Annotated in this window: 49 protein-coding genes, 1 tRNA gene and 3 pseudogenes (1 of these 53 cut by a window edge); 25 read left to right on the plus strand and 28 right to left on the minus strand. The window is 68.6% G+C overall.

Annotated features, from left to right (window positions below; genetic code table 11):
- Positions 1–144: 144 nt before the first annotated feature.
- The 7 genes and pseudogenes from AABN02_RS05285 to AABN02_RS05315 form a co-directional block, all read right to left on the minus strand.
- Positions 145–360: pseudogene (locus AABN02_RS05285) on the minus strand (5-deoxy-glucuronate isomerase); the annotation flags it as partial.
- A 3-nt stretch (positions 361–363) separates the two neighbouring features.
- Positions 364–1,269, minus strand: coding sequence for a myo-inosose-2 dehydratase (iolE, locus tag AABN02_RS05290; RefSeq protein ID WP_338413874.1), 906 nt, complete (start codon positions 1,267–1,269; stop codon positions 364–366).
- 21 nt (positions 1,270–1,290) lie between these two features.
- The gene (gene iolD, locus AABN02_RS05295) at positions 1,291–3,174 is read right to left on the minus strand and encodes a 3D-(3,5/4)-trihydroxycyclohexane-1,2-dione acylhydrolase (decyclizing) (RefSeq protein WP_338413875.1); all 1,884 of its coding nucleotides are present in this window, start codon (positions 3,172–3,174) and stop codon (positions 1,291–1,293) included.
- 19 nt (positions 3,175–3,193) lie between these two features.
- Complete coding sequence (gene iolC / locus AABN02_RS05300) at positions 3,194–5,134, minus strand: 5-dehydro-2-deoxygluconokinase (protein WP_338413876.1); 1,941 nt, start codon at positions 5,132–5,134, stop codon at positions 3,194–3,196.
- A gap of 85 nt (positions 5,135–5,219) precedes the next feature.
- Positions 5,220–5,570, minus strand: a pseudogene (locus AABN02_RS05305) (carbonic anhydrase family protein); the annotation flags it as partial.
- A gap of 191 nt (positions 5,571–5,761) precedes the next feature.
- The gene (locus AABN02_RS05310) at positions 5,762–6,880 is read right to left on the minus strand and encodes a YbdK family carboxylate-amine ligase (protein WP_338413877.1); all 1,119 of its coding nucleotides are present in this window, start codon (positions 6,878–6,880) and stop codon (positions 5,762–5,764) included.
- Between the two features lies 1 nt (position 6,881).
- A complete protein-coding gene (locus tag AABN02_RS05315) occupies positions 6,882–8,069 on the minus strand; it encodes a cation:proton antiporter (protein WP_338413878.1) in 1,188 nt (395 codons plus the stop codon).
- A gap of 49 nt (positions 8,070–8,118) precedes the next feature.
- Here AABN02_RS05315 and AABN02_RS05320 point away from each other — a divergent pair, with 49 nt between their 5' ends.
- Positions 8,119–8,664: a MarR family winged helix-turn-helix transcriptional regulator gene (locus tag AABN02_RS05320; protein WP_338413879.1), complete on the plus strand. Its 546-nt coding sequence runs from the start codon at positions 8,119–8,121 to the stop codon at positions 8,662–8,664.
- Positions 8,665–8,722: 58 nt separating this feature from the next.
- Here the strand turns inward: AABN02_RS05320 and pal are convergent, their stop codons facing one another.
- Entirely contained in the window at positions 8,723–9,271 is a 549-nt protein-coding gene (gene pal, locus AABN02_RS05325; protein ID WP_338413880.1) for a peptidoglycan-associated lipoprotein Pal, read from the minus strand.
- 225 nt (positions 9,272–9,496) lie between these two features.
- On the opposite strand from pal, the gene AABN02_RS05330 reads away from it, so the two are divergent.
- The gene (locus tag AABN02_RS05330) at positions 9,497–10,384 is read left to right on the plus strand and encodes a MurR/RpiR family transcriptional regulator (protein WP_338413881.1); all 888 of its coding nucleotides are present in this window, start codon (positions 9,497–9,499) and stop codon (positions 10,382–10,384) included.
- 7 nt (positions 10,385–10,391) lie between these two features.
- Here AABN02_RS05330 and AABN02_RS05335 read toward each other — a convergent pair whose 3' ends face one another.
- The 3 genes from AABN02_RS05335 to ilvD are packed head-to-tail and all read right to left on the minus strand — an operon-like array spanning position 10,392 to position 13,637.
- The gene (locus AABN02_RS05335) at positions 10,392–10,805 is read right to left on the minus strand and encodes a hypothetical protein (protein WP_338413882.1); all 414 of its coding nucleotides are present in this window, start codon (positions 10,803–10,805) and stop codon (positions 10,392–10,394) included.
- Positions 10,806–10,852: 47 nt separating this feature from the next.
- A complete protein-coding gene (gene nhaR / locus AABN02_RS05340; protein WP_338414014.1) occupies positions 10,853–11,776 on the minus strand; it encodes a transcriptional activator NhaR in 924 nt (307 codons plus the stop codon).
- Position 11,777: 1 nt separating this feature from the next.
- Positions 11,778–13,637 carry a dihydroxy-acid dehydratase gene (ilvD, locus tag AABN02_RS05345; protein WP_338413883.1) on the minus strand — a complete coding sequence of 620 codons (1,860 nt, stop codon included), beginning with the start codon at positions 13,635–13,637 and terminating at the stop codon, positions 11,778–11,780.
- Between the two features lie 202 nt (positions 13,638–13,839).
- On the opposite strand from ilvD, the gene AABN02_RS05350 reads away from it, so the two are divergent.
- Entirely contained in the window at positions 13,840–14,619 is a 780-nt protein-coding gene (locus tag AABN02_RS05350) for a TerC family protein (protein ID WP_338413884.1), read from the plus strand.
- Here the strand turns inward: AABN02_RS05350 and AABN02_RS05355 are convergent.
- A complete protein-coding gene (locus tag AABN02_RS05355) occupies positions 14,591–15,160 on the minus strand; it encodes a hypothetical protein (RefSeq protein ID WP_338413885.1) in 570 nt (189 codons plus the stop codon). The two genes, AABN02_RS05350 and AABN02_RS05355, sit on opposite strands and share 29 nt — an antisense overlap.
- A 266-nt stretch (positions 15,161–15,426) precedes the next feature.
- Between AABN02_RS05355 and AABN02_RS05360 the strand changes: the two genes are divergently transcribed.
- Positions 15,427–16,026: an SCO family protein gene (locus tag AABN02_RS05360; protein ID WP_338413886.1), complete on the plus strand. Its 600-nt coding sequence runs from the start codon at positions 15,427–15,429 to the stop codon at positions 16,024–16,026.
- 66 nt (positions 16,027–16,092) lie between these two features.
- Positions 16,093–18,012, plus strand: a complete 1,920-nt coding sequence (locus AABN02_RS05365) for a multicopper oxidase domain-containing protein (RefSeq protein ID WP_338413887.1) — start codon at positions 16,093–16,095, stop codon at positions 18,010–18,012.
- A 20-nt stretch (positions 18,013–18,032) separates the two neighbouring features.
- On the opposite strand, the gene AABN02_RS05370 is transcribed toward AABN02_RS05365, so the two are convergent.
- Positions 18,033–19,640 carry a c-type cytochrome gene (locus AABN02_RS05370; RefSeq protein WP_338413888.1) on the minus strand — a complete coding sequence of 536 codons (1,608 nt, stop codon included), beginning with the start codon at positions 19,638–19,640 and terminating at the stop codon, positions 18,033–18,035.
- On the opposite strand from AABN02_RS05370, the gene AABN02_RS05375 reads away from it, so the two are divergent.
- Together AABN02_RS05375 and AABN02_RS05380 are read left to right on the plus strand one after the other, a co-directional pair.
- Positions 19,632–19,790 carry a hypothetical protein gene (locus AABN02_RS05375; RefSeq protein ID WP_338414016.1) on the plus strand — a complete coding sequence of 53 codons (159 nt, stop codon included), beginning with the start codon at positions 19,632–19,634 and terminating at the stop codon, positions 19,788–19,790. The two genes, AABN02_RS05370 and AABN02_RS05375, sit on opposite strands and share 9 nt — an antisense overlap.
- Positions 19,784–20,186: pseudogene (locus AABN02_RS05380) on the plus strand (hypothetical protein); the annotation flags it as partial. The gene AABN02_RS05375 and the pseudogene AABN02_RS05380, both read left to right, overlap by 7 nt.
- Here the strand turns inward: AABN02_RS05380 and AABN02_RS05385 are convergent.
- The 5 genes from AABN02_RS05385 to AABN02_RS05405 all read right to left on the minus strand — a co-directional run bounded on the left by AABN02_RS05385 (position 20,156) and on the right by AABN02_RS05405 (position 23,934).
- Entirely contained in the window at positions 20,156–20,617 is a 462-nt protein-coding gene (locus tag AABN02_RS05385) for a hypothetical protein (RefSeq protein ID WP_338413889.1), read from the minus strand. The pseudogene AABN02_RS05380 and the gene AABN02_RS05385 overlap by 31 nt on opposite strands.
- Complete coding sequence (locus AABN02_RS05390; RefSeq protein WP_338413890.1) at positions 20,614–21,921, minus strand: ATP-binding protein; 1,308 nt, start codon at positions 21,919–21,921, stop codon at positions 20,614–20,616. The genes AABN02_RS05385 and AABN02_RS05390 overlap by 4 nt, the downstream gene beginning before the upstream one ends.
- Before the next feature lie 144 nt (positions 21,922–22,065).
- Entirely contained in the window at positions 22,066–22,359 is a 294-nt protein-coding gene (locus AABN02_RS05395; protein ID WP_338413891.1) for a hypothetical protein, read from the minus strand.
- A 134-nt stretch (positions 22,360–22,493) separates the two neighbouring features.
- Positions 22,494–22,712 carry a hypothetical protein gene (locus AABN02_RS05400; protein ID WP_338413892.1) on the minus strand — a complete coding sequence of 73 codons (219 nt, stop codon included), beginning with the start codon at positions 22,710–22,712 and terminating at the stop codon, positions 22,494–22,496.
- 13 nt (positions 22,713–22,725) lie between these two features.
- Complete coding sequence (locus AABN02_RS05405) at positions 22,726–23,934, minus strand: hypothetical protein (protein WP_338413893.1); 1,209 nt, start codon at positions 23,932–23,934, stop codon at positions 22,726–22,728.
- Between the two features lie 416 nt (positions 23,935–24,350).
- Here AABN02_RS05405 and AABN02_RS05410 point away from each other — a divergent pair, with 416 nt between their 5' ends.
- The 5 genes from AABN02_RS05410 to AABN02_RS05430 all read left to right on the plus strand — a co-directional run bounded on the left by AABN02_RS05410 (position 24,351) and on the right by AABN02_RS05430 (position 30,050).
- Entirely contained in the window at positions 24,351–24,956 is a 606-nt protein-coding gene (locus AABN02_RS05410; protein ID WP_338413894.1) for a Gfo/Idh/MocA family oxidoreductase, read from the plus strand.
- A gap of 174 nt (positions 24,957–25,130) precedes the next feature.
- Positions 25,131–26,774: a caspase family protein gene (locus AABN02_RS05415; RefSeq protein WP_338413895.1), complete on the plus strand. Its 1,644-nt coding sequence runs from the start codon at positions 25,131–25,133 to the stop codon at positions 26,772–26,774.
- A complete protein-coding gene (locus AABN02_RS05420; protein WP_338413896.1) occupies positions 26,753–28,369 on the plus strand; it encodes an SUMF1/EgtB/PvdO family nonheme iron enzyme in 1,617 nt (538 codons plus the stop codon). The genes AABN02_RS05415 and AABN02_RS05420 overlap by 22 nt, the downstream gene beginning before the upstream one ends.
- 236 nt (positions 28,370–28,605) lie before the next feature.
- Complete coding sequence (locus tag AABN02_RS05425; protein WP_338413897.1) at positions 28,606–29,424, plus strand: hypothetical protein; 819 nt, start codon at positions 28,606–28,608, stop codon at positions 29,422–29,424.
- Complete coding sequence (locus AABN02_RS05430; RefSeq protein WP_338413898.1) at positions 29,421–30,050, plus strand: hypothetical protein; 630 nt, start codon at positions 29,421–29,423, stop codon at positions 30,048–30,050. The genes AABN02_RS05425 and AABN02_RS05430 overlap by 4 nt, the downstream gene beginning before the upstream one ends.
- A 15-nt stretch (positions 30,051–30,065) precedes the next feature.
- Here AABN02_RS05430 and AABN02_RS05435 read toward each other — a convergent pair whose 3' ends face one another.
- From AABN02_RS05435 to bcsD, 6 genes are all read right to left on the minus strand, one after another.
- Positions 30,066–34,265 (minus strand): cellulose synthase subunit BcsC-related outer membrane protein, encoded by a 4,200-nt coding sequence (locus AABN02_RS05435; RefSeq protein ID WP_338413899.1) that lies wholly within the window; start codon positions 34,263–34,265, stop codon positions 30,066–30,068.
- Positions 34,262–35,554, minus strand: a complete 1,293-nt coding sequence (gene bcsZ, locus AABN02_RS05440) for a cellulose synthase complex periplasmic endoglucanase BcsZ (RefSeq protein WP_338413900.1) — start codon at positions 35,552–35,554, stop codon at positions 34,262–34,264. The genes AABN02_RS05435 and bcsZ overlap by 4 nt, the downstream gene beginning before the upstream one ends.
- Positions 35,520–37,850, minus strand: a complete 2,331-nt coding sequence (locus AABN02_RS05445) for a cellulose biosynthesis cyclic di-GMP-binding regulatory protein BcsB (protein ID WP_338413901.1) — start codon at positions 37,848–37,850, stop codon at positions 35,520–35,522. The genes bcsZ and AABN02_RS05445 overlap by 35 nt, the downstream gene beginning before the upstream one ends.
- A gap of 20 nt (positions 37,851–37,870) precedes the next feature.
- Positions 37,871–40,081 carry a UDP-forming cellulose synthase catalytic subunit gene (gene bcsA / locus AABN02_RS05450; protein WP_338413902.1) on the minus strand — a complete coding sequence of 737 codons (2,211 nt, stop codon included), beginning with the start codon at positions 40,079–40,081 and terminating at the stop codon, positions 37,871–37,873.
- A gap of 85 nt (positions 40,082–40,166) precedes the next feature.
- The gene (gene bcsR / locus AABN02_RS05455; protein ID WP_338413903.1) at positions 40,167–40,577 is read right to left on the minus strand and encodes a BcsR/BcsP family cellulose biosynthesis protein; all 411 of its coding nucleotides are present in this window, start codon (positions 40,575–40,577) and stop codon (positions 40,167–40,169) included.
- A gap of 47 nt (positions 40,578–40,624) precedes the next feature.
- Entirely contained in the window at positions 40,625–41,092 is a 468-nt protein-coding gene (gene bcsD / locus AABN02_RS05460) for a cellulose biosynthesis protein BcsD (protein ID WP_338413904.1), read from the minus strand.
- Between the two features lie 258 nt (positions 41,093–41,350).
- On the opposite strand from bcsD, the gene AABN02_RS05465 reads away from it, so the two are divergent.
- Genes AABN02_RS05465 through waaF form a run of 5 tightly spaced genes read left to right on the plus strand, consistent with a single transcriptional unit; the run spans position 41,351 to position 46,255 of the window.
- Positions 41,351–42,157, plus strand: a complete 807-nt coding sequence (locus AABN02_RS05465; protein WP_338413905.1) for a response regulator transcription factor — start codon at positions 41,351–41,353, stop codon at positions 42,155–42,157.
- Entirely contained in the window at positions 42,141–43,997 is a 1,857-nt protein-coding gene (locus AABN02_RS05470; protein ID WP_338413906.1) for an ATP-binding protein, read from the plus strand. The genes AABN02_RS05465 and AABN02_RS05470 overlap by 17 nt, the downstream gene beginning before the upstream one ends.
- A gap of 21 nt (positions 43,998–44,018) precedes the next feature.
- Positions 44,019–44,942: a branched-chain amino acid transaminase gene (locus AABN02_RS05475; RefSeq protein ID WP_338413907.1), complete on the plus strand. Its 924-nt coding sequence runs from the start codon at positions 44,019–44,021 to the stop codon at positions 44,940–44,942.
- A 31-nt stretch (positions 44,943–44,973) separates the two neighbouring features.
- Positions 44,974–45,186, plus strand: coding sequence for a zinc-finger domain-containing protein (locus tag AABN02_RS05480; RefSeq protein WP_338413908.1), 213 nt, complete (start codon positions 44,974–44,976; stop codon positions 45,184–45,186).
- Between the two features lie 19 nt (positions 45,187–45,205).
- Positions 45,206–46,255, plus strand: a complete 1,050-nt coding sequence (waaF, locus tag AABN02_RS05485; protein ID WP_338413909.1) for a lipopolysaccharide heptosyltransferase II — start codon at positions 45,206–45,208, stop codon at positions 46,253–46,255.
- On the opposite strand, the gene AABN02_RS05490 is transcribed toward waaF, so the two are convergent.
- Complete coding sequence (locus tag AABN02_RS05490) at positions 46,240–46,941, minus strand: anti-sigma factor (RefSeq protein ID WP_338413910.1); 702 nt, start codon at positions 46,939–46,941, stop codon at positions 46,240–46,242. The two genes, waaF and AABN02_RS05490, sit on opposite strands and share 16 nt — an antisense overlap.
- Positions 46,942–46,944: 3 nt before the next feature.
- Complete coding sequence (locus AABN02_RS05495) at positions 46,945–47,649, minus strand: sigma-70 family RNA polymerase sigma factor (RefSeq protein WP_338413911.1); 705 nt, start codon at positions 47,647–47,649, stop codon at positions 46,945–46,947.
- A gap of 26 nt (positions 47,650–47,675) precedes the next feature.
- Between AABN02_RS05495 and purU the strand changes: the two genes are divergently transcribed.
- From purU to AABN02_RS05515, 4 genes are read left to right on the plus strand one after another with little or no spacing between them, the layout of a single operon-like run.
- On the plus strand, positions 47,676–48,560 hold the full coding sequence (gene purU / locus AABN02_RS05500; protein ID WP_338413912.1) for a formyltetrahydrofolate deformylase: 885 nt from the start codon (positions 47,676–47,678) through the stop codon (positions 48,558–48,560).
- A gap of 25 nt (positions 48,561–48,585) precedes the next feature.
- Positions 48,586–49,035, plus strand: coding sequence for a nuclear transport factor 2 family protein (locus AABN02_RS05505; protein ID WP_338413913.1), 450 nt, complete (start codon positions 48,586–48,588; stop codon positions 49,033–49,035).
- A 1-nt stretch (position 49,036) separates the two neighbouring features.
- Positions 49,037–50,041, plus strand: coding sequence for an alpha/beta fold hydrolase (locus AABN02_RS05510; RefSeq protein WP_338413914.1), 1,005 nt, complete (start codon positions 49,037–49,039; stop codon positions 50,039–50,041).
- Positions 50,042–50,056: 15 nt separating this feature from the next.
- Entirely contained in the window at positions 50,057–50,596 is a 540-nt protein-coding gene (locus tag AABN02_RS05515; protein WP_338413915.1) for a DUF2946 family protein, read from the plus strand.
- 79 nt (positions 50,597–50,675) lie between these two features.
- Here AABN02_RS05515 and AABN02_RS05520 read toward each other — a convergent pair whose 3' ends face one another.
- Positions 50,676–51,197: a c-type cytochrome gene (locus AABN02_RS05520; protein ID WP_338413916.1), complete on the minus strand. Its 522-nt coding sequence runs from the start codon at positions 51,195–51,197 to the stop codon at positions 50,676–50,678.
- A 150-nt stretch (positions 51,198–51,347) separates the two neighbouring features.
- On the opposite strand from AABN02_RS05520, the gene AABN02_RS05525 reads away from it, so the two are divergent.
- The 4 genes from AABN02_RS05525 (at position 51,348) to AABN02_RS05540 (ending at position 55,377) form a co-directional block, all read left to right on the plus strand.
- A tRNA-Arg gene (locus AABN02_RS05525) sits at positions 51,348–51,423 on the plus strand.
- Between the two features lie 91 nt (positions 51,424–51,514).
- Positions 51,515–52,774 carry an alkaline phosphatase family protein gene (locus AABN02_RS05530; RefSeq protein ID WP_338413917.1) on the plus strand — a complete coding sequence of 420 codons (1,260 nt, stop codon included), beginning with the start codon at positions 51,515–51,517 and terminating at the stop codon, positions 52,772–52,774.
- A 176-nt stretch (positions 52,775–52,950) separates the two neighbouring features.
- Entirely contained in the window at positions 52,951–53,460 is a 510-nt protein-coding gene (lysM, locus tag AABN02_RS05535; RefSeq protein WP_338413918.1) for a peptidoglycan-binding protein LysM, read from the plus strand.
- Positions 53,461–53,568: 108 nt separating this feature from the next.
- Positions 53,569–55,377 (plus strand): ATP-binding protein, encoded by a 1,809-nt coding sequence (locus tag AABN02_RS05540; protein ID WP_338413919.1) that lies wholly within the window; start codon positions 53,569–53,571, stop codon positions 55,375–55,377.
- Here the strand turns inward: AABN02_RS05540 and AABN02_RS05545 are convergent.
- Positions 55,374–55,783: the 3' portion of an AbrB family transcriptional regulator gene (locus AABN02_RS05545; protein ID WP_338413920.1), read on the minus strand. Its footprint extends 538 nt past the window's final position; 410 of the gene's 948 nt are visible here — the last part of the coding sequence; the start codon falls outside the window, past its right edge; it ends in the stop codon at positions 55,374–55,376. The genes AABN02_RS05540 and AABN02_RS05545 overlap by 4 nt on opposite strands.

Here is a 55,783-nt window from a genome sequence, read left to right on the forward strand (position 1 = left end):
GCTTGTCCTGCACTGCGGCAGCCTTGCGGTCTGGGGCTTCGGGTTGGTCCATCCGTGCACTCTCAGCCTTGCTCGCTCCGCGCGCTACCCGGGCTTCACCGGCTTGACGATGTTGTCAATGCCGGGGGGCTGAATACGTACGTCGCGCGAACCCAGCCCCGCGTACACGGTGTCACCGACCTGCACATCGACGGTGCCCGTCAGCACGACCAGACACAGCTCGCGCGCGCCCGTGTCGAGCGTTTCATGGTCCCCCGCCGCCAGCCGCAGCGCGCGGAAGCCGACGTGCATCCAGCCGGCCCGCTCCGGGGTGATCTCGCAGATTTCGCGGCCGGCAGCGGCCTTGACGAGGAGGCTCATGGTTCAGGTCCCCAGGCGGTTGACGATGGCCCGCAGCGTGTCGTGGCCCTTCTTGGCGTAGGCGTAGCTGGGCGCCAAGGCGGGATCCTGCTCTGCCTCGACCACCAGCCAGCCTTCGTAGCCGGCGTCCTTCAGCGTGGTCAGCACGGCGTCGTAGTCGATCACGCCGTCGCCAGGCACCGTGAACGTGCCGTTGAGGACGCCGTTCAGGAAGCTCCAGCCGTCGTTGCGCGCCTGCGCGATGACGGCAGGGCGCACGTCCTTGCAATGCACGTGGACCACGCGGCTCAGGTGCTTCTTCAGCGGCACCAGCGGATCGGTGGCGCCGCCAAAGTAGGCGTGGCCGGTGTCGTACAGCAGGAAGACCTTGGCCGGATCGGTCAGCGCCATGAGCTGGTCGATGTCGGCGGGCGACTCCACATACGCGCCCATGTGGTGGTGGTAGGCCAGCCGGATGCCGTAGGTGTCGATCAGGTGCTGGCCGAAGGCGTTCATGCGCTCGGCGTAGGCTTGCCAGGCGGCTGCGTCGCGGAAGGTCGGGCGCTTGCTCACGGGCGTGTCGATCTGGCCCTGCACGGTGCCGGCGCACTCGCCGTAGACGACGACGTCCACGCCGTTGTATTGCAGCTTCTCCATGTGGGCGACGCAGCGGGCCATCTCGGCCTCAACCGTGGCCTCGGCCAGGAAGCCCGAGTACCAGCCCGAGACGCAGGCCACGCCGAACTCGTCGAGCTTGGCCTTCAGGCCGGGGCCGTCCTTGGGGAACTTGTTGCCGAGTTCGAAGCCTTCGTAGCCGATCTCGGCGCCTTCGGACAGGGCAGTTTCCAGCGGCGTTTCGCCGCCGAGGGCGGGCAGGTCATCGTTCATCCAGGAGATGGGGTTGATGCCGATGCGGACGTTCCAGGTCATGGTGGTTCCAGTGGGTCAGGTTCAGTGGAATTGTTTCTTCTTGGCTTCGACGTAGCGGGCCTGCGCGGCCAGCGCCTCTGGGCGCGGCGACACCTCGGGCAGCGCCACTTCCCACCACGCGCCGCCGTCGTCGGTGGTGCGGCGGTGGGTGGTGTCGATGACGAGCAGTTGCGACTTCGTGGCCAGGCGGGCGCGGGCCAGTTCGTGGCGCAGTTCGGCGATGTCCCGGACGTGCACCGCGTCGGCGCCCATCGCGCGGCCGTGCATCGCGAAGTCGATCGCCGAGGGCTGGCCGCCGTCGGGGATGCAGTCGTCGAGCATGTTGTTGAAGCTCGCGCCGCCCGAGTTGACCTGCAGCCGCTCGATGCAGCCGTAGCCGCGGTTGTCGAGCAGGACGACGATGATCTTCTTGCCGAGCATCACCGAGGTGGCGAGTTCGGCGTTGAGCATCATGTAGGAGCCATCGCCGACGATCACGAAGACCTCGCGCTCGGGCCGCGCCAGCTTGGCGCCCAGGCCTCCCGCGACCTCGTAGCCCATGGTCGAGTAGGCGTAGTCCATGTGGTAGTTGCCGGGCAGGCCGCTGCGCCAGAGCTTGTGCAGCTCCGCGGGCAGCGTGCCGGCCGCGCAGACCACGAGGTCGTTCGTGCCGCTGTCCAGCCCGATGTCCGAGGCCGACTCGCGCACTGCGCCGATCACCTCGGCGTCGTAGGGCAGGGTGTCGGTCGGGATGTTCAGCGTCAGCTCGTTCACGCGGGTGACCCACGCGGTGGCGCGGTCACGGCTGGCGGCGGTCCAGGCCTCGTCGGCGCGCCAGTCGCCCAGCGCGGCGGACAGCTGCGCGAGGCCCGTCCGTGCATCGGCGACCAGCGCCTGTCCGCGCTTCTTGCCGGCATCGAAGGGCTGCACGTTCAGGCTCAGCAGCTTCGCGTGGCTGAACAGCGCGTGCGAGCCGGTGGTGAAGTCCTGCAGCCGCGTGCCGACGGCGAAGACTACGTCGCACTCGGCGGCTGCAGCGTTCGCCGCGGGCGAGCCGGTCACGCCGATCGCGCCGAGGTTGAGCGGGTGGTCCCAGGCCATGCTGCCCTTGCCAGCCTGCGACTCGACGACCGGGATGCCGTGCGCGTCCGCGAAGTCGCGTAGCGCGGCCCACGCCTGGCTGTAGAGCACGCCGCCGCCGGCCACCAGCATCGGCTTCCTGGCCGATTGCAGCAGCGCGACGGCGTCGTCCAGTTCACGCTGCTCCGCCGGCGGGCGGCGGAAGCGGATCACGGGCGGCTCGAAGAAGTCAGCCGGCCAGTCGAAGGCGAAGGTCTGCACGTCCTGCGGCAGCGCCAGGCACACGGGGCCGCACTGCGCCGGATCGGTCAGTACCTGGATCGCCCGCGGCAGCGCGACGAGCAACTGCTCGGGCCGCGTGATGCGGTCGAAATAGCGGGTCACCGGGCGGAAGCAGTCGTTGGCGCTGACATCGCCCTGCTCGAAGTCCTCGACCTGCTGCAGCACCGGATCCGGCAGGCGCGTGACGAAGACGTCGCCGGGCAGCAGCAGCACCGGCAGCCGCCCGACATGCGCCAGCGCCGCCGAGGTCACCATGTTGGTGGCGCCGGGGCCGATGCTGGAGGTGACGGCCATGATGCGCTGGCGGAAGTTCGCCTTGGCGTAGGCAATCGCCGCGTTGGCCATGCCTTGCTCGCTGTGGGCGCGGTATGTGGGCAACTGGTCGCGCACCTGGTGGAGCGATTCGCCCAGGCCGGTCACGTTGCCGTGGCCGAAGATCGCGAAGGCGCCGCCAACGTAGGGGACGACCTCGGTGGAGCCATCGACGTGGGTTAATTCCACGCGCAGCGCGGCCAGGTAGCGCACCAGCGCCTGGCTGACGGTGAGTCGGATGGTGTTGTGCATGGGGTGGAAGGGGGTTCGTTCAGGCGGCCTTGCGGCGTTTCCAGGCGTCCACGAGGGTGGCGAAATTCCGGGCCACAGTGTCGATGACGGCGGTGTCTTCGATCTCGCCGCGCAGCCACTGCTGCGAAGCCTCGACCCACAGCGTGCGGCCGACCATGAAGCCCTTGACGATGGGATTGGTGGCGTGGACGAAGCTGTCGGCGAGGTACTGCAGCGGCTGGTTCAGGCCCAGGATCACCGCGCCGCGGCAGTGCGGATCGCGCTCGGCGACCAGCGCGGCGAGCTGCGTCCAGCCCTCGGCGCTCATCGGGGCCAGCTTCCACCACTCGGGTTTCACGCCCAGGTTGTAGAAGCGCTTGACTGCGCGCAGTACGGCCGCGTCTTCGGTGCCGGCCGGCGTCATGGCCTTGGGCGGGATGATCTCCAGCAGCAGCTCGTTGCCGCTCTCGCGGGTGGCTTCCCAGAGTTCGAGCACGCGCTGCTCCTGCTCCAGCCGCAGCGCGGTGTCGTCGTCCGGGTGGTAGTGGACGAGGCACTTGACGACCTGCTCGGTCGGCCAGTGGACCAGCGCGGTGCCGACCGAGCGCGTGCCGTCGAAGCGCAGCGGGCGCGAGCCCGGCAGCTCCACCGGCCGCCCGACCCACCAGCCGCGGCCCGTGGCACTCGCCAGCGCGTCGCGGCCGTAGTCGCCGCCGTCGATCAGCACGCCGACATGGCCCTGCAACTGGTGGCTGCGCTCGACCTGCTCGGCGGCGCGCACCAGCAGTTGCTTGAGTGCGGGGATGCGGCATTCCTCGGCGCCAGCTTCACGGGCGAGGTCGTAGAACTGGCTGCGGTGGTCGAAGGCCATCACGCAGAGTTCGCTCCACACCGGACGCGCGGGGGCGGTGACGCGGTGCAGGTGGGCGAGCTGCGCATCGGCGTCCACCTTGGGATTGCGGCTGCCGCTGAACCAGTGTTCCAGTTCGGCGGGCGTCGGCATCGCGGCCGAGCAGGCGTGGCGCGAGACGACGATCGCGCCGCAGGCGTTGGCGATGCGCGTCGATTCGGCCCAGTCCTTGCCCTGCAGCAGTCCGGTCATCAGGCCCGACAGGAAGGCGTCGCCCGCGCCCAGCACGTTCAGCACCTCGACCCGCTCGCCACGGAAGGTCGGCGCGTCCTCGATCGCCGCGGGAATGTCACCCTCGATGACGCAGCAGCCCGCCGCGCCGCGTTTGACCACCAGCTTGGCCCTGGACACCTCGCGCACCGCACGCAGCGAGGCCATCAGGTCGTCCGGGTGCCCGCCCGCGATGAAGAACTCCTCCTCGGTGCCGACCAGCAGGTCGAACTCGCCGAGCACCTGCTGGAGCTGGCGCGTCACGTTGGCGTTGTCCACGAAGCGGTTTTCGCCCGCGCCGCGCGAGGTCAGGCCCCACAGCACCGGCCGGTAGTCGATGTCGAGCACGCACATCGCGCCATGCCGCCTGGCGAAGGTCAGCGCGGTGAGGGCGGCTTCGCGGGTGGTGGGCGTGGACAGGTGCGTGCCGGTGATGGCCAGCGCGCGGCAGCCCTTGATGAAGTCCTCGGAAATCTCGTCCGCGCGGATCGCCATGTCGGCGCAGTTCTCGCGCACGAACAGCAGCGGGAAGGTGTCGCGGTCCTTCAGGCCGAGCAGCACCAGGGCGGTGAGGCGCTCGGGGTCGGTCTGCAGCTGGCTGACGTCGCAGCCTTCGCGCTGCAGCGTCTCGCGCAGGAAGTGGCCCATCTGCTCGTTGCCGACGCGGGAAATCATCGCGCTGCGCAGGCCCAGTCGCGCCACGCCGAAGGCCAGGTTGCCCGACGAGCCGCCGAGGTACATCGCCATGCTGCGGGCATCCTCCAGGCGGCTGCCGAACTGCTGCGCGTAGAAATCGACCGCGACCCGGCCCAGGCAGGCCAGGTCGATCGGGCGACCGGAGGGGAAATTCAAGGTGCTCATCGGGGAGGTGGCCGGCCCGTGGAGGGCCTGGGCGCAGGGGTGCCAAGGTTGGTATCGAGTCTATCGAACTCGAAAACAAAATTCCCTAGGTGTATTTACTTGGAAATGAATTTCCAAATTGATGCGCCCTGGCAAGGATCCCCTCAGAGCGATTCTTTGACCACAACACCGGCTTGCGCGTGCCGTTCAGTACTTCCTCGCTGGGCGTGTGGGAGTGGAACTGCAGCAGCTCGTAGCGCTGATCGCCCACTGGCAGGCTGTTGCCGGCCGGCAGGTTGACCTGGATGGTGTGGCCGTTGTTGACCGTCGCACTCTTGGTCGGGCTGTCGCCGAAGTCCAGCGCGGGCAACGCGACCTTCTCGGTTGCCCTGATGTCAACGGGGCTCTGGCGTTTGCTGGCCGAGCAGCCCTCGAAGGCCGTGTCCAGGTGGGCCCAGTGCGCAGGGTCGTGCTGGCCCTTGTATTCCCAGTGGTGTGGTGCTGGAGGCCTGGGCGCCCCACGCGGTCAGTAGCAGGGTGGGGGTAATCGTGATGCGAACAAGCGGATGGCGTAAGGACATTGCAATGGGCCGAGAGTTGGAACACGCCGCACTCCGCCGCCTCGCGCGTGCGCGTTCAGCGTTCAGTTCAGCCCTCGCGGAAGCGCTGCAAGGCCGCGTCGACCATGCCCTCGACGCTCCCCCGTTCCTCGTAGGCCCGGCGCAGCCGGCTCGCGTCACTGCCTTCGTGGGTGGCCCGGTAGAGGTGTGCGAGTGCCGGAACGCAGTCCAGCGCATCGGCGTCCGGCTGGAGCCGTCGCAGGGTGGACTGGATGTCCTCGCGCACCGACATCGGCGCATAGGTCTTGGGGTGGATGAGCGACCCATCCAGCCCGAAGCGACAGGCCTGGAACCGGTTGTAGTTGTAGACGAGGTAGTCGTCCTCTGCCGGGGCCTCGTCGCCATGGGCCAGCAGGTGCCGGCACAGCGCCTGCAGGTAGCAGGCCAGCGCGGCGGCCCGCTCCACCGTCAGCGGCGTGTCGCACACGCGCAGCTCGATCGTGCCGTACTCGGGCTTGGGGCGGATGTCCCAGTAGAAATCCTTCATCGACTTGACGACGCCGGTGTGCGCCATCTTCGCGAAATACTGGTCCTCGAAATCGGACCAGCGCAGCATGAACGGTGCGCGGCCGCTCAGTGGAAAAGCGAACACCGAGTTCAGCCGGGCCGAGTTGAACAGCGTGTCCTTGCCCTGCACGAAGGGGGATGACGCGGCCAGGGCGATGAAGTGCGGCACGTAGCGGTTCAGGGCGTGCAGCAGGTACAGCGCCTCGTCGCCACTGGTGCAGCCGATGTGGATGTGCTGGCCGAAGATGGTGAACTGCTTGGCCAGGTAGCCGTAGAGCGCGGAGACTTCCTTGAAGCGCGGCTTGCTGAAGATCTTCTGGTCCGACCAGTCCTGAAAGGGGTGGGTGCCGCCGCCGCAGATGCCGATGTTCAGACGATCGGCCGCGTCCACCAGGGTGTCGCGGATCGTGCGCAACTGGGCCAGCACGCCGGCGTGGCTGGTCTGCACGTCGGTGGCCACCTCGATCATGCTCTGCGTGATCTCGGGCGTGAGCATCCCGGGGAAGGGGCGCCTGTGCAGCAACTCCAGCAGGTCGGTGCTGGCCGAAGTCAGGTCCAGATCGCTCAGGCTGACCAGTTGCAGTTCGAGTTCGACGCCCATGCTCAACGAGCCGGAGGTCTTGAATGGTTCCAGCGGCATGTCAGTGGCCCTCCGAATCCTGGGTTTCATGGGCCCAGCGCAGGGCGTAGAGCGTCACGACGGGGCCGATGATCTCCAGCGTCAGCGCGGCCGCCGCCAGCGGCGAGAGCTGATCGACCAGGTCGATGCCGATGTGGCGCGTCTGCTCCAGCACCAGGATCACGAAGGCGGAGATCGGCGTCAGCGCCAGACCGGTCAACAAGCCCTTGCGCCAGGAGATGCCGCTGACACGCGAGTAGATCGAGACACCCACGACCTTGGCCACCAGGCGGATACCGATCAGCGCCAACCCCAGCAGCGCGCCGGCGAGCACCTTGTCCCGTTCCAGGGTCGAGGCGACGAACACGAACAGCAGCAGGGACATCAGGTCGCCGAGTGCTCCGAATCCCCGCTCGGACGGCCCCATGCTGATGCGGCGGTGGCGCGCCAGCAGTCCGAAGGTGAGGGTGGCCAGCACCGGCGACTGCTTCAGCCCGTGCGCGATCGAGACGAGCAAGATGACGGCGAGGGTGAACGCCAGCGTGCTGTCCTGGCGGGTGCGGTGGAACCTGCGGAGCAGGGCCGGCATGAGCAGGCCGAACACGGCACCCAGCGCGGCGGAAGCGGCCAGCACGAACAGGCTGCTGTAGATCGCCTCGCCCAGGCGGCCCGAGGTGCGGAACACCGTCATGCCCACGACGATCTTGAAGACGAACACGGCGAGCACGCAGTTCATCACCGACAGGTGCAGGATGCGCTCGGTGACCTGGCCGGAGGAACGCTGCTCGTTGACGACCCGCAGGATGGTCGCCGGCGAGGTGGCCATCGACAGTGCCGCGAGCAGCAGCGCGGCGGTGCCCGCGGTGCCGAAGGCGACTGCCACCCCGTACACCAGCACGAAGGCCAGGCCGGCCTCGGTCGCGCTGCTGACCGCCAACCAGGCATTCACGCGCATCCACCGCAGGTTGAACCGGTGTCCCGCCTCGAACAGGATCAAGCCGAGCGAGACATTGGCCAGGAACAGCACGCTGCCCTGCGCAGCCGGTGGCAGCAGTCCCAGTTGCGTGGGGGCGAGCGCGAAACCGACGATCGCGTACATGCTGATGCGCGGCAGCTGGATCCGGCGGTGGATGACCTCGCCGGCAACCCAGGCCAGCATGAGTGCCAGCGGCCAGGCCAGTTCCGGGGGCGTACTGCCCAGTTCAATCATGGGGACTCCTGTCAACGGGGCCGGTACCCTTGTCTTCTATGATGGTCAGATGGCAAAACGAACCCCGTCTGCGAAGACGCTCGACCCCGATGGTGCCCCGGATACGGCCGAGAGTGGTGGCGGTCACACGCTGGAAAATGACCTCGCAGCGGCGCGGGTGCTGCGCCAGTTCCGGCAGGTATTCAATGCCGTCAAGACCCATTTTCAGCAGGTCGAACGGCAGGCTGGCCTGGGAGGCGCCCAGCTGTGGGCCCTGAGCGTCATCCAGGCGCGCGATGGTGTCGGGGTCAACGACCTGGCGCGTGCCATGGATGTCCACCAGTCCACGGCCAGCAATCTGGTCCGGGTGCTGACCGAACGGGGCCTGATCGCCGTGGGGCGCGATGGCCCTGACCGGCGCGCCGTGCAACTCTCCATGCTGCCCGCCGGGCACGAGATCCTGCAGCGTGCACCTGGGCCGTTCAACGGCGTCCTGCCGCAGGCCTTGGCCCGGCTGGATGCCGCGACGCTGGATCGGCTGGAAGCCGACCTGGCACAGCTCATGGGCGTACTGGCTGTGAGCGAGCAGGCGGCCAACATCCCGCTCGGCCAGTGAAACGCAGCAGCGCCGCAGCGACCTGCCCGCGATGCGGTGCATGGCCCGTCACGTCACCTCACTTGGGGTAGACCAGATCGACGCGCCGGTTCTGTGACCAGGCCGCCTCGTTGTGCCCAGTCGCGCGCGGACGTTCCTTGCCCCAGCTGGTGGCCTCCATCTGGGATTCCTTGACGCCCAGCAACTTGAGCGATCGGCGCACCGCTTCCGCGCGTTTCTGGCCCAGCGCAAGGTTGTATTCGGCGCCACCCCGTTCGTCGCTGTTGCCCTCGATGCGGATCGCCAGGCTCGGTGCCGAACCAAGGTAGCTCGCGTGGTTGCTCAGCATCGAACGATATTCGCTGCGGACGGTGTAGCTGTCGAAATCGAAAAAGAGGCTGCGCTCCCGGGAGATCAGGCTTTCCGGGTCCAGATGCGCGGCGAGCGCCTGCTTCATGGGCGCGGCGGCTGGTGGTGCGGCCGGGGCGGGCGCTGGTGCGGGTTCACGCGGCGTGGCGGCGGCGAGCGCAGCGACCGGGGCGGGTGTGGCCGGAGGCGTGCTGCTGCAGCCAGCAAAACCGGCGGCCAGCAGCAGGGTCGACACGGCGGTCAAAAGGAATCTGGACATGGAGTCTCCGTGGGTTTTTTGAGCCGACTTGAGGATTCGGCCAGCGGATTACGAACTGCTTAAGTATATTTGAACAAATATATTTGTCTTGCGGATGCTCGACTACCCGTAGTCCCACCAATCCGAGGGAGACAATTTCACCGCCGAGGCGGTGGGTGCTCTGCAAGCGGTGCCCATGGATACCCGCACGCTCGCGGGCCCCTGGTCTGCCTAGAATGGCTGCCGATGAACGCCAATGCCCCCAGGATGACTGTCGATCTGCTGCTCAAGCGCATTTCCGACGACTACGAGTCGCTCAGCCGCCAGCTCAAGCTGATCGGCCGCTACGTCGAGCAGCACCGCGACCACCTCGGACTGGAGGGCATCCAGGACGTCGCGGCGCATTGCGGCGTGCAGCCCTCGGCAGTCGTGCGCTTCGCCAAGCACTTCGGTTTCACCGGCTTCACCGAGCTGCAGCGCGTCTTCCGCGACGGCCTGTCGCAGCAGATCGCCCCGGGCCGCAACTACAGCGCCCGCATCCGCGACGTGATCGAGTCCGGCGCGCCCAACCTGAACGCCGCGCAGATCGCGCACGAGTTCCTCGGTGGCAGTCTGGCCGGGATGCAGGAGCTGCAGAACACGCTGGACGAGACCGCCTTCGGGCAGGCGGTCGACCTGCTGGCCGAGACGCAGGCCATCTGGATCGCCGGCTCACGGCGCTCGTTTCCGATCGCGGTCTATCTGGACTACGCGCTGCAGCACACCGACAAGCGCATCGGCCTGGTCACCGCGATGGGCAGCATGCACGAGGGCCAGATGCGCTCGGTGCGCACCGGGGATGTGCTCCTCGCGATCTCGTTCGCGCCCTATGCCGAAGAGACGGTGACCGTCGCGCAGCAGGCGGTGCAGCGCGGCGCGCGGCTCATCGCCATCACCGACAGCCGCATGAGCCCGCTGGCCCGCGAGGCCGAAGTCGCCCTTATCGTGCAGGACAGCGCCACCTTCGGCTTCCGTTCGCTGACGGCGACCATGGGTCTGGCGCAGAGCCTGTTCATCGCGCTGGCCTACCGGCTGGAGTTGCCGTACCGGCCGACCCAGGCCATCACGCGGGCGGGACTGCCCCCCACCACCTGACGCAGCCTCACTCGGCCGGCATCGGCTCCCCATCCTTCAGGCGCAGCCAGCCGCGCGCGATCCGGTAGATCGCCCACACGCCGAGCAGGAACATGCCCAGCGGCAATGTCGCGAAACCGACCAGCAGGGCCATCAGCGGAATCGACACCACCAGCACCACGAGTGACCAGATCAGCGCGATCCAGAAGGTGCGGATCACCCAGTCGATGTGCGAGGACAGCCAGGTGCCGGTGACCTTGCTGCGCTCGATGTAGCTCAGCACCACCGCGATGATCGACGGCCAGCCGAACAGGAAGGAGCCGAGCACGGTGGCCGCACCGAAGGCCCCGAGTCCCAGACCCAGCGCGTGCAGCCCGTAGATGATGTGCAGCATGCGCGTCGAGCTGTTCAGCTCGTCGTCCTGGATGATCACGTCGTTCATGGCCGCAGCCTCCGATGCTGGTGAGGGTCCGATGGGATGTGAAAACTTTAACGCAATCCTTCGATTTCCGTACCCGGCTGCGCCAGGAACTGTCCCCGCGCTGCCGCGGTGATGGCCAGGACACAGGGATGCGTGATGCGACGCTCGACCGAGATCGCGAAGAAGGCTTCCACCAGCGTTGGCGATCGTCCCAGTACCTCGACACCGTACTGCGCGCAGGTCTGCACCTCCAGCACCGTCGGCGACATGAACACGCCCCGGCCCTCGGCACCGAAGGCCTTCAGCAGCGCCGCGTCGGCGAACTCACCCACCCGCCGCGGACGCAGCCCCTGCTCGCCCAGCCAGCCATCCAGCCGCTGGCGCATTGCCGAGGACGCGCCCTGGATCAGCATCGGCGCGCCGTCCAGGCACTGCGGAAAGGTCCCCTGCAGCGTCGCCTTCAGCGCCGACGTGGCGAAGAAGCTCATCGCCGTCGTGCCCAGCGGGTGGCTGTAGGCCTTGACGCTCAGGTTCGGTCCCATCGGCTCGTCGGCGATCACCAGGTCCAGCCGGTGCACGGCCAGCTGTGCCAGCAGGTCGGCGAGGGTGCCTTCGTGGCAGATCAGCCGTACCGGCGCCGGGCCGTCGAGCGCGGGTTCCAGCAGGCGGTAGGCGATGGACTTGTGCACCTGGTCGGCGATGCCCACGCGGAACTCGGGCAGCGTCTGGGCGCGGCGGGCCGGCCCGATCGCCGCCTCCAGCTCCGCGCCGAGCGTGAAGATCTGGTCGGCGTAGCCGAGCGCAGTCCGGCCATCGTCGGTCAGCTCCAGCCCGCGCCCGCGCTTGCGGAACAGCGCGCAGCCGAGGCTGTCCTCCAGCAGCTTGATCTGGGTGGACAGGGTCTGCGGCGTGGTGTGCAGCTGTTCGCTGGCCCGCATCACGCCGCCGGCCTTGGCCGTGGCCCAGAAGTAGTACAGGTGCTTGTAGTTCAGCTCAGTCGCCCAGCAGCGACAGGTTGCGCACGGCGCCCTTGTCCGCCGAGGTGGCCAGCAGCGCATAGGCCTTCAGCGCTGCCGAGACCTTGCGCGGACGCGGCAGGGCCGGCTTCCAGCCCTTGGCATCCTGCTCGGCGCGGCGAACGGCCAGTTCCTCGTCCGACAGCAGCGCGTTGATCGAGCGGTTCTTGATGTCGATGCGGATGCGGTCGCCCTGGCGCACCAGACCGATTGCACCACCGGCCGCCGCTTCCGGCGAGCAGTGGCCGATCGACAGGCCCGAGGTGCCACCCGAGAAGCGGCCGTCGGTCAGCAGCGCGCACGCCTTGCCCAGCCCCTTCGACTTGATGTAGCTGGTCGGGTAGAGCATTTCCTGCATGCCCGGGCCGCCCTTCGGACCTTCGTAGCGAACGATCACGATGTCGCCGGCCTTGACCTTGTCAGCCAGGATGTCGGCCACTGCCTCGTCCTGCGATTCGGTCACGTAGGCCGAGCCTTCGAACACCATCAGCACGTCGTCCACGCCGGCCGTCTTCACCACGCAGCCGTCGAGCGCGATGTTGCCGTGCAGCACGGCGAGGCCGCCTTCCTGCGAGAAGGCGTGTTCGCCGGAGCGGATGCAGCCTTCGGCGCGGTCGAGGTCCAGGCTCGGCCAGCGGGTGTTCTGGCTGAAGGCGACCTGGGTCGGGATGCCGGCCGGACCCGCGAGGTAGAAATGCTGGACCTCGGCGCTCGGGTTGCGGGCGATGTCCCACTGATCCAGCGCGTCCTTCATCGTCGGCGCGTGGATGGTCGGCACGTCGGTGTGCAGGCGGCCGGCGCGGTCGAGTTCACCCAGGATGGCCATGATGCCGCCGGCGCGGTGCACGTCCTCGATGTGGTACTTCTGCGTGTTCGGCGCCACCTTGCACAGCTGCGGCACGACGCGCGACAGGCGGTCGATGTCGGCCATCGTGAAGTCGATCTCGGCTTCCTGGGCGATGGCCAGCAGGTGCAGGATGGTGTTGGTCGAGCCGCCCATGGCGATGTCGAGCGTGATCGCGTTCTCGAAGGCCTTGAAGCCCATCGAGCGCGGCAGCACCGAGGCGTCTTCCTCTTCGTAATACCGTTTGCACAGGTCCACCGCCATGCGGCCGGCGCGCTTGAAGAGCTGTTCGCGGTCGGCGTGCGTGGCCAGCACCGTGCCATTGCCCGGCAGCGCCAGACCCAGCGCCTCGGCCAGGCAGTTCATCGAGTTGGCGGTGAACATGCCCGAGCACGAACCGCAGGTAGGGCAGGCCGAGCGTTCCACCTGCGCGACGGTCTCGTCCGAGATGCTGGCGTCGGCGGCCATCACCATGGCATCGACGAGGTCGAGCTTCTTGAACTCCATGATGTGCGTCGTGGGATTCGCCAGCTTGGTCTTGCCCGCTTCCATGGGGCCGCCGGAGACGAAGACCACGGGGATGTTCAGGCGCATCGCGGCCATCAGCATGCCGGGGGTGATCTTGTCGCAGTTGGAGATGCACACCATCGCGTCCGCGCAGTGGGCGTTGACCATGAACTCGACCGAGTCGGCGATCAGCTCGCGGCTGGGCAGCGAGTACAGCATGCCGTCGTGGCCCATCGCGATGCCGTCGTCGACCGCGATGGTGTTGAACTCCTTGGCGACGCCGCCCACCGCTTCGATCTCGCGGGCCACCAGCTGCCCCAGGTCCTTCAGGTGCACGTGGCCGGGCACGAACTGGGTGAAGGAGTTGGCGACGGCGATGATCGGCTTGCTGAAATCGCCGTCCTTCATGCCGGTGGCGCGCCACAGGGCACGGGCACCGGCCATGTTGCGGCCGGCGGTGGAGGTCTTGGAACGGTAGGCGGGCATGGGCAGCTCTCGGAATGGGGGGCCGAACGGGCGGGGGTGTGATTTTGGCGCAGTCGGCCGGTCCGGTGGCGTCCGGGGCGTTGGTGCGCCGGGCTCCGGGTGCGAATCGTGGACTGTCGTGGATTGATACTTCTGTTTAAAGGAAGTGATACTCCAATTTAATCGACTGTACGCGAAGTATCCAGCCCCCTAGACTCCGTCCATGGAATTCCTTTTCGACCCCAATCTCTGGATCGCCTTCGCGATGTTGACCACCCTGGAAATCGTCCTGGGCATCGACAACATCATCTTCATCTCCATCCTCGTCGGGCGGTTGCCACCCGAGCAGCGCGACTTCGCCCGGCGACTCGGCCTCGGGTTCGCAATGGTGTCACGCCTGCTGCTGCTGTTCTCGCTGAGCTGGGTGATGGGCCTGAAGGAGGATCTGTTCACCGTGCTGGGCACGGGCATCAGCGGCCGTGACCTCGTGCTGCTCGGCGGTGGCCTGTTCCTGCTCTACAAGGCCACGCACGAGATCTTCGTCGAGGTCGAGGCCCGCGAGGAAGATGGCCCGCCACCGGCAGACGCTGCCGCGATGAAAGCGGCTGGCCAGCGCGCGCTGTGGGCGACGATCGGCCAGATCGGCGTGATCGACATCGTCTTCTCGCTGGACTCGGTGATCACCGCGGTCGGCATGGTGGACCAGCTGGGCGTGATGGTGGCCGCCGTGATTGCTGCGGTGGGCGTGATGCTGTTCGCTGCCAAGCCGATCGGCGACTTCGTCGATGCGCACCCGTCGGTCAAGGTGCTGGCGCTGGCCTTCCTCGTGATGGTCGGCATGGCGCTGACGGGCGAGGCGCTGGACCTGCACATCCCGAAGGGTTACCTGTACGCCGCGATGGCCTTCTCGCTCGGTGTGGAAGCCCTCAACATCCGCGCCCGCGCCAAGCGCCAGCAGGCGCGTGCGGCAACGCTCAGGGACGCGGCGACAGACGCTGCCTGACCGTTACCTTCATGGCGTCCGGTAGCGGCGTGGTCTGGTCAGCATCGCGCTGCACCACCCAGTCGCCCGAGGCGGCGCCCGTCGGCGCGGTGGCCCGCTCGGCCAGCCGCGCCGCTCGTGCGTCCGCCAGGCGCTGGCGCACCTCCTCCGCCGGACTGACCGGCAGCGTGTAGAGCACCGGCCCCTCTGCCAGACCCAGCGTCACCGCATCCGAGGTGACCCCACGCAGCCGCAGCGCCGATCCGGCCACGGTGGTCCCCAGGGTCTGGGCTTGCAACTGACCGTCCAGCAACAGCGTCGCCTGTGGTGGTTGGGCATCCGGCTGGGTCGATACCAGCACGATGCCCGGCGGCAGCGTGGCCGGCAGCTGGTCGCGTGTGGCCGTCGCGGGCGCAGGTTGGTCGATGGAGGCCGTTGCCGGAAGTGACCGGACCGCCAGGTCCGCGTCGGCGGCAGCCCCTTGCGCAACCGGCGGCGCATCGCCCGGCGCGTACAGATCGCGCAGATAGAGGCCGAGTCCCCCGACCGTAGCCAGTGTCACCAGCAGGGCGACAAGCCGCCGTGCGGGCGGTGCAGGCCGGGCTGGAGCCGATGGTTTTTTTGCTTTCATGGTTATCCCGCTATCGCTTGACAAGCGTCGCTTTCCTTTTGGCAATTTTCAGGCGAATGACCAACTTTGGTGTCGATTTGGTCCACCTGAACGAATGATGAAGGTGCGGTGGCTGTGTTTCGATGAACACAACCTTGGTCTCGTGCTTTGTTAAGATGAATCAGGATGTAAATTTGTAAACAAAAGAAAACTATTTCATGACTGCCATCGACTTGTTCACACGGTGTGTTGCCCTCCTGGCGCTGTCGATGGTGGTCCTGCTGGCCCCCGCGCAAGGGCACACGCCCGCCGCCGGTTCCGACGCGGCGGCGACGGTGCAGCGCAGCGAGCAGCGCTACCAAGTGCCCAGCGTGAAGGTGCTCACCGCCGATGGCCGGGCCCGGGCGCTGCGGCCACTGATCGACGACGGCCGACCGGTGGTGCTGACCTTCCTCTATACCTCTTGCACCACGGTCTGCCCCGTCACCAGCCACGTGATCGACGAATTCGTGCGCGCCCTCGGCCCCGAGGCGTCGCAGGTCAACGTCGTGTCGGTGTCGATCGACCCGGACCACGACACCGTCGCCCGCCTGGCCGAACACGCCCGCAGCCGCGGCGCCCGGGGCAGCTTCGTCACCGGCGACCCGCAGTCCTCCGAGACGGTGCAGCGCGCCTTCGATGCCTGGCGCGGCGACAAGATGAACCACGACGCGGTGATCTTCCTGCGCGCACCCGCCAGCCCGGTCTGGGTGCGGCTGGACGGGCTTGTCAGTCCCCGCCGCCTGCTGGACGAATACCGCCGGCTCAAGCCCGCGTGACCGATCTTTCCCGCCTCCGCCTCCGCCTCCGCCTCCGCCCCCTCCACCCGACTTCGCGAGACTCCCATGCCTGACCACCCCGCCGTGCCCCGCACCCGCACCAGCCGCCGCCGTTTCCTCAGTCTCTCCGCCGGTGTTGCCGCGGCGACAGCCTCGCTGTCCCTCGCGCCGAGCCGGGCGCTCGCGGCAGTGCAGGGCACCAACAGCCGCTGGGCGGTGACCTCCGATCCGGCGCTGTGGCAACAGGCCTGGTCACGCCGCTTCACCAATGTGCTGCCCAACCCGCTGGCCGCGGCCGGCATCTACAAGCCCACCGTCGGCGCGTCCGACTACACCATCGGCGCGGGCCAGGCCACCGCGAACGTGCTCGGCGTGCCCGGCATCACCACCACCATCTGGGGCTACGCCAACCAGGAAACCGGCCCCACCTTCCCCGGCCGCACGCTGCAGGCCAGCAAGGGCGTGCCGATCACCGTGCACTGGGTCAACCGGCTGGTGAACGCCAGCGGGCAGGCACTGCCGCACATCCTGCCCATCGACCAGACGATGACGATCCAGACGCCGACCACCGGCGTGCCGCTGGCGGTGCACCACCACGGCAGTGGCTCGGCCGCCGAGTTCGACGGCGGCCCCGACCAGTGGGCCACGCCGCTGCGCCGCCAGACCGGGCCGGGCATCAACGGCAATGCGGTGCAGGTCGGCACCGCCGAGGCCATCACCTTCCTCTACGACAACAACCAGGAAGCCTCGCTGCACTGGTACCACGACCATGCCGAGAGCCTCACCGGCGTGAACGTGCAGGCGGGTCTGGCCGGCCTCTACGTCGTGCGCGACGCCAACGAAAAGGCGCTGCAGACCTTGTGGAAGATCCCCGCAGCGCAGCACGAAATCGGACTGGTGCTGCAGGACCGCACCTTCGACGCCCAGGGCCAGTTCGTCTACTCCGCCAACCCGGCCAACTCGCCCACGCCGCTGCCTGGCAACTTTCCCGCCAACAGCCCGAGCCACATGCCCGAGGTGTTCGGCGACGTCATCCTGGTGAATGGCAAGGCGTGGCCGAGCCTCTCGGTCGAGCCACGGCCTTACCGCCTGCGCATCCTGAACGGCTCCGACTCGCGCTTCTTCACGCTGAAGAACTCGGCGCCGACCTGGGTGCCGATGCACGTGGTCGGCACCGACCTCGGCTTCCTGAACAACCCGGTCGCGGTGGGTGCGGCCGGGCTGACCATCGCGCCGGGTGAGCGCTACGACGTGGTGATCGACTTCTCGTGGGCACTGCTGGTCGGCAACACGGTCGATCTGGTCAATTCGGCCGCGACCCCGTTCCCGCTGGGCGGTCCCCCGTCCGCGGGCACGGCGGCGGTGATGCGTTTCAAGGTCGGGCTGCTGGCCAACATCTTTGTGCCGAAGTCGATCATGAGCACGCTGCACACGCTGCGTGGCAGCAATGGCACGGCGGCACTGGCGGCCTCCGCCGGCGACACGGCCACCACCCCGGTGCGCCGCATCCTGCTGGGCGAGGGCACCGACGAGTACGGCCGCATCAACCCGATGCTGGGCGTCTACGACCCGACCGGCGCGAAGAACCTCGGTACCCAGGGCTTCAACGACCCGGCCACCGAGACGCCGAAGCTCGGCAGCACGGAGGTCTGGGAGTTCTGGAACACCACGGTCGACGCCCACCCGGTCCACCTGCACCTGGTCAAGTTCCGCATCAAGAACCGCCAGGCCTTCACCGGCACCATCCAGTCCACCGCGATGCGCAATGGCTGGACGGGGGTGCAACTCCAGCCCGGTGCGACCCTGAGCGGTGCGGCCGTGGCACCGGCTGCCACCGAGAACGGCTGGAAGGACACCGTCATCTGCCCGCCGGGCCAGGTCACGCGCATCGTCATGGCCTTCGACCGCCCCGGCAAGTTCGTCTACCACTGCCACATCCTGTCGCACGAGGACCACGACATGATGCGCTGGTACCAGGTCGTCTGACCGGCGTGTAGCTCGGCGCTTCAGCGGTTGGCGTTGAGCACCGGCGACATCGGCACCAGCGTGCGGTGGTCCGGTGCGGCCCAGCCCTGGAGCTGCCCGACCTGGGCCGCCACGCGCTGGCCCTGGCCCAGCGAGAGCCGCAGGTAGGCGCCGGCCGCAGCGCGGTTGTTGACCCCCGCTTCGAGCCGCTCCAGCAGGTGTTCGGCCGACCAGGCACCACGGCTGCGCTGCAGCGCGTCGGTGAAGAAGTAGGCGGCGGCGTAGACCTCGCCCTGCAGCGGGGTCGCCTGCAGCGGGTCCAGGCCCATCGTGCGCAGCCACGGCTGCAGGCCGGTGACGGCGGCGGCACGGAAGCGCTCCGGCGTGGATTTCAACGACGACCAGCGCACCCGCGATCGCCATGCGGGGGGCAGATCGAGCGCCTCGGGCGGCGCCAGTTGCGCCGACAGCCAGACCGCGGGCAGGGCGTCTGCGCGCTGTCCGTTGGCCGTCGCGGCGAACAGTGCCTGCACCTGCGGTGGCGCCACCCAGGCCACCACCAGATCGTCCGGGGTGACCGGGGGCTGGCCAGCTGGCATCGGCTGCGCGCGCAGGTCGCGCAGTTGCACCTTCGGACCAACCGATGCCAGCGTCGCCCGGAAGGCCTGTGCCGCGTCGCGTCCGGGATCCGAATCGAACCAGACCTGCAGCCGGGCCGGTGGTGTGGCCAGCGCAGCCACGGCGCGGGCGGCGACCCGCGCTTCGGCCAGCAGGCCTTCGGACAGGTAGAGCGCGTGGTGCCGCCCGGCGGCCGTGGCCGGTGCGCCGTCGAGCAGTGGAAACACGCAAGGCAGCGCTGCCGCTTCGCAGAAGGTTTCCACCGGCGCCCACTGCGTAGCGCTTGCGCCTGCGCCCGAGACCACGGCGTACACCGGCTGCTCGGCCATCCGCTGCTGCAACTGTGCGCTCCAACCGGCCGCATCGCCCGTCAGCCGCCAGACGTGCAGCGCCACGCGCACATCCCCGAAGCGCTGCTGGCGTGCCCAGGCCGACAGCGTCGTCTCGACCGCTTCGCGCCGTGCGGCCGGTGCGTCGGGCGTGACGATGGTGGCCAGGTGCAGCGTGTTGTCCACCAGCCCCCGCAGCGATGCACCACCGACCGGACCGAGCCGCTCCAGCCAGGCAAACAGATCAGCGACCGCCGCGTCGTCCAGCGCGTAACGCGGCATCCACGGCGCCAGCGCCCGTCCCGCCGGATCGACGCCGGTGCGCAGCGCCCGCGCGAAGCTGTCCACCGTGTAGGCCGGCCGGGTCTCGGTCCGTGTCCCGGCGATCTCGATGCCCGGCGCGGCGCGTCCGACCGCCGTCGTCCGGCCCGGCGCCAGCAGGCTCGCCGCGGTGATCGGCGGCACGCGCAGCCGGCCCTCCTGGTCGCCCATGCCACTGCGCCGGTGGCACTGCGCGCACGCGGCGGCTGCGCCCGTCATGTCGGGCAGATCCGTGCGGCGTGCACGCAAGCTGCGGCCATCCGGCAGCCGGCCTTCGAGGTGGATGGCCTGGCCCCGCGCGGGATCGCCAGCCTCCGATGCGCCGGCATGTGCGACGGGCCATCCGATGGCGAGCAGCAGAGTGGTGACAAGATGTTTCATGCGGCCAGTGTGCCGCAGGGCAGGCGCAGGCCATCGTTCAAAAATATTTCCATTATTCGGGGCGCTCTCGATCGTTTCGCCCAGGTCTCCACCATCGAGGCCGTGCTGGCCGGACCCGTCGATCGATGTCGTGGCGCGGTGAAGCTGTGAAGGCCGCGGGTGTCGCCTGCATGATCGGTTTCCAGCGCCGCTTCGTCCTGTGCGCCGATGGCGACGAAGCGGAGTGGCTGAGCGCCTCCGGCTCGGTGCTGACCGATCCGACCATCGCCGGTCTGGGCGACTTCGACAGCACGGCGGTGACGATCCGCACGAAGCAGGGCCGTCTCTGCCAGATCAACACCAGCCGCCGCACCGCCTATGGCTACGACCAGCGCTTTGGAGACCGCGCACTTCTTCGAGTGCCTGCAGAGCGGCACCCCGTTCCGCACGACGGTGGCCGATGGCGTGAAGGCGCAGATCCTCGCCGACGCGGCCAGCCGGTGCGCTGCTGAGCGGCCGCAGACGGTTGGCCGGCTTCAGACGACCGCAGCGCGGTCGTATGCCTGAAGGTGCTGGTCGCGTGACCAGATGTAGACCCGCCGTGCTGCGTTCTGGTCACACAGTCGCTTCCAGTCGTGGATGATCGACAAGTCGCCAAGACCACTGCCTCGCCCGGCGTGGTCCGGGAATTCGGCCAGCCACTGGCGCAAGTCGTCGGTGCGCAAGAAGCTGATGGGCTTGAATGGGGACATGCCCTCCAGTGCCTGTCCGACTTGCGCGACGAACCGCTGCGCGCAGCGTCGGCGCAGCGTGCCGTCACCGACCTGACCGATGTGGTTGCCCGTCTCCAGCACCGTGGTCATCGGCAGGAACAAGGTCTGCCCCTCTTCGATCCGCGTGGCCAGGGCGGCGCGGGTGGCGGCGCAGTGCTGTGACTTGCCTGGCACATCCAGAATCTCGACCAGTACCGAGGTGTCGAGCAGGCAGACCGCGCTCACAGAGGCTCCTCCGCGTCGAGTGCCTTGAGCCAGTCGAGCGCTGCTTGCCGGCGTTGCGCCTCTGTCCGCTGGTCTTTCAGAAAGCGGTCAAGGATGCGCCGGGTCATCAACTGGCCGAGTGGCCCCTGCGCCACCAGTTCAGGGTACCGCTCCAGGTCGCCCAGGCGCACCAGCCGGCTGTCGCCTTCTGTCGTGTCCCGGTAGCAGCACACCACATCACCCAGCGCGGCATCTGGCAAGGCATCCAGCAGGGCCGGGTTGTGCGAGGTCAGCAGCACGCGCAACTGCCGCTCGGCAGCGATGGCCTGAATCTGGTGCACCAGCGTTTCGGCGCGGCTCGGGTGGACGCCGTTGTCGATTTCCTCGATCACGACCAAAGCCCCGATGGGGGCGGTGAGCAGCGCTGCGCCAATCGCCAGCACCCGCAGCGTGCCGTCCGACAGCAGCGGCGCATCGACGGTCCGGCTCTGGTGGCCGAAGGTCTCGACCAGCCGCACCATCACGTCACTGCGCTCGGTCTTGATGAACTGCACGTCGCTGATGTCCTGCTCGGGCAGCGAGCGGATGAAATCGAGCAGGCGCGCCTTGTCGCTGTCCGTCTGGCAGATCTGGAACAGCACAGCCGACAGGTTGCGGCCGTCTTCCTTGATCTGGTCGTCCTTGGTGTAGGCGTAGTCGCGCATCACGGAAGGGCGCGGGTCGAGGAAGACCATGTTGCGCAGTGTCTCCCGCAGCGCACGTGTCACCAGCGGGATGACACGCTGGGATTCGGGGTGGCTCGCTTCAAAGCGTCCAGGCGTTTCGAGCTGGTAGAAGATCGCCTGCCGATTCGAGCAGGGGATGTGCGGCTTGACCCGTCCGCGCTTGAAGTTGTTGTAAGCGATGCTGATCTCGTCGCTGTGCAAGTTGGGGACGCCATCCACCTGGTACAGCGGTACCGTCTGAGCGGCCTGGCTGACCCGTTCCGCCGTGATCGCCAGCTGGTCGGCTGGCATGCCGACCGCGATCTCGAAGTCGCTCCAGCCTTCCGGTGCCGCGCTGAAATGCACCCCCAGGCTCAGGCTGTGCTGCGGATCCCGGAACAGGTCACGTGCCTGACCGCGCAGCACCGCGTCCCCGCTCTGGATCGAGCGGGCGATGTCATCCAGTCGGCTCCCCTTGGCCAGCCAGTTCAGCAATCGGATGGCTTCGAGCACATTGCTCTTGCCCGAGGCATTCGAGCCGATCAGGAAGGTCAATGCGGCCAATGGCAGCGTGGCGTCCTGGTAACTCTTGAAGTTTCTGAGCCGGATGGAAGTCAGCATGGATTGCCCAGTGATCAGAAGACATCGCACGCCGGGATGCCCAGGGGTGCTGCTCCATTTTAGGTTCTGACGCGTTCTCCACCCGCCGTGGCACCACGCACCGACTTCACCCTCCCGGGGAGCACCCGCGCGCAGTGCGGCGCGTCAGAACTGCCCCCACTCCGCGCTATCCGCTTCCGCTTCTACAGCCTCGGCCGTTTCGGGGGCGTGTGGGCGCTGGCGGGTACCCGCCTTGAAACCCTTGCCTGCCGATGTCCGGGCAGGGGATTGGGCCGAGGCGCTCTTGTGCGCGAGGTTGCGAATCGTCGCGTTGGCATCCTCCTTCATCTTGCGGAACATGCCGCTGTACTCGGTGGCGATCTCCTGGGTCAGATTCCCCTGCGCCAGCCCGCCCTTCATGTTCAGGATCGGGTTGTAGGACGCCTGGACCCACTTCATGGCACCAGCAGGCCAGCGGCAGCGCAGTGTCTTCCCGGCGGGCAGGTCGGCAAGGCCGAGCGTCGCAGCCGTGCGTCGCGGCCGTGCGAAATCCACCCGGCCCAAAGGGCTGGGTGGAGGGTGCAGCAGGCGCCTCAGTGCTGCGTTTCGTCGGCAGGTGTTTTGCCCAGCCAGCGTTCCAGCTGGCAGACCAGCGCGTCCAGCACGAACCATGTGGCGAGGAAACCACCGGTTTCCAGCAGGAAGCTGTGCCACTTGTAGAACATCTCTGCAATCAGCAGCGCGCCGATGATGGCGGGCGCCTGGTGGGTCAGCAACTGACGGACAGGGGTCTTGGCGATCAGCGAGTACATGAGGTGCTCTCCTTCAGGCTTTGAAGTGGACAAACCGGGGTTCGATGTTGGTGCGGTTGGTGCCGCCCTGCAGCGTGTAGCCGGACGCGACCCATTGCGTGCCGTCCGGGTGGTACGGCGTGCAGGACAGGTAGTCGCCCCAGGACTGTTGTGGCGGGCTGTGCGTGCCGACCTTCGTGAAGGTCGTGGCCCATCCGCCGCCACTCTGGAGGCCGACGACATGGCTGGGGTGGAAGTTGCCGCCACCATAGAAGGCGGTGAAGGCGGCGGCACCCGCGCTGTTCGCCGCAGCAGCCGGGTAGGCCCAGGCGGCGGTGGTGCTCCAGATGTCGGGTTCGCTGAGGAGAGTCCTGTTCGAGGCGTTGATGCGTGCGACCCGGATGTAGGGCAGCGCGTGGCTGCCGTCCCGGTTGGCGGTCCACATGAATCCCAGCACGCCGGCTCCCATCCAGGCCCCCGTGATGCGCGAGTCCGTCCGGCCCAGCCAGTTGATGCCGCCCGGCCCGGTAGCGGAATAGGCGCCGCCCAGCCAGGAGCGCACGTTGACATCGTTCCAGGAGATATTGAGGCTGGCGTCCGGCCAGTTGAACACCCGCAGTTGCGACGCCGAGTTGTGCGAGCCCATGTACATCACCGTGCCGGGGCCGCGGCAGAGCCGGATCGAGCCATTGCTGGTCGTGGCCCAGCGCTGGTAGCCCAGCGCACCGCCCGAGGCCAGCGTGGCCAGCGGCATCCTGAACACCACGGCGCGCTGCCAGGCGTTGCCCTTGAACATGTTGAAGGTGATGAACAGCTGCTCGGTGGTGAAGGCCATGTCGGGATAGTCCAGCCAGTTGGCCGCCCATCCGGCCAGTCCGCCGCTACTGGCGAAGTCCCACCAGTACCAGGTGCCGAAGCTCGCCTCGCGGCTGATCGCCAGGCGGAAGATGTTCTCGCCATTGGCTCCCTGGCTGTACTGCAGCAGCCAGATCCAGATCTTGTACTTCGGGTTGAACAGGACCAGCTGGTCGCAGCAGAAACCACCAGCGGCCGCGGGAAAACGGGTGTACGGGCTGATGTAGGACCAGTTTGTCCCCAGGTTGGCGGAGCTGCTGGCGAACCAGTTGCCCGTCATGAACTGCTGGGAGCCGTTGGCAGCGGTCGACGGCTCGCAGATGTTGGAGGTCGATGTGCTGGTCTGGGCGTCACTGAGCCCCTGGTTTTTCAGGAGAGTCAAGGCCATGGTGCATTCCCCGGTGAGTCAGTTGTTCATTGGCTGGGATCAGTCGGTGCGGGCAGCGTCTCGCTGGTCAGCGCGTCAATGGCCGAACGGCTCGGCACATCGCCTGACAGTGGGGGCCCGGCCGGTCGCCGTGGGCCCGACTTGCTCCGGTCCCGGGCATCCAGTTCGGCGGCAGTGGGTTGTACGCCAGAGGGGGGCGCGCTCCGGCTGACACCCTGGTCGAGTCCGGCAGGTTTTCCGGCACGCTTGGAGACGCTGGTCGCCTCGTTGGCGTTGCTTTTCCTGGTGGCCATGAAGATCTCCTGATGAGGGTATTGACACCCACCACAGACTTTGCTGGACGGGTGCTGAACGTCATTGAGCTACCGCGTGGTGCGCAGGTCAACGGCACCGCACGGCAATGGTCATCAACCCTGATGACGTTGCCGCCGCGCATGTTCTCCGCACAGATCAGCCGGAACTCGTTCGGCTCGGCGGGCGCCGGCACGCCCAGGTCGAGCTGTGGGCAGCGCGGTGCACACGGCGCATTCCTCGAAGCCCAGCGGCTCGGCCAGGCCAACCAGCCCGTGGTCGCGCAGGATGGGGGCGAAGCGGAGTGGCTGAGCGCCTCCGGCTCGGTGCTGACCGACCCGGCCATCGCCGACCTGGGCGACTTCGACAGCACGGCGGTGACGATCCGCACGAAGAAGGGCCGCCTCTGCCAGATCAACACGAGCCGCCGAGCAGCGTATGGCTACGACCAGCGCTTCGAGGTGATCGGCACGGCCGGCAAGCTGCAGATCGGCGAACACGCGGCGCGCGACCGGGTGGTCCGCAGCGACGCGGCGGGCGTCGCGCACGCGGTGACCGGCGATTTCCACGAACGCTTCGAGATGGCGTTCGCGCACGAGATGGCCGCGTTCGTCGCCGCCTGCCGCGGGGTGGTGCCGCTATCGTTCACGCTGGCGGATGCGATGGAGGCGATGCGCATCGGGCTGGCGGTCACGCGGTCGCTGCACTCGGGGATGCCCGAGGTGGTGTAGTCGGAGCACTTGGACGGATCACCACGCACGCACGCACTCCCACCCGATCCGTCATGCCCGCGAACGCGGGCACCCACGATCGATACCACCGTCCGCTAGACTGTGAGTAAATAATTCACATCAGACGGTACGGCGATGAGGACGACAACACGGGGAGGGTGGAGCCGCGCGCGGATGGCCGTGGCGCTGCTACTGGGGCTGGCAGCTTGCACCGCCTGGGCCGATGCCCGGCGGGTGGCCTTGCTGGTCGGCGTGTCGGCCTACCAGCGGCCGGAGATACCCACGCTGGATGGCCCCGTCCACGACGTGGCCGCGATGCGCGAGGTGCTGATCCGGCGCTGGGGTTTCCGCGCCGAGGACATCCGCACGTTGCCCGACCGGCAGGCCACCCGCGACAACATCTTGGCCGAGCTGACCGCGCTGGCGCAGCGCAGCGGGCCGGGCGACGAGGTGATGGTCTACTTTTCGGGGCATGGCACCAGCGCGCTGGACCTAGGTGCCGCAACGCTGCGTGTGCCGGTGCCGCATGGCTCGGGGGCGTTCATGGCCCACGACTTCGACCCGAACCAGCCGACGCGGGGCCTGATCGTCGGGCGCACCGACCTGGTTCCCCGCATCGAGGCGCTGGAGCAGGGCGGGCGGCGACTGTGGGTGGTGATGGACACCTGCTACTCCGGGCAGGCGGTGCGGCAGGTGGTGCCGACGCGGGCCGACCCTGACGCTTGGGCTGAGCGCACCTTCACGATCAGCCGGCCTGACATCGCCGCCCGGATGGCGCAGCAAGCCCCCGGAGGCGCCGCACCGCCGCCGTACCCGTACCGCGCCACCGCCTTTCTGTCCGCTGCGGGCGAGGGCGAAACCGCCAAGGACGTGAGCAGCGTCAAGCTGCGCCAGTGGCCGACGCTGGACGGCAAGCCGCACGGGGCGCTGACGGACGCGCTGCTGCGGGTGCTGGACGGGCGCATTCCCGGTGATCTGAATGGCGACGGGTGGCTGGACCTGAACGAGGTGCACCGGTCGGTGGGCGATTTCATGGCGCAGCGTCCCTACGGGCATACGCCGCAGCGCCTGCCATCGGTGGCGGAGGACACGCTGGCGCTGGGTAGCCGGCCGGTGTTGTCGGTCAAGGGCGTCGCAGCTCGGCCGGTGGACGCGCCGCCGACGCCGCTGACGGTGCGCACCGAGGATCTGCCCGGCCCGCTGGTCAGGCGCTTGCAGGGGTTGCCGGACGTGAAGCTGCTGCCTGCGGGCGGCACGGGGGCGGATCTGGAGATTGTGCAGGCGGGGGATCTGGTCGATGTGGTCGATGCGTCGGGGGACCGGCTGGTGCGGATGCAGCCGGTGGACGCGGATCGGCTGGTGGAACTGGTGCGGGGGCGGGCTTGGGCGCGGCGGGTCAAGGCGCTGGCGGAGCGGCATCGGCGGGCGGTGTTGCCGGTGGACCTCCAGGCGGATTCGTTTGGTGGCAATTTGGAGGTCGGTCAATCGCTGGGTTTCAGCGTCCGGCCTGACCGTGAGGCATTTCTGCTGATGGTCAATGTCAACGCGATGGGTGAGGCCAAGCTGATGTATCCGACGCGCGATTTCGAGCGCAATCGCGTGCCTAGCGGGCAATCCATGCAGATTCCTTCTGCTTCGAGCCGGGTGACTGTCCAGCTCCCGGAAGGCAAGGACATTCAGTTCATTTTCGGTTTCGACCAGGAGCCGAGTCTGGAATTGCTCCGGCCGGACACCTTGGATCAACTTGTCCAGCAGCGTGCTGGAAAATTCAGCTTCGGGCATTCGGAGTATCGGACATGGGCCAAGAAAACACGGTGAACCGCATGGGGTCGAACACGCACCGTGGGCGTCGTGGCACAGCATGGTGGGCGGGCTGCGTGGCGGCTGTCTGCATCCTTGTCTGTGGCAGCGCCCAAGCGGAGCGCAGGGTTGCGCTGGTCATTGGCAATGCGGATTACACGCAGCAGAAAGACCGACTGCGCAACCCGCTCAATGACGCGCGGGACATGTACGCCAAGCTGCAGACCATCGGTTTTGACAAGGCAGACATCGTGTACCGGGAGAACCTAACGCAGCGCAACATTGACCAGGCACTGGTGGAATTCGAGAAGAAGCTGGGTGGGGACACTGTGGCGCTGGTCTATTACGCCGGGCATGGAATGGCGGTGAATGGCAAGAACTATCTGCCAGCGGTCGATGCCGACATCCAGACTGAATCGCAAGTTGCACGGCAGTCCATCTCGGTCAGCGAGTTGATGGACTTGCTGGAGCGGGGGCGGTCGCGCGTGAACCTGATGTTTCTGGATGCGTGCCGGGACAACCCGTTCGGGCGCGGGTTTCGCAGCGCATCCCGCGGGATGACCAAGGAAAGTCCCCCGGAAGGTACTTGGGTGGCGTACTCCACCAAGTACGGTGAGGTGGCCGACGATGGCCCTGGGCGCAACGGACTCTTCACGGAACGTCTGTTGGCGCACATCGGAACGCCCGGGGTGTCGGTTGATCAGATGTTCCGGCTCGTTGCGAACGATGTCGTGGACAGAACTCGCAACAGTCCGAAGCGGCAGCGACCTTGGCCGGAGGGCTGGCTGTCGAGTGAGTTTTATCTGGTACCGGGTGCGGTTGTGCCATCGCCCCGATCGATCGAGCCTGTTGTTCCCGTGGTGGCTCAAACTGGCCAGATCATCAAGGACTGTGCCGACTGCCCCGAACTGGTCTTGTTGCCCAAGGGCAGCTTCGTGATGGGTTCGCCCGACAGCGAGCCGGAGCGGGGCAAGGACGAAGGCCCGCAGCGCACGGTGAAGATCGACTACAGGCTGGCAGTGGGCCGCTACGAGATCACGCAAGGGCAGTGGAAGGCGGTGATGGGCAGCAACCCGAGCAACTTCTCCGCGTGTGGCGACACCTGCCCGGTGGAGAACGTGAGCTGGGATATGGCGCAGGAGTACCTGAAGAAACTGAATGCGAAGTCGGGCCAGCAATACCGGCTGCTGAGCGAGGCGGAATGGGAATACGCGGCCCGAGCGGGCACGAAGACGCCTTTCCACACAGGCAAGACGATCACGCCGCAGCAGGCGAACTTTGACGGTAACTACACATACAACGGGAGCGCCAAGGGTGTGTACCGAGAGAAAACGACGAAGGTGGGGAGCTTCGATGCCAATGCCTTCGGCTTGTACGACATGCACGGCAACGCCTGGGAATGGGTCGAAGACGTGTGGCATGACAACTACACAGGGGCGCCTACTGATGGGAGCGCATGGAAGGTTGGCGGAGACTCGGCGCGCCGTGTTTTGCGGGGCGGTTCCTGGAACCTCAACCCGTGGCTCCTGCGCTCGGCCATCCGCTTCGGGGGCACTCCGGGCGGCCGGATCAGCAGCACCGGCTTCCGTATCGCCAGGACCTTTTCCCTTTAGCCCTTTTACCTTTTTACCCTTTGAGAACAGCATGAGGCATCAAGGTGAGCGGGGTCGAAAGGTCTGCTGACTGCCGAAGCCCCCTCCCGGCCTCCCCCGCTGGGGGAGGAGGAAAACCGGGCTGTGGTGTATGGGCAGTCGTTCGCTTCCACTGTCTGGCTCCCTCCCCCCAGCGGGGGGAGGGCTGGGGAGGGGGGATCTCGTGCAGCGCCCTGATGTTCGAATAGGAAATGACCATGACTCACCCGAAAAACCGAATATTGAGGCGGCGATCGGGTCTGCTGGCACTGGCCCTGCTGACCGCCGCATTCAGCGCATCGGCACTCGACAGCCTCGCCTCGACCGACCTGCTCACCCTGCGCCGCGACATCCAGCGCCTGCCCCCTTCCGACATCGCCCCTCGCGACAAAGTCCGCTTGAAAACCGTAGCCAACCAACTCCTCGCCGCCGAGACCGCCCTGGCGCGCCAGTCCGCCGCCATGACGCCGCGCGAGCGGGCGATGGCCGAAGCGCAATTGCTCGCCGCCAGTGACAGCCTCCAGACCGCGGTGGCCGAGCAGGGCCGCAGCGCCTTGGCCCTGTTCGGCGCCGAGCAGAGCGCCCAGGACGCCAGCGCCTCCGCCCTGCGCAGGGGCGGCCCGGTGCGCCGACCCGTCGAGGTGCAGGTCACGTCCACCCGCCCCGGCAGCGTCGCCCCGCCGATGGACGTGTACGCCCTGCCGCTCATCTACATCACCCGTGGCCCGCCGGCCAGCATGTCCGACGCCAAGCTGCGCCACCTGCTCGACGTTGGCCGCTTCACCCAGCAAACCTCGCCGTCGACCGACCGGCTGGAAACCCACGGTGACTACGCGCTGTGGATCGCGCCGCCGAACCGGATCGACGCGCTGCTGCCCCTCGTGCGCCAACGGGCGCTGACGAACTACCGCCGCGTCAGCGCCGGCCCGTCCGAGCCGATCACGCTGGTGCTGAGCGAGGACGACCAAGTGCGCCTGCCTCCTGCACCTGACGCAGTGACACCGGCGCCCAACGCCACCTCCGGGAGCACGCGATGAAATGGGATGAACTCACCAAGCTGCTCGGCGCAGCCGCGGCGGCCGTGACGGCGATGTTCGCGCTGTTCAACTCGGTCCTGTCCGACTGGGTGCCGCCCACCGAGGCGATGGGCACGCCGGCCGTCACCGGGATCGCGTCCTTCGTGTCGCTGGTGGTGCTGCTGGTGCTGGTCCTGGTGATGCGCCGGCGGCTGACGCTGGCGCACCGGCGGCAGATCGCGGCGGCGGCCGGTGCCGCGGCCCTCGCGGGGCTGGCGGTGGCGTTTGTCTACTACGGCGACTTGGACGAGCACGTCTTCGTCTGGCCGCCCGCCGCCAGCGCCCAGCCCGAAGAGGGCGACCCGAGGCGCCACATCCGCGGCGAGTTCAACGAGATGGGCCAGCAGGCGAGCCGCGATGTCGGCCTGACGGCGGCCATCCGCGAAGCCGGCGGGCTGCACAAGGCCATGGACGACCAGACCCTGTGGGACGAGGCCTCGCGCAAGCAGGTGGAGCGGCGGCTGGTGCTGCTGTACGTCGTGATGACGAGCCTGCTGTCGGGGGCGGTGTTCGGGCTGGCGCTGGCGGTGATGTTTGCCTCGCCAACGTCGGCGGCGGCGGGTGGGTCCTCGCAGTCGCGAGGATGACGGAGTGAGTGGGGTTCAATACCCGCTCGGCCCGCCCGGCATCTGCAGCCCGACTCCACCCAGCCCGCTGCGCGGCTCCAGGCTCAGCCGCAGGTAGATCGACCCGCTGCTCTGCGTGTACTGCGCGGCGCGCTCCAGCCCGAGCCGGGTGCCGATGTCCAGGTGCCGGGTGAGCTGGTATTCCATCGCGCCGCCCAGGTTCAGCACCAGCCCCGAGTCGGTGCGCGAGGCATAGACCGCCGAGGGCACGCGCTGCTGCGCGGCCAGGCTCTCCAGCGAGGCCTGCGCCGCGCCGTCGGTCGGGAAGTAGGGCGCGGCGTCCTCGCGGTAGGCCTGCAGACCGGCGGAACCTTGCAGCCCCCAGCTCAGCCGGCCGCTGCGGCCCAGCCAGTTCACCGGCACGGTCAGCGCCAGCAGGTGCTGCGGGCTGAAGTAGCCGCCGTGGCCCCAGGTGTAGCCGCTCAGGTTGCGCCGGTAGTGCTGGTAGCCGAGGTTCATGCCGATCCCGACCTGCGAGTCGTCGAGGCGCTGGGCCTGCCAGAAGCTGCCGGCGCCGAATTCGAAACGGCTGTTGCTGGCGACCTGCTGGCCCGTCATGGCGTGCAGTCCGCCATAGCCGTAGACGCCGGCATCGGCCTGCTCCCAGGCCACCTGCGTCCGCACGCCGGTGGTGCGCACGCCGCCCCAGACGCGGCCGGTGCGGGCGTCGGTCGTGCCGGCGAAGGACAGCAGGCTGTCGGTGACGGCGCGCCGCGAGGCGTCCACCGTCAGCGTCAGGCCCTGCGCGAACTCGTCGATGTAGCGCAGTCCGCCCACGACATCCACCACCGCGAAGCCGACCGGCGTGGCGCCGACATCGACGGTCAGCTTGCGTGTCTTCAGCGCGACGGCCACGCCGACGCCTGCATCATTCTGCGAGGGGGCGACGGCCACGCCGGTGGCATCCAGCCCCAGCGTGCCGCTGCGCGAGCGGGATCCCTGGCTGACCTGTCCCGCGCTGGCGACGACCGGGATCACCTTGATGCTGAGCTGCCCGACGTCCTCGATGGTCTTGCGGCCCTCGATCGGTGTCTGCACCAGATCGAGCCGGCCGAGGCCGGCGTCGCCACTGCGCGCCTGGAGCGTGCCGGCGACTTCGAGGCTGGTGCGGCCCCGCTCGACCTGCACCTCGGAGAGTTCGTCGCCCAGGGTCTTGACCCGCTTCGGCGGGCTGGCGGGCCGTCCGCTTGCTGCCGGTGCCTGGGCCTGCGCCACCGTGGTGGCCATCTGCGTCTGCATCTGCATCGGCGCTGCAGCCGCGGCCACCGGCGCCGGCTCGCGCCAGCGCAGCGAGCGGCTGACCGCGCTGTCCACGCCCGGCCGGGCCGTCGGCACACCGGCGCCCGTGGGCGGCAGCTGGTCCAGATTGGCGAGCGCGAGCGGGGTGTTCTGCGAGTAGCCGGACGGGGGTACCAGCGCCGGCACCCCACCGGCCAGCAGCGTGCGCGAGCGCCCGTCCGCCGCGTGGGCCGCGAAGGGATTGCCGGCGACGCGGGTCTGTCCCCACTGCGTCGGCCGGGGCTGCTCGGCGGCCATGGCGGCGCGCAGGTACTCGGCCGCCTTGCTGAACTGGCCCATCGCACGGTGGTGGCGGGCGTACTGGGCGAGCACGGCGGGGCTGTTGGGCGCGAGCCGGCCGGCCTCCTGCAAGGCCATCACGGCGGAATCGGAATCCTTCTGGGCATCGGCGGCGCCGGCCAGGCCGAGCCAGGCGTCCAGCGTGTCCGGCTGCTTCTGCAGCACGGCTTCGAAGAGCGCGCGGGCCTGGTCGTTGTCGCCACCGGCGGTGTAGAGGCGTGCGAGCGCCATCTGCAGGCGCGGCTCCTGCGGGCGGTCCTGCAGCACCGGGGCGAGCGCCTCGTAGGCGTTGTAGAGGTCGCCGCCGTCGCGCAGCTGATCGGCCTGGCGCAGCGCCAGCGCGATGCGCAGGTCGTCGAAATCGCGCCGCTGGCCGGCGGTGAGCGGCTGCGCGGCGAGCTGGCGCAGCACGCCGGCGAGTTCCGCGTCCTGCCGGGTCTGCAGCAGCAGCGCGGCATGGCGCAGGCGCAAGCCCGCGCCCGCCTGCGGCTGGGCGGCGAGTGTCGCGCGGATGAGCTGGCCGGCGCGGGCCTCGTCGCCCAGGTCCAGCCGGGCGCCGGCCACGGCGCCGACCATGTCGGGGTCCTGACCCGCCGCCGCTTCGGCCTCGACCAGCATGGCCTCGGCCTGCCAGCGCTGACCGGCGCGGGCCTGGGCCACGGCATCGGCCGCCTGCGCCTGCACGGCGAGGCGGCGCTGGAGCCGGCCCATCTCGGTCGTGCGCGCGCGGGCCGGCACCTGCTCCAGGCTGCGCAGCGCGCCGGACCAGTCCTTCAGCTCGGTCTGCAGCAGCGCGCGGGCCTGCAGCGCTTCGCCCGGATGCGCGGCCGGGATGACGAAGGCGTCGATCTGCGAGCGTGCCGCGTCGGTCCGGTTCTGGCGCATCAGCAGCTGGCCGAGCGACAGGCGTACCCACGGCGATCCCGGTGCCAGCGCCACGGCTTGCTCCAGCAGCGCCTGCGCCCCAGCGAGATCCCCGCGCTGCTGCGCCAGATCGGCCTGCAGGCGCATCTGGCCGGCCTTGAGTCCGGTCTCGCCGCCGAGGCCCGCGAGCACGTCGGCGTCCATGCGCTGCAGCAGCGTGCGCTGCGGCTCGGTCCGGCCCGAGGCGCCGAGCACCTGGTACAGCCCGGCGTTGGCGCGCGGGTGGCGGGCGTCGGCGCGCAGCGCTTCGCGGTAGGCGGCGTCGGCGCCGAGGAACTGGCCCTGCTCGGCCAGCAGTTCACCGAGCAGCACCTGGCCTTCCGGCTCCTTCGGATCGGTCTCGACGGCGCCCTTGGCGAGGCGGGTGGCGCGGTCGAGGTCGCCGACCTGTCGCGCGGCCTGGCCATCGTGCACCGCCTGCCAGTGCATGGCCGAGCGGTAGACGGGTTTCCAGCGCGTGCCGTTGGTCGCGGCGCTGGCGCGGTCCAGCAGTTCACCGGCCTCGGCGAACCGGTCCTCGCGCATGCGGACGATGCCGAGGCCGGCCAGCGCGTCGGTCTCGTCCGGGCGCTGGCGCAGCACGGATTCGAAGCGTTCGGTGGCCGTCTTCAGGTCGCCGCTGTCGATGGCGGCGAAGCCCTGGCGGACGGCGGGCAAGGGGGCGGCCACCGCTGTGCGCGGGGCTGCGGCTGCGGTCGTCCGGCGTGGGGCCGCGGCGCCCGCATCGGTGGTCGTGCTGGCCGTCGCCCGCGCCTTGCCCGGCTTGCCCAGCTCGGCCAGCTTGGTGTTCAGCTCCGCGTCGTCACCGGCACCGGCGAGGTACTGGCGGAACAGGGGGGCGTCCGGGCCGCGGGCGTCCAGCCACACCAGCGCCTGGCGCCAGGCGGCGCGGGCGTCCTTGCGGACCTGCGGCGGCGCGTCGGCTTGGGTGGACAGGGCGGCCAGACGCTGGATCGCGTCGCGGCGCGTCGGTTCGCGGTAGCTCAGGTGCTTGGCGTGGGCCAGCGCGGGGCCGGGCTGGCCGGGGGCCGACTGGCTGAGGCGCTCCAGACCGCGGCGGGCCTCGTCCCAGCCTTCGCGGGTGCCGCCCAGCGTCTGGTAGTACTCGACCGCAAGCTCATCGCCCGGGGGCTGGGCGCCGAGCGCCTGCTTGTAGGTGCGGGCCGCGGCCTCGGTCTGGCCGGCCTGTGCGTACTGGCGGGCGGTGGCGATCAGCGACTGGTTGGAGGTCTGGGACTGGACCTGCGTGGACAGTGCGGCCAGGCCCGGATGGCGCGGGCTCACCTGGCGCAGCCGGTTCAGGTAAGAGCCGCCTTCGTCGAAGCGGCCGGCTTCGACACTCTGCGCGGCGAGGCCGTAGAGCGCGTCCGGCTGCCGCGGATCGACACCGAGCAGCTTCTGCCAGGTCTGCCCGGCCAGATCGGCCCGGCCGCGCTGCTGCCAGTGGCGGGCCTGCTCGACGAGCTGCTGCACGGTGGTGGCGCGCGCGCTGTCCGAGGCAGCAGCCGGCGTGGCGGGCGTGGCCGGGACCGAGGCCGCGGGCGCCGCTGCCGTGGCGGCCTGCACGGCGGAGGTGGCCAGGCCAGTCACCAGGCCCAGGCATGCCAGAGCCACCCGGGTCGGCGTCGGGCGCAGGAAGGAAGGAGCGGAGGACGGAGTGGACGGATGCGTCATGGGGTCTGGCAGCGGAGAGTCGAAGTAGAGGGGGCGCGCTGCAGCCGACCGTGGCGGTCGCAGCGCCAGCGCTGCTGCAGCCAGCCGGCGCTGAAGAGCGCGAGGGCGTGGTCGTAGTAGCGCAGTCGGGTGGTCGGGCTGGCGCAGACCGTGGCGAGTCGTTCGGCCAGTTGCTGCGCGCCGGTGCAGTCGCCCAGCGCGACCAGGTAGGGCTGCAGCGCGGCGATGAAACCGGGCGGGGCGGTGCCGCGGGCGATGGCGGACGGCTCGGCGCGGGTGGTGGCGCGCGTGGCAAAGCGCTCGGGCAGCGGCAGGGTGCGGGTGTGGCGCTGCATGCCGGAGAGGCCCTGCAGCAGCGCCGGGCGCAGCGGATCGTCGACGGGGGCGACGCCGGCCCAGAGGTAGCAGCGGATCGCGTCGTAGCTGCCGGTGTCGCCCTGCTGCGTGTCAGCGACCCAGTGGCCCCGCAGCGGCGCGGTGTGCTCCACGGTCCAGGTCGCCCAGTCGGGGGCGAGGCCGTTGGGCGCGATGGCCGGCAAGGTGCGCGCGGACTGTTCCGCCAGCACGGTCCAGGGTCCGCCCGGATCGGCGCTGGCCAGTCCGCGCAGCAGGTGCAGCGGCGCATAGCTCGGGTTGAAGCGCCAGTGCAGGCGGTCTTCGCTGACAAAGCCCTGCGGCCCCGGCAGCAGCATGGTGCCCAGGCCCGGCACGTGGACCACCTCCTCGGCCCGGATGCGCGCCAGCAGCGCGCGGCCGTCAGTGGCCAGCGCGGGGGCGTTCCACAGGCGGGCGGCCTCGATCAGGGTCCAGGCGAGCCAGAGGTCGGCGTCGCTGGCGGCGTTGGTGTCGAGCACGCCCCAGCGGCCATCGCGCTGGCGGCCCCATTGCCAGGCGGGCAGGCGCGCGGCCAGGTCACCGCCGCAGAGGTTCTGGCGGGTCCAGTGCAACAGGGCGTCGAAGCGCGGGCGGTCGTCGGCCACGAGTGCAAAGAACAGCCCGTAGGCCTGGCCCTCCGAGGTGCTGACGCGGGCCTCGGTGTCGGGGTCGAGCACCCGGCCGTCCGGCTGCACGAAGCTGCTGACGAAGCCGGCCCAGAGTGCGTCGAAGTCGTCACAGGCGAGCCGGCGCGCGGCCGCTGGCGCCGGCGGCTTGGCGGGCGGTGCGGCGCAGGCCGTGCTGGCGAGCGCACCCGCCCCGCCAGCGAGGGCGCCCATCCGCAGCAGCAGTCGCCTGCGCTGCGGACTGGTCAGCGGCTCAGGTCGAAGCCCCGGCATGGCGGCGCAGCGCATGGCGCTGGAGCAGGACATAAATCACCGCGGACAGCACCAGGATCGCCAGCATCAGCACCGCCCACAGCAGCACCGGGCGGTCCGACAGCTTCCAGCGGATCCAGCTCAGCCAGGGCAGGTCGCCGCTGGCGTAGGTCGGGTCGGCGCTGTAGGCGGTGACACGGCCGGATTCCTCGAACAGCGTGACGTGGCCGTGGATCTGCGACAGGCGGCTGCCGTCGAGCAGGGCGTCGGTGATGAAGGACAGGGCGGCCGGGGTGGTCGCCATCAGGCCGACCACGCTGCGGTTGGCGGCCAGCGGCGACTCGAAGCCCACCAGCGCGGCCTGCGGGTCGGTGCCGCGGAAGGCGAGGGACTCCAGCGCCGGGAGTTCGTCGCGCTGCCAGATCTCGCCGACCCAGTGCAGCCAGCCCGGCAGGGCGAGGTCGGTGGGCACCAGGCTCCGGGCGGTGCGCGGCTGGCTGGCCGGTGCGGCTGCCGCTGCACGCACGGCGGCGAGGTCGCGGAAGGGCATCTCGGCCGCCCAGTCGGCGAACAGGCGCTGGTTGCCGGCGCTGCCGATGACGATCAGGTCGCGGCCGGCCACCTGCGCGACGTGGCGTGCATGCACCACCTGGACCAGCCGCGCGGACAGGCCGGTGGCCTCGCCGGCCCGGCCCATCAGCGTGAGGTAGGCGTCGAGGTCTTCGTGCGAAGGCTGGTCGGGCAGGACCACCGCGGTCTCGGCCAGATCCGCCAGCCGGGTGTAGGGATGGGTGGTGTTGGCGAAGGCGGCCAGGTCCGGCATGGGCAGGAAGTGGGGTGCGCCGGAGAAGTCGATGGTCGATGCGCCATCGATCACGCTGCGCGGCCGGTCGAGCGCCGCGTCGGTGCGGCTCGCGAGCGCACATTCGACGGCCTCGCTGCCGACGCTGTGCTCCAGCGTCAGGCCGAGGTGGGTGTAGGACTGCGTGCCGAGTGTCGCCACCGGGATGCGCAGGTTGCGGCGCGCGGCCTGGGTCAGCGCCTCGTCGCGCTCGCCGCGGACGCTGCGCTGCAGGTTGTCGAGCCAGCGGCCGGTGGTGCCGGGGTCGAGCAGCTCTTCCAGCCGGGTCACGCCGTTGAAGCGCACCCGCACCGTGGCGCCCTGGTCGTCGGGCCGCGCCTCGTAGCGCGTGCGCAGGTCCAGCTGCACCTTGCGGTCGCGCCAGGCAAACAGATCGGGTGGCAGGCGCATCGGCACGTCCACGTCGAGCGGCCGTGCGTCGCGTGCACTCAGCGAGGCGGCGGGGACCAGCTCGTCCAGCCGCACGGGGCGGTGGGTCGGGGTCCAGTTGGGGGCGTCCCAGGCCTGGCGTGGGGCGGCCTCGGTGAGCCGGTCGATCAGTGCCGTGCTGCCTTGGCCGGGCAGCTGGCCGCGCACCAGCGCGTCGGCGGCGCGGCGCAGCTCCTCGCCATCGCGGCCGAGCAGGTAGAGCACCTTGCGCTGGGGCTGGTCCGGGTGGGTGGCCATCGTCACGGTGGCGCCGGCCATCGGCGGCAGCACCACGCCGGGGGGCGCGTCTTCCGGCGTGGCCAGCACGATCGCGTTGCCGGCGGGCAGGCGGTCACGCGCCTGGATGCGCACGCCGCGGTAGGCCGAGAGCGCGCCGAACCAGGAGGCGACATTGCCGGCGGCCTGCAGCGTGGCGGCGCTGGCGCGCGGCGAGAACACCAGCGTCAGCTCGTTGCGGCGCGGGTCGCGCGGATCGAAGAAGGGGGCGGGCAGCAGCGAGAGGTCGTCGGCCAGCGGCAGCGGCGCCATCACCAGGTTCAGCGACGAAGTCGGGCTGATCTGTGCCCACAGGCCGGCGCCCTCCGGATTGCTGCACTCCACCGGCTCGGCGAGTTGCAGTGTCAGCTCGTTGCGGTCGAGCACCAGGCGCGGGTCGATCGGCACCGTGTGGCGGATGCTGGCCTTGCCGCTGGCGTTGGGCGCATCCAGGCGGGTCACGACCTCGCCGTTCAGCCGGACTTCCAGCGCCCCGGCGCGTCCCGCCAGCATGGGCGACTGCACCACCTCGAGCAGGAGCACCGCGGACGAGACCACCTCGTCCGCCCGCAGCGCGAACGGCAGGCGCTGGCTCGGGTGGCCCCGCTTGAGCGTGACCGCCTCGCGCTGCCCCATCTGCGAGAAGGGCACCACCAGATCCCGGCCCGGGCTGGCGGCCAGCGAGCCGCTCAGGCCCATGCCGAGCGCGAGCAGCGTGCGCAGGGCCTGGCGGGCCAGCCGGCGGACCGGCGTGGCCGGCGTCGTGTGGTCGTTCCTCTTCGTCATCCCCTGCGATCCTTGTGGTGTCATGCGCGGATCGAAGCCGGCCGGCGGGGCTGGGCCGCCTGTTTCGATTTCCAGCCGAAGACCTTGGCACAGCCGCGCACACCCAGGCCGATGATCTGGCGCATCGCGTGGGCCGGCCGGTCCGGCGCGTGGCGTGCGGCGTGGTCGATCCAGGCGTCGGCGCGCGCGAAGGTGATTTCCACCAGGTCCATCTGCTGCTGCAGCGTCATCGGGTCGAAGCGCAGGCCGTGGTGCTCGCCCTGGCGGAACACGATCAGCGCCGAGAACAGCGCGGCGTGGTCGCCGCGCAGCAGCGCCAGCGTGACGGGCGTCTGTTCTTCCAGCATCACGCCGGGCGGCAGGCGCACGCGCAGGCCGCCTTCGGAGAAGTCCTCGGTCTCGACGTGCCAGACGCGGCCGTCAGCCGTCTCCATGCGGGCCGGGATGCCGAACTGCACCCGGTGCGACTTGCGTACCTGGCGGGTTTCCGACGCGGCCGCGGCTGCCGCCCCGAGGATCACCAGGTTGTAGAGCGTCCACAGCATGTTCAGCAGCACCGTGTCCAGCTCGTGCGTGTTCCACCAGAACAGCCGCGCAATGCCCACCACGAAGCCGATCAGGTTCAGCGACAGCAGCACCACGTACGGCCGCGCAATGCCCCAGTCGAAGAAGTCGCGCTCGATGTAGCCGCCCTTGGCGGTGACGTTGAAGCTGCCGGCCTTCGGGTCGATCAGCGCCAGCATGGTCGGGCGGAAGATGTACCAGGCCAGCACGGCTTCATACACCTCGGCCCAGAAGGAGTGCCGGAACTTGCCCTGCGTGCGCGAGTTGACGATGTTGGCGTGCACCAGATGGGGCAGGGCCATCGCGGCGATCATCACCGCCGAGGCGTGGATGACGTGGGCGGCGAAGAACAGGTAGGCCAGCGGCGCGGTCAGGAACACCAGCCGGGGCAGGCCGTAGAAGAAGTGCAGCATCGCGTTCGAGTAGCACAGCCGCTGCGCCCAGGTCAGGCCCTTGCCCCACAGCGGGCAGTCGGTGCGGAAGATCTGCGCCATGCCACGCGCCCAGCGGATGCGCTGGCCGACGTGGGCGGACAGGCTTTCCGTCGCCAGCCCCGCGGCCTGCGGGATGCCGATGTAGGCGGTGTTCCAGCCCTTGCGGTGCAGCTTCAGCGCGGTGTGGGCGTCCTCCGTCACGGTCTCCACCGCCACGCCGCCCACCTCCATCAGCATGTCCCGCCGCAGCACCGCGCACGAGCCGCAGAAGAAGGTGGCGTTCCAGAAGTCGTTGCCGTCCTGCACCAGCCCGTAGAACAGCTCGCCCTCGTTGGGCACGTTGCCGAAGGTGTCGAGGTTGCGCTCGAAGGGGTCGGGCGAGAAGAAGTGGTGCGGCGTCTGCAGCATCGCCAGCTTGGGATCCTTGTAGAACCAGCCCAGCGTCATCTGCAGGAAGGAGCGTGTCGGGATGTGGTCGCAGTCGAAGATGGCGATGTATTCACCATCGGTGTGCGAGAGCGCGGCGTTGATGTTGCCGGCCTTGGCGTGGCGGTTGTCGCTGCGGATCACCCACTCGATGCCGACCTCCTCGGCGAAGTCGCGAAACTCCTCGCGCCGGCCGTCGTCGAGCAGGTGGATGCGCAGCTTGTCGAGCGGCCAGTCCATCGCCATCGCGGCCAGCACGGTCGGCTTCACCACCTTCAGCGGCTCGTTGTAGGTGGGGATGAAGATGTCGACCGTCGGCCAGTCTTCCACCGGCATGGTCAGCGCCACGGGGCGGCGCTCCAGCGGCCAGATGGTCTGGAAGAAGCCCAGCACCAGCACCAGCCAGGCGTAGATCTCGGCGGCGATCAGGCCGCTGCCGAAGAACAGGTCCAAGCCGTTGTCCATCCGCAGCGTCTCGGTCAGGCGCCAGTAGAGGTAGCGGCTGGAGACCGTCAGCGAGATGAAGGTCAGCAGCAGGGTCACGAAGCGGCCCGGCCGGCGATTCAGCAGCACCGCGCAGAAGAAGCACAACACGCCGAAGATCACCTGCTCCCACAGGTCGAGCGGCACCGAGATGACGGTGAGCATCAGCAGCGCGCCGCTGAGCAGCATCGCGAGTTGCAGCGCCCGGTATTCCCAGGTGTCCCAGTGCCAGCCCGCGGTGCGGCGGGCGCCGATCGGAGCGATCAGCGGACCGGACGGCGTTGGCGGGCGGGGGGGCGTGGAGAGATCCGGCAGTGCGGCCATGGCGTGGAGTCAAGTCGTACGGGCAGACAGGCCCTGCCATCGGCACGCTGCAGCGAGCGGTGCCGGTGTCAGGGGACAGTTCGGATCAGCGGTCCGTTGAACCGGGGTTGCGGGTCGCCAGGCGACCGAACAACTGGTCCAGCCGGGCTGGCTGGACCGACGAATGGCCGGTGGCCAGCGGCGCGCGGGTCATGGCACCGCTCTCGCGCCCGTCGGCTGGCGCGGGCGCCGTCGGACTGGCCAGCCGGCTCAGGATGGACGTCAGCGAGGACGACCCGGCCGGCGAGCCCTGCACCACGCGCAGCACGGGTGGTGTGGCGGTCACCGCCGTCGGTGTCGGTGTCTGGAGGGCTGGTGCTGCTGCCTCGGCGGGCCGCACCATCGCCGCCCGCCGCACGGCCGCCCGCGACGCGTTGTACTGGGCCAGGTCCTGGTAGATGCCGGCGTCGTGGCCCAGCGTTCTCAGCAGGTTGTTGATGTCGTCACCGTTGGTCATGTGGAAGGCTCTTGCTGCGACAGGACAACTGGACCCCGAGGCGCCGATCAGGCGGCCAGGGCAAAAACGTACAGAGGTTCGACGCTGGTGGTGTCGGTGGCGAGTTGCTGGACCCGCAGGCGGTCTCCCGCGCCCGCCGCCCGGAGCCAGTGCTCGTAGGCGCCTTCCAGGACGGCCGGGGACCATTGCCGGCTGGCCGCACCGAATGCGGCTTCGATCGGCGCGCAATGGTGGATGATCTTCAGGGCATCATTGGTATCGTTCAGTTCCACCCAGCCCCAGTTCATGCCCGACCACACGCTGTTCATGGCCTCTTCCAGATCGGGCAGCAATTCCGTGGCCGGCAGTGGTGCGTTGCGGGCCATCGAAGTGCCCAGGCGCCGCATGAGGGCGCGGGCCTGATCCGGCTCGATCCGGCTGCTCAGTTCCTGCGCCAGTGCGCCCAGAAAGGGGCGCCATTGCGGCGAGCACCGGTAACGCAGGTGGTAGTCGTGGTCGGATAGCGGGCGGTTCATCGGCTATAAATCTGAAAAAACCGTTTAAATTTAACAAAATTGTGCAAAATTACACTAATTCCGGGGATGGTACCATGTTGAATATTGAGGTATTGCAATGTTTTTCATTCCGTCACAGATTGTGGTGAAGTCTGAATGAAGGGTGAACGAAAGTGTTTTTTGCACTCCCTCTTCTGGGGGGTCTGAGACACCCGTTCGCGGACTGTTCGCGGCGCTACCATCGACCCAACGCGTACGTGCTGGCCCGTGGAGTGTTCGATGAAGGTGCTGCTGATCGATGACCATCCGCTGATCCTGTCGGCGATGCAGAGCGTGATCCTGGGCCTGGGCGCCAATGTGGAGGCCATCGGCGTGGAGACGGCCGCCGAATGCCGCGAACTGCTGCGCCGTGACTCCGATTTCGATCTGGTGCTGCTCGACCTGCATCTGGATGACGCCAGCGGTTTCGACGTGCTGGGCGAATTGCGCATGGGCTATCCGGCCCTGCCGGTCGTGGTGGTCTCGGCGTCCGACCGGGCGGGCGACATGATCCGGGCCATCGACTGCGGCGCAATGGGTTTCGTGCCCAAGCGGGCCAGCAACGAGCTGCTGTTCGAGGCCCTGCACCTGGTGATGTCCGGGGGCATCTACGTGCCGCCGATGACGCTCAACCTGGGTGACACGACCCTGCCCATGGCCTTGTCGAACGGCCTGTCCAGCACGGGGGTGGGGGCCTTGATGGCGGGTGGGCTGGGGGGCTGCCTCGGCGACGACCGGCCATCGTCCGAACACCGCCGTGTCGATGCGCGGCGCCTGGCCAGCGAGGCCGCCGAGCGCGACGCGATGCTCGAACGCCTGGGCCTCACGCCGCGGCAGCGCGAGGTGCTGGCGCTGCTGCTGGACGGCAAGTCGAACAAGATCATCGCGCGCGACCTCGCCATCTCGGTCGAGACGGTCAAGGACCATGTGGCCGCCGTCCTGCGCACGCTCGGGGTCAACTCGCGCACGCAGGCGGTGGCGGTGGTCAGCCGGATGCCGCTGTCCTCGGGCCTTGCGGCGGCGCCCCGTGATGCGTCCCTGCGCTGAGCCGGTGGTGCCGGCGCCACCGCCAGCCCTGCCGGACCATGTCCGCAACCTCTACGACCAGCTCCCTGCCAGCCTGCTCGGACAGGGTGTCGCGGCGGGCCTGATCGCCTTGCTGTTCCTGTTGGCGCCGAACGCACTGCGGCTCAATGCCCTGTCCGGCTGGCTGCTGCTGGCTGCACTGGTCTGGGCGTGGCGCTGGCGCCTGCACCGCGCCCATGTCGCCCAGCCCGAGCCGCCGCTGACCGACTGGCCGATGTGGCAGCGCCGCTGGGCCTGGTCGACCCTGTCCGGCTCGGGCGTGTGGGCGCTGGCCATGCTCTGGCTCTACCCGCTGGGCAATGACCTGCAGCGCGCCGCGCTGCTGGCGCTGCTGGCCTGCCTGGCCATCGGCTCGGCGGCGGGCGGGCATCTGGTGACGCTGATCGGCATCGGGTTCATGGCGGCGGCAACGGTCTGGCAGCTGTTTGTCCTGCCCGCAGCGGGCGTGCCCACCCTGCCGCCGCCGCCCTGGGCGGGTGCGCTGGCGGTGACTGGCGTGGTCCTCGGCGTCGCGCTGGCGGGGCACCACCAGCGCAAGCATTTTCTCCAGCTGCTCTCGTTCAAGCGCGGCTCCGAGCTGCTGGCCGCGCAGCTGGCCGCCGAGAAGGACATCGCGGAGGAGGCCCGCCTCGAAGCCGAGGCCGCGACCCGCGCGCGCACGCAGTTCTTCATCGCCGCCAGCCATGACCTGCGCCAGCCGCTGCACGCGCTGGTGCTGTTCACCGAGTCGCTGCGCCTGCGCAACAAGGACGCGGTGCTGGAGGCGACCATCGCCAGCATCGGCGAGTCGGTCGATGCGCTGGAGGCGCTGTTCGACAAGCTGCTGGACCTGACCAGCATCGACAGCGGCGCCATCGTGGTGGAGCCGAAGCTGTTCCACATGCGCGAGCTGTATGCGCGGCTGAAGCTGCACTTCGAGCCGCAGGCCTTCGACAAGGGGCTGGGGCTCGACTTTGTCGGCGGACGGCACGCGGTGCGGGCCGATCCGCTGCTGGTGGAACGCATCCTGCGCAATCTGGTGTCCAACGCCATCCGCTACACCGAGGACGGCGGCGTGCTGGTGAGCTGCCGTCCGCGTTCCGGGCGCCTGCTGATCCAGGTCTGGGACACGGGGCTCGGCATCGACGAGCGCCTGCTGCCGAGCGTCTTCGACGAGTTCTACCAGGTCAGCGCGTCGCGCAGTCCCGACCTGTCGCCGCGCAAGGGCCTCGGCCTCGGGCTGGCGATCGGGCGGAGACTGGCCGCGCTGCTCGAGGCGCCGCTGACGGTGCGCTCGCGGCTGGGGCATGGCACGGTGTTCAATCTGCTGCTGCCGCTGAGCAGCGCCGCGCAGCCCGGCGAACTGGCAGAGCTGGCGGCCGCACCGCTGGCGGCCGCGCCGGCCTGGACCGGCCCGACGCTGGCGGGGCGGCACGTGGTGCTGGTCGGCGCCGATCTGGAGACCGGCCCGGACGGCCCCGGCGCCATGCTGCGGGCCTGGGGCGCGCAGGTCAGCGCCTTCTGCAATGCGACCCAGGTGCTCGACTGGTCCACCAGCCAGGGCCGTCTGCCGGATCTGGTGCTGATCGGGCGCACGCCGGCGCAGGAGCGTGGCGGGGTCGATCTCGTCAAGGCGCTGCGGCAGGTCTTTGGCGCGGCACTGCCCGCCGTGCTGCTGAGTGACGGGGAGGGCGACGGCGCCACCGCCACGGCCACCGAGCCCGGTGTCCACCTGCTGGCCCGGCCGGTGGCGCCCAACCGGCTGCGGGCGATGGTGAGTTTCAAGCTCTCGACCCGTACAATCTCGCACCCCGACCTGTAGCTCATGTAGGCAAAAATCACCATGTCGATGCACGACCGAGACGGAAAGATCTGGATGGACGGACAACTGGTGGACTGGCGCGACGCCAAGATCCACGTCCTGTCCCACACGCTGCACTACGGCTGCGGCGCGTTCGAAGGCGTGCGCGCCTACAAGACGCCGGACGGCACGGCGATCTTCCGCCTGCGCGAGCACACCGAGCGCCTGTTCAACTCGGCCAAGATCCTGCGCATGAAGATCCCCTACTCCTTCGAGGAGGTGATGGAGGCGCAGAAGACGGTCGTGCGCGAGAACGCGCTCGAGAGCTGCTACCTGCGTCCGCTGACCTGGATCGGCTCGGAAAAGCTCGGCGTCAGCCCGAAAGGCAACACCGTCCACCTGATGGTCGCTGCCTGGCCGTGGGGTGCGTACCTCGGTGAAGAAGGTCTGAAGCGCGGCATCCGCGTCAAGATCAGCAGCTACACCCGCCACCACGTCAACATCACGATGACGCAGGCCAAGGCGGTGAGCAACTACACCAACTCGATCCTGGCCAACATGGAAGCGACCGAGGACGGCTACGACGAGGCCATGCTGCTCGATGCGTCCGGCTTCGTCTCGGAAGGCGCGGGCGAGAACCTGTTCGTCATCAAGAACGGCGTCGTCTACACCCCGGACCTGTCGGCGGGCGCCCTCAACGGCATCACGCGGAACACGATCTTCTCGATCTGCGCCGACCTGGGCCTGAAGGTGGTGGAAAAGCGCATCACCCGCGACGAGGTCTACATCTGCGACGAGGCCTTCTTCACCGGCACCGCCGCGGAAGTCACCCCCATCCGCGAACTCGACCGGATCGAACTCGGCTGTGGCTCGCGCGGCCCGATCACCGAGAAGATCCAGGCGGCCTTCTTCGACATCGTCGGCGGCCTCAATCCCAAGTACGCCGAGTGGCTGACCCCGGTCTGAGCCGGACAGCATCGATCAGGAGCATCAAGACATGAGTGACACCAAAGCCGCAGCCGTCGTGGAAGTGCTCGCCTCGGACCTGCAAGGGCCGGGCGTCGTGTTCTGCCCGAACCCGAAGCAGGAACTCTGGAGCAACCACCCCAAGGTCTACATCGACCTGAGCCACAGCGGCGAAGGCAAGTGCGCCTACTGCGGCACCGTCTACCGCCTGAAGGCCGGCGAGACCTTCCACGCCCACCACTGAGCCGGCCCACCTGCCCGACATGAACCGGTCGCTGATCATCGCGCCGCAGTGGATCGGCGACGCGGTGATGAGCCAGCCGCTGGTCGCCGCGCTGGCGGCCCGCGGCGAGGTGCTGAGCGTGGCCGCGCTGCCCTGGGTGTCGCCGGTCTACCGGGCGATGCCGGAGGTGGCCGAGGTGATCGACCTGCCCTTCGCGCACGGCCGTCTCGACTGGAAGGCCCGGCGCGCGCTGGGCCACCGCTGGCGGGGCCGCTTCGACCACGCCTACGTCCTGCCCAACTCGCTCAAGTCGGCGCTGCTGCCGTGGTTCGCGCGGATTCCGCACCGCGTCGGCTACCACGGCGAGGGGCGTTACCTGCTGCTCAACGACCGCCGATCGGCTCCGACGGTAGAACGCCCGCCGATGGTGGCGTTCTACCGCGCGCTGGCGGGTGAGGGTGCGGCGGCGACCTCGACCGCGAACGCCGCCAACAATCCGGTGATGCACCTGCCGGCCGAGCGGGTTGCGGCTGTCTTGCAGACCCACGGCCTGCAGGCCGGTGCCTACTGGGTGCTGGCCCCCGGCGCGGAGTACGGCCCCGCCAAGTGCTGGCCCGCGGCGCACTACGCCGATCTGGCCCGCACGCTGCACGCGGACAGCGGTCAGCCGGTTGTCCTGCTCGGCTCGGGCAAGGAAGCGGCGCTGGCCGAAGACATTGCCCGCCAGGCCGGCGCCGGCTGCCTCGTGCTGGCCGGCAAGACCTCGCTCGACGCCGCGATGGCGCTGATCGCAGGCGCCCGCGGGTTGGTCAGCAACGACTCCGGCCTGATGCACGTCGGCGCGGCCTTCGGTCTGCCGCAGGTCGCCGTCTTCGGCTCGACCAGCCCCGAACACACCCCGCCGCTGAACGCCCGCGCCGAGGTGATCTGGCTGAAGGAAGAACTGAAGCTGGACTGCGCGCCGTGCTTCGAGCGGGTCTGCCCGCTCGGCCACACGCGTTGCCTCGCCGAGGTCGCGCCCGAGCGGGTCCGCCGGGCGCTGTGGGCGCGGGTCGAGACGGCTGCCGCTGCGCCTCAGAGTTCCAGCTGACCCACCGAGACCACCGGCCCGGTCGGCGCGCCAGTCGGTGAGCCACCCGTCGGCTCGACGCTGACGGCGAAGGCGGCCGTGCCCTGCAGCAGGTGCTCGCGCAGCACGGTGGTGGCGCCCTGGTTCGACACCAGCCCCAGCGAGCGCGGCGCGCCCTTCGGCGGCACGGCCCACAGCTCCAGCGCCTGCGCGGCCGTCACCGTCACACCCGCCAGCGGCTTGAGCACCAGACTGCGGCCATCGGCGCCGACGCTGGCGACAAAACTCGCCGGCCCCTGGTCGGTGCCCATCACCACGACGACCGGCGGCTGCACCGGGCCGGGCAGCGTCAGTGCCACGGCCAAGGCCAGCGTGGCCAGGCTCGTCGCCCCGGCCAGTCCCTGCCACAGGCCCAGATGCTGCCACCAGCGGGTCAGGCTCTGCTGCGCCACGGCCAGCGTGGACACCGGGGTGGTCTCGTTGAACAGGCGCTGCTCGATGCTCTGCCACACCTTGGGCGAGGGCATCACTGGCGGGACGCTCTCGGTCAGGGGCATCAGCCGGTCCTGCCAGCGCCAGACGGCATCCCGCAGCCGTGGATGCGCCGGCAACAGGGTCTCGAAACGGCGGCGCGCGCCTCCGCGCAGGGTGCCCAGCACGTATTCGGCGGCCAGGCGATCGCTCAGTTCATGGCGGCTGTAGTCCATGGCTCAGCCTCGCGGTCCGGTGATGGTGGCGATGGCCGGGCCGGTGTCACCACCGAATCCGGCACGTTCCAGGCAGCTGCGCAGCGCCAGCAGGCCGCGGCGCACCCAGCTCTTCACGCTGCCCAGCGGCTGCGTCATCTGTTCGGCGACCTCGGCGTGCGACAGGCCCTGGTAGAAGGCCAGCGCCAGGCTCTGCTTCTGGTCGGCGCTCAGGGCGTCCATGCAGACCCGCACGGCACGGGCTTCGACGGCGTTGCTGAACAGCGTCTGGGGATCGGGGTCATCGGAGACAAAATCCTGCAACATGTCGTGGTCTTCCTCATCCTCCCTCCCTGGGCGGTGGGTGCTGACGGTCTCCGGTTCGGTCTGGCGCCGGCGCAGGCTGTCGATGGCGCGGTTGCGCGCCACGCTCGATAGCCAGGTCAGCGCCTGGGCGCGGCTGGCATCAAAGCTCGATGCACTGCGCCAGACGTTCACGTAGACCTCCTGGAGGAGATCTTCGGCGAGATCTCTCTGACGTTGAATACGCAGGATCACCCCGAGCAGATGCGCGCTGGTGCGCTGGTAGAGCGTGGAAAATGCATTTCGGTCACCCAGACCTGTTCTGGCGAGGAGATCTGCCAATTCCTGCGCACGTTCTGGGGAAGTTGCCGCCATTCGCTGGTCCTCGATGAAGTCGGCGGATTCTAGAGGCCACACGCTCGCCATGGTGGCTGCGTAGAATCCGGCCCACCATGCCGATGCAACGCGACTTTGTTCTCACCCTTTCGTGCCCCGATGCCAAGGGCATCGTCCACGCCGTCTCCGGTCTGCTCTACCAGGCGGGCTGCAACATCATCGACTCGCAGCAGTTCGGCGATGTCCTCGGCGAGGACGCGACCGGGCTGTTCTTCATGCGCGTCCACTTCGACGCACCCGAACACCTGGGCGACGCGGCCACGCTGGACCGCCTCTTCAGCCACACCCGCCAGCAGTTCGGCATGACCGCGCAGGTCCGCAGCCTGGCGCGCAAGCCGCGCCTGATGCTGATGGTCAGCAAGCACGGCCACTGCCTCAACGACCTGCTGTTCCGCTGGAAGAGCGGGCAGCTCGCGGTAGACATCCCCGCCATCGTCTCGAACCATCCCGACTTTGCCGAATTGGCCGCCAGCTACGGCATTGCCTTCCACCACCTGCCGCTGCCCACCGGCAGCAGCGCGGCCGCCAAGCGCGAGCAGGAGCAGCAGATCGAGGCGCTCTTCACCCGCGAGGAGATCGACCTCGTGGTGCTGGCGCGCTACATGCAGATCCTCAGCCCCGAGTTCTGTGCCTTCCTGCAGGGCCGCGCGATCAATATCCACCACAGCTTCCTGCCGAGCTTCAAGGGTGCGAAGCCTTATTACCAGGCGCACGAACGTGGCGTGAAGCTGATCGGTGCGACCGCGCACTACGTCACCGCCGACCTGGACGAAGGTCCGATCATCGAGCAGGACGTCGAGCGCGTGGACCACACGCTCAGCCCCGAGGACTTCACTGCCGTCGGGCGCGATGTCGAATGCGTGGTGCTGGCGCGTGCCGTGCGCTGGCATGTCGAGCACCGCGTGCTGCTCAACGGCCGCAAGACGGTCGTTTTCCGATAACACCGCCGGCTCTGCCAGGATCTCCATGCCCCGCGTCAAACCCTTGCAGGCCGCCCTGATGGCCACCCCCGATGAGACCGAAGCCCAGTTCTACGAGGCCCTGCAGCACGCCGACCTCGAACGGGTGATGTCCGTCTGGTCCGATGACGAGGACATCGCCTGCATCCACCCGGGCGGGCCGCGGCTGGTCGGGGCGCAGGCGATCCGTTCGGCCTTCGAGAGCCTGTTTGCCAATGGCAGCGTCGACGCCCGCGTTTCGCAGGTGCGCCGCATCGTGGCCGGGGGTTTTGCCGTTCACCATGTGCTGGAAGAGATCCGCGTGGCCACGCCCGAAGGGCCGCAGCGGGCCTATGTGCTGGCCACCAACATCTTCGTGAAGACGCCCCAGGGCTGGCGCCTGATCGCCCACCATGCCAGCCCCGGCAGTCCGCGCCAGGTGCAGGAATTCAGCGACGAACCGTCGATGCTGCACTGAGTTGACGCTCGATCCCGCTCCTGTCTGGCTGCCCGGCGGTCAGGCGCAGACGGTCTGGCCGGCGCTGTTCTCGCGCAGCCATGACACCACCGCGCCCATCGCCTACCGCCGCGAGCGCCACACCACCCCCGACGCCGACTTCATCGACATCGACTGGCTGGATTCGGCCGGGCAGGGCGCGGGCCTGCTGGTGCTGTTCCACGGGCTGGAAGGCTCCTCGCGCAGCCACTACGCGCTGGCGTTTGCCGACTGGGCGCGCCGCCATGGCTGGCGCTACGCGGTGCCACATTTCCGTGGCTGCTCGGGCGAGCTGAACTTGGCGCCGCGCGCCTACCACTCGGGCGACCACGTCGAGATCGGCTGGATGCTGGACAGGATCCGCGCGTCGCATGGCGGCAGCGGCCCGGTCGTTGCGGTCGGCGTTTCGCTGGGCGGCAATGCGCTGCTGCGCTGGGCGCAGGAGTCGGGCGCGCAGGCGGACCGCGTGGTGCAGGCGGTGGCGTCGGTGTGTTCGCCGATCGATCTGGCCGCGGCTGGCCACGCGATCGGGCGCGGCCTGAACCGCCACCTCTACACGCCGATGTTCCTGCGCACCATGAAGCCCAAGGCGCTGGCCAAGCTCGCGCAGCATCCCGGCCTCTTCGACGCCGACCGGATGCGCCAGGCGCGCAACCTCTACGAGTTCGACAACCTCTTCACCGCGCCGCTGCACGGCTACCGCGACACCGAGGACTACTGGCGCCGTGCCTCTGCCAAGCCGCATCTGGCCGAGATCCGCATCCCCGCGCTGGTCATCAATGCGCGCAACGATCCCTTCGTTCCTGCCGAGAGCCTGCCGGGTGCCCATGAGGTTGGCCGCCACGTCACCTTGTGGCAACCCGACCATGGTGGCCATGTCGGGTTTGCGTCCGGGCCCCCGCCTGGGGATGTGCGTGGCTTGCCGCGGGCGGTGATGGGCTGGATGCAGGGTCAACTCGGATCCCGCTGGCCGGCGCCGCCGCGCTGAGGCAAGATCGGCCGCATGGATGACATCGTCAAGGCGGCCCTGAAGAAGTGGCCCAACGTGCCCGACTGCCGGGGCTGGCTCGCGCTCGATGCGCGGGGAGACTGGTACATGCGCGACGACCGCACGCAGGCGGCCGGGCCGTTTCCGCGCGTCAAGGGCAGCCGGATCCTGCACGACAAGCTGCGCGAATTCATTGGCCGCAACTACGAGGCTGATGCCGTGGGCTGCTGGTTTTTCCAGAATGGCCCGCAGAAGGTGTTTGTCGAGCTGGAGGCCGCGCCCTGGGTCTTCGGTGTCCAGTGGCTCGACGGCGCCTTCCAGGTCGAGACCCACACCGGCCGCCCGGTGCCCTCGGTGGACGCGGTGCTGGTCGACGAACACGGGCGCCTCTTCCTGCACACGCCGCTCGGCCTCGGGCTGGTCCGTTCTGCGGACATGGACACTGCGGCGGATGCGGTGGTCGGCGGCGTGTGGGTACCGCAGGAGGTGGCGTTCGCGGACTTGCCGGTGCGTTTCGGCTACGACCTGAGCCCGCAGCAGCACCGGTCTGCCTGAACGCGGGCATGAAAAAAGCCGGTCGGTGACCGGCTTCCTGGTGCATGTCCCATCCGGCGAACCGGGCGGGACTGCGGAATTACTTCGATGCAGCGTCGGCCGGGGCGGCGGGCGCCTTCGGCTCTTCGAACTTGGCGCCACCGGCGTTGGCCATGTAGACCACGGCACGGCCGATTTCCATGTCGCTGAAATCGCCGCCACCCTGGGCGCCCATGGCACCCTTGCCCTTGAGGGCCGAGGTCAGCAGGGCTTCGTAGCCTTGGCCGACACGCGGACCCCAGGCTGCGGCGTCACCGAACTTCGGCGCACCGGCCAGACCAGCGGTGTGGCAGGCTGCGCATTGGCCCTTGAACACTTCCTCGCCCGACTTCAGCGGGCCGCCTTCGAGCTTGATGTTCACCGCCCCTACGGGCTGGATGCGCGCGGCCGTGGCTTCGGCGCTCAGGGCATCGGCCCCCGCCCCTGCACGGCTGTCGCTGCCCACGTTCTTCACCAGCAGGACAATGGCTAAGATGGGCACAACAAAGGCAAAGATCACCGCCAGGATGAGTTGCTTGGGGGTCTTGATCGGGCTTTCGTGCTCGTCGTGGGCTTGGCTCATGGATTCCTCAGGGCTGTTGAACGCGGTGTGGGCACTGTTCGCGTGCAGGGCAGGCAGGGTGCGCAAAACCATCGAATTATAAGGGCCGGATGCAGTTGGCCCGTGTTGCGTGCATGCTGCGTTGCGATAACTGCTAGAATCGCATTCGCTGCGCCCGTAGCTCAATGGATAGAGTATTGGCCTCCGAAGCCAAGGGTTGCTGGTTCGATCCCAGCCGGGCGCACCACCCGATCCGTGAAACGCCAACCGCCACCGGTTGGCGTTTTCGCTTGTGGGGCGGTTTTTCCTGCGATGGATGCGATGCCGGAGTGCCTGTGATGCCTGTGACAGCAGCGAAGCGATTGGCCTGGGGCGCCGTTCTGGCGGCCGCACTGGCGGGGTGGACCGCGGCGGCCAGCGCCGCGCCGTATGACCACATCGTCGTCGTCGTGCTCGAGAACCGCTCGGCCGACGCCGGCGGCGAGCAGCGCATCTGGGGCAACCCGGCGATGCCCTTCCTCAACGGCCTCGCCAACGACCCGCAGCATGGAGCGCGTTTCTCCAACGCCTATGCGTCCGAAACCCCGTACCGCCGCATCCCTACCGGCTTCAAGGGGCCGCTGTCGGCACGTCCCAGCCAGCCGAACTACCTCTTTCTGTTCTCGGCCAGCCACCAGGGCGTGTTGCCGGCGTGGTTCCTCGATCCGACCTCGCCCTACCGCGGCGACGTGCGCATGGCCACTAACGGCGATGCGCTGCCCGGCAAGCGCGACGACCAGACCTCCGGCATCGGCAACCGACTGGTGCCCGCCGAGCGCCGCCCCTTCAGCACTGCCAACCTCGGCGCCGCGCTGCGCCAGGCCGGCAAGACCTTCCTGAGCTTCTCCGAGAGCCTGCCGCACCCGCTGTGGGACGGCGAGGGCGACGTCAGCCCGTTCACCGACCACTACCGCCGCAAGCACAACCCGGCGGTCAACTGGATCGACTTCGGCCCCGCGCACACCCCGCGCGCCGTGCCCGAGGCGCAGCGCCGCTTCTTGCTGCCGGTCGATGTGAACCTCGGTTTCCGGGCCACGCAGGACCCGAGCGGCCGCCGCTGGCGCGGGTTCATGGAAGACGAACACGGCCGTCCGCTCGACTTCTCGGCGCTGCCCACCGTCTCCCTCGTCGTGCCCGACGAGCAGCACGACGCCCACAGTGCCTCCCTGGCCGACGCCGACGACTGGCTGCACCGCCACATCGGCCCCTACGCCACCTGGGCGCGCACGCACAACAGCCTGCTCATCGTCACCTTCGACGAGGACGGCTCCACCGACACCTCGCAAGGCGATGGCTACCGCACCGGCCGCCACACCGTCGCCACGCTGTTCCACGGCGCGGGCGTGCGCCCGGGGGTCTACGGCGAGCGCATCGACGCGCTCAACGTGCTGGCCACCGTGCTGCACGAGCAGGGCTTGCTGGAGTCGTTTCGCCGCGATTTCCTGGCCACCTGCACCGAAGACCGCGCCGCCTGCGAGCGCGAACACGCCAACCTGCGCCCGATCACCGATGTGTTCGGCCGGGGCCAGCCCCTGACCGAACAGCCCGCTGTCCGATGATTGGCCGCTCCTTTGCAGTCTCCTTGCTGCGCCTATACCGCGGTATGGGGCTGATTAAGGTGAAACAAGTCACGCTTGTCAGGTGAGCGCAGTGCGTCTATAACCCACGTGGACGCGCCGCGAAGGCACGTTGTGTACCCACCGATGCAGATGCAGACGCAGAAGGAATCAAGACCATGGGATTGATGAGTTTCATCAAGGATGCCGGCGAGAAGCTCTTCGGCAGCAACAACCCGGAAAAAGCCGCCGCTGAAGCCGCGACCGCTCCGGATCCGGTGGCCGCGCAGGAAAAGCTGGCCTCGGCCAACGCTGGCGCAGCCGCTGCGATCGAGAAGTACATCGGCGCCCAGGGCCTGAACGTCGATGGTCTGCAGGTCGCCTTTGACGGCAACACCTGCCAGGCCACCGTCTCCGGCTGTGCGTCCGACCAGGCCACCAAGGAAAAGGTCCTGCTGTGCTGCGGCAATGTCGCCGGCGTCACCGCCGTCAACGACAAGCTGACCGTCACCACGCCGGCCGACGAATCGCGCTGGCACACCGTCGTGCGCGGCGACAACCTGTCGGGCATCGCCAAGGCCGAGTACGGCAACGCCAACCTCTACCCGAAGATCTTCGAGGCCAACAAGCCGATGCTGAGCCACCCGGACAAGATCTATCCGGGCCAGGTGCTGCGCATCCCGGCCTGACGCGGCACCACCCGCTGCACCACGGCGACCGAGCGATCGGTCGCCGTTTTTCGTCGTACGGAACCTTCTGTCCGTCAAAATCGATCCACTTTGACGGAGCTGAGTCCCATGCGTCTGCTGCACTACCTGGAAATCGAAAACTTCAAGCGGTTTGGTGATCGACAGCGCATTGAACTTGACCATCCTGCCGTTCTTATTGGACCCAATAATTGCGGCAAGACGAGCGTGCTTCAGGCGCTCGCACTCTGGGCGCAAGCTGTTGCGACTTGGTATGAATTGAGAAGAGACGCGTCACCAAAGGAGCGCACTGCCGCCGCGCTGAATCGGTTGAACATCTTTTCCCTGCCGGTCCATCGCACCCGCTTCTTTTGGCACAACACGGTTGTCCGGGCTGTACAGAAGGACATCCCAATGACCATTACTGTGGGGGTTGAGTTCGAAGGGCATGTGCATGCCCTGCCAATGCGATTCCGCAATCAAGGAGATGAACTCGTCTATTGCGCACCCGGCGAGGATGTAGTGACCAACTTGGGTCTGCTGGCATTCGCTGCAGGGCTGAAAGTCGAGCTTCTCTATCCAATGTCTGGTCTGGAGACGGAGGAGCCAATCATGCAGCCCGGACGCATCAACGTGCTGCTCGGCCAGGGCCAGACGGCGCAAGTGCTACGCAATCTGTGCCTCATGGTCGAGAAGAGTGCTCCCGAGGACTGGCAGCGCATCGTGAAGCTGATGCAGCGGCTGTTCAATGTGACGCTGGACCAGCCGAAGGAAACATCCCGCGGGGCCATTGATCTCCGGTACAAGCAGCCGGGGGTGCGCGAGGCGCTGGACGTGTCCTCGTCCGGACGAGGCTTTCAGCAGATGCTGCTGATCTTCGCGTACCTGTACTCGCACAAAGGCAGCGTGCTGCTGGTAGATGAGCCGGATGCCCACCTGGAAATCCTGAGGCAGAAGCAGGTGTATGTCCTGCTGCGCGACATCGCCTCGGAGAACCACTCCCAGGTGGTCATGGTGACGCACTCGGAGGTCATCCTGGATGAGGCGCTCGACATCAATCTGACCCTGTTGCTGGACGGCCGCGCCGATGACCTGGCGCGCAAGCCTGCCATTCGCAACAGCCTCAAGCACTTTGGTGCCGATCACTACATCAAGGCGCGGGAGCGTGGCTATGTGCTCTACGTGGAAGGCGGCACCGACGTGGACATGCTGCGGGCATTTGCCGAGCGGATGCAACACCCGGTGGCAGCAATCTGGGATGAGCGCATCAACTCCTTCTACGTGCAGAACAACTTCCCTGGTCGATCGCAGGACAGCGAACTGGAACGTGTCGAAGGCGGTTTCGGGATCACGCCGCGTGAGCACTTCAAGGGACTCCAGGAGATGCTGCCCAATCTCAAAGGGCTGGCCATCCTCGACAACGACGGGCGTTCCCGCGCGTCCAGCGTGGAGGGCCGCCTGACCTTGGCGTACTGGCGTCGTTACGAGGCCGAGAACTATTTCGTGACACCCGACGTGCTGCGACGCCATGCCTTGTCCTGCTACGCGGGATTGCCGCTGTTCGACAGCCACGAACCCGACATCGACGAAGTGCTGGATGCCTTGGTGCTCGAGACCGTGTTCGAGGGCCAAGTGGCCGATTTCCAGCTGTGGGCCGATTCTTCCGAGGCTGCACGGCGTCTGATCTGGGATGCCAAAACGCAGAGCACGAAGCTCAGCGCTCTGGCCGAGGAATTCTTCAGACGGCTGGCACAGAAGATCGGCGGTGGAATGCTGTTGACCAAGGGCGAGTTGCACCGACTGGTCGAACTGGTCGATCCCGCCACCCTGGTCCCCGAGGTTCGGGAGAAGCTTGATTTGCTCCATGCCCTGTTCCATGCTGCGGGCCCTCTGTCGCCGCCAGATCTGCAGACTTTCTAGCGCGGTCGGACGAAGCGCGCATGGATCGGCCCCGTCAGCACCAGCACGATCACATAGCGCACCACGTGGAACCCGGTCACCACCGCCACCCCCAGGTCCAGCACCTTGGCCGTGATGCACATCTCCGCAATCCCGCCCGGCGAGTTGCCCAGCAGCACCGTGGCCGGCACCAGCCCCGCAGCCTGCGCGACGAGCCAGGCATAGCCGGCTGACGCGGCGATCATCGCCAGCGTGCCGATGGCCGTGGCGGCGAGCCAGCGCGGGGCGGTGTGCAGGAAGGCGGGCGTGAAGCGCGTGCCCAGCGAGATGCCGATCGAGAGCTGCGCCGTGGCGGACAGCCAGCCGGGGATGGCGCTCAGCTCGACGCCGCTCGCAGTCAGCCCCAGCGCAACCAGCAGTGAGCCCA

This window comes from uncultured Sphaerotilus sp., assembly GCF_963924895.1.
Lineage (GTDB): Bacteria > Pseudomonadota > Gammaproteobacteria > Burkholderiales > Burkholderiaceae_C > Sphaerotilus.

Bases quoted from the DNA above. Each gene is read 5' to 3' on its own strand.
- AABN02_RS05445 (WP_338413901.1), bottom strand. From the start codon at position 37,850: ATGACGAAGAGGAACGACCACACGACGCCGGCCACGCCGGTCCGCCGG.
- AABN02_RS05405 (WP_338413893.1), bottom strand. From the start codon at position 23,934: ATGGCCTTGACTCTCCTGAAAAACCAGGGGCTCAGTGACGCCCAGACC.
- pal (WP_338413880.1), bottom strand. From the start codon at position 9,271: ATGTCCAGATTCCTTTTGACCGCCGTGTCGACCCTGCTGCTGGCCGCC.
- AABN02_RS05425 (WP_338413897.1), top strand. From the start codon at position 28,606: ATGACTCACCCGAAAAACCGAATATTGAGGCGGCGATCGGGTCTGCTG.
- AABN02_RS05370 (WP_338413888.1), bottom strand. From the start codon at position 19,640: ATGAAACATCTTGTCACCACTCTGCTGCTCGCCATCGGATGGCCCGTC.
- AABN02_RS05505 (WP_338413913.1), top strand. From the start codon at position 48,586: ATGCCCCGCGTCAAACCCTTGCAGGCCGCCCTGATGGCCACCCCCGAT.
- iolE (WP_338413874.1), bottom strand. From the start codon at position 1,269: ATGACCTGGAACGTCCGCATCGGCATCAACCCCATCTCCTGGATGAAC.
- bcsZ (WP_338413900.1), bottom strand. From the start codon at position 35,554: ATGCGCTGCGCCGCCATGCCGGGGCTTCGACCTGAGCCGCTGACCAGT.
- AABN02_RS05435 (WP_338413899.1), bottom strand. From the start codon at position 34,265: ATGACGCATCCGTCCACTCCGTCCTCCGCTCCTTCCTTCCTGCGCCCG.
- AABN02_RS05465 (WP_338413905.1), top strand. From the start codon at position 41,351: ATGAAGGTGCTGCTGATCGATGACCATCCGCTGATCCTGTCGGCGATG.
- AABN02_RS05360 (WP_338413886.1), top strand. From the start codon at position 15,427: ATGACTGCCATCGACTTGTTCACACGGTGTGTTGCCCTCCTGGCGCTG.
- AABN02_RS05350 (WP_338413884.1), top strand. From the start codon at position 13,840: ATGGAATTCCTTTTCGACCCCAATCTCTGGATCGCCTTCGCGATGTTG.
- AABN02_RS05540 (WP_338413919.1), top strand. From the start codon at position 53,569: ATGCGTCTGCTGCACTACCTGGAAATCGAAAACTTCAAGCGGTTTGGT.
- AABN02_RS05365 (WP_338413887.1), top strand. From the start codon at position 16,093: ATGCCTGACCACCCCGCCGTGCCCCGCACCCGCACCAGCCGCCGCCGT.
- AABN02_RS05315 (WP_338413878.1), bottom strand. From the start codon at position 8,069: ATGATTGAACTGGGCAGTACGCCCCCGGAACTGGCCTGGCCGCTGGCA.
- AABN02_RS05310 (WP_338413877.1), bottom strand. From the start codon at position 6,880: ATGCCGCTGGAACCATTCAAGACCTCCGGCTCGTTGAGCATGGGCGTC.
- bcsD (WP_338413904.1), bottom strand. From the start codon at position 41,092: ATGAACCGCCCGCTATCCGACCACGACTACCACCTGCGTTACCGGTGC.
- lysM (WP_338413918.1), top strand. From the start codon at position 52,951: ATGGGATTGATGAGTTTCATCAAGGATGCCGGCGAGAAGCTCTTCGGC.
- AABN02_RS05430 (WP_338413898.1), top strand. From the start codon at position 29,421: ATGAAATGGGATGAACTCACCAAGCTGCTCGGCGCAGCCGCGGCGGCC.
- AABN02_RS05420 (WP_338413896.1), top strand. From the start codon at position 26,753: ATGGGCCAAGAAAACACGGTGAACCGCATGGGGTCGAACACGCACCGT.
- AABN02_RS05320 (WP_338413879.1), top strand. From the start codon at position 8,119: ATGGCAAAACGAACCCCGTCTGCGAAGACGCTCGACCCCGATGGTGCC.
- AABN02_RS05390 (WP_338413890.1), bottom strand. From the start codon at position 21,921: ATGCTGACTTCCATCCGGCTCAGAAACTTCAAGAGTTACCAGGACGCC.
- AABN02_RS05515 (WP_338413915.1), top strand. From the start codon at position 50,057: ATGGATGACATCGTCAAGGCGGCCCTGAAGAAGTGGCCCAACGTGCCC.
- AABN02_RS05530 (WP_338413917.1), top strand. From the start codon at position 51,515: ATGCCTGTGACAGCAGCGAAGCGATTGGCCTGGGGCGCCGTTCTGGCG.
- AABN02_RS05475 (WP_338413907.1), top strand. From the start codon at position 44,019: ATGTCGATGCACGACCGAGACGGAAAGATCTGGATGGACGGACAACTG.
- bcsA (WP_338413902.1), bottom strand. From the start codon at position 40,081: ATGGCCGCACTGCCGGATCTCTCCACGCCCCCCCGCCCGCCAACGCCG.
- bcsR (WP_338413903.1), bottom strand. From the start codon at position 40,577: ATGACCAACGGTGACGACATCAACAACCTGCTGAGAACGCTGGGCCAC.
- AABN02_RS05330 (WP_338413881.1), top strand. From the start codon at position 9,497: ATGAACGCCAATGCCCCCAGGATGACTGTCGATCTGCTGCTCAAGCGC.
- AABN02_RS05470 (WP_338413906.1), top strand. From the start codon at position 42,141: ATGCGTCCCTGCGCTGAGCCGGTGGTGCCGGCGCCACCGCCAGCCCTG.
- AABN02_RS05520 (WP_338413916.1), bottom strand. From the start codon at position 51,197: ATGAGCCAAGCCCACGACGAGCACGAAAGCCCGATCAAGACCCCCAAG.
- AABN02_RS05495 (WP_338413911.1), bottom strand. From the start codon at position 47,649: ATGGCGAGCGTGTGGCCTCTAGAATCCGCCGACTTCATCGAGGACCAG.
- AABN02_RS05375 (WP_338414016.1), top strand. From the start codon at position 19,632: ATGTTTCATGCGGCCAGTGTGCCGCAGGGCAGGCGCAGGCCATCGTTC.
- purU (WP_338413912.1), top strand. From the start codon at position 47,676: ATGCCGATGCAACGCGACTTTGTTCTCACCCTTTCGTGCCCCGATGCC.
- iolD (WP_338413875.1), bottom strand. From the start codon at position 3,174: ATGCACAACACCATCCGACTCACCGTCAGCCAGGCGCTGGTGCGCTAC.
- iolC (WP_338413876.1), bottom strand. From the start codon at position 5,134: ATGAGCACCTTGAATTTCCCCTCCGGTCGCCCGATCGACCTGGCCTGC.
- AABN02_RS05480 (WP_338413908.1), top strand. From the start codon at position 44,974: ATGAGTGACACCAAAGCCGCAGCCGTCGTGGAAGTGCTCGCCTCGGAC.
- AABN02_RS05395 (WP_338413891.1), bottom strand. From the start codon at position 22,359: ATGAAGTGGGTCCAGGCGTCCTACAACCCGATCCTGAACATGAAGGGC.
- AABN02_RS05415 (WP_338413895.1), top strand. From the start codon at position 25,131: ATGGCCGTGGCGCTGCTACTGGGGCTGGCAGCTTGCACCGCCTGGGCC.
- waaF (WP_338413909.1), top strand. From the start codon at position 45,206: ATGAACCGGTCGCTGATCATCGCGCCGCAGTGGATCGGCGACGCGGTG.
- AABN02_RS05410 (WP_338413894.1), top strand. From the start codon at position 24,351: ATGACGTTGCCGCCGCGCATGTTCTCCGCACAGATCAGCCGGAACTCG.
- AABN02_RS05400 (WP_338413892.1), bottom strand. From the start codon at position 22,712: ATGTACTCGCTGATCGCCAAGACCCCTGTCCGTCAGTTGCTGACCCAC.
- ilvD (WP_338413883.1), bottom strand. From the start codon at position 13,637: ATGCCCGCCTACCGTTCCAAGACCTCCACCGCCGGCCGCAACATGGCC.
- AABN02_RS05335 (WP_338413882.1), bottom strand. From the start codon at position 10,805: ATGAACGACGTGATCATCCAGGACGACGAGCTGAACAGCTCGACGCGC.
- AABN02_RS05490 (WP_338413910.1), bottom strand. From the start codon at position 46,941: ATGGACTACAGCCGCCATGAACTGAGCGATCGCCTGGCCGCCGAATAC.